Genomic DNA, 44,305 nt, shown 5'->3' with positions numbered 1-44,305 from the left:
CTCCTTCTTTGTTCGTAAAAAAATGAGAATCACTGCTTATCATTTTCGCCTCCTGTCTTCTTTCTTCTCTATTCTATCCCTTTACAAAATATTTCCAAATTTGTTTTGAGAGATTCTGAAACAAGTTCAGAATGACAAAGAAAAAAAGAGAAAACGGGATTCTTCTGTCGCTGCGCTCCATCAGAATGACTCTCCCTGTCACTGCGAGGCAACTTGTTGCCGCGGCAGTCCCATAGTAATATTTCTTTAAATTTTTGTTTTTATAAAACAATTGTTTCGTTGTTAAGGAGGAGATTGCTTCACCTGCTTACGCAGGCTCGCAATGACAGGGAAAAACGGAATGACAAAGAAAAAAGACTAAAAGAGAGATTCTTCACTTCAGACTTGGCGTAATGCATGCCAAGGAAAAGAGCAGAATGACAAAGAAGAACATAAAAGAGAAAGATCAAGAGCATTGCAATGTTTTGTGTGAATCACTCGATAAACAATAAAATGGCAGGTCTTGAAATGACAGTTTTGTTTTAGGAATGATAAAATACAATTAAAATATTATATTAAATTTCCAAAATAATCTTTTTAATCCTATGCATTGGCGGAGGGGAGAGGATTCGAACCTCCGAAGCTCATCACTTGCCGCATTTCAAGTGCGGTACCATCAACCGCTCGGCCACCCCTCCATTGCTGTATTAAATTTCTGGGGTTATTCTATCAGTTCCTGTGTATTTTTGCAATACTTTTGGTATAAGCACGGTGCCGTCTTTTTGTTGATAGTTGTCCAATATGGCTGCCATTGTCCTGCTGATGGCAAGTCCTGAGCCGTTTAAAGTATGCACATATTTTAGTTTGCCTTTCTTTGTGCGGAAGCGAATGTTTGCACGTCTTGCCTGGAAGCTTTCAAAGTTACTGCAAGAAGAGATTTCTACATATTTGTCTTGTGATGGGAAGTAAGCTTCCGGATCAAACTTTATCGCTGCTGCAAATCCAAGGTCCCCGGTACACATTTTCTTTAGTTGATGAGGTATATTTAAAAGCCGTAAGACATCTTCCGCATTATCAATGAGCTTTTCAAGGTAGCTATAAGATTCTTCCGGTTTGACAAACATAACCATTTCCACTTTATTGAATTGATGCACTCTTATAATGCCTCTTGTATCTTTGCCGGCAGCACCTGCTTCTCTTCTAAACGATGCTGCATATGCCACATACTTAATGGGAAGGTCTTCTTCGTTTAGTATTTCATCCCTATGAATATTTGTAAGGGGTACTTCCGCTGTAGGGTTAAGGAATAAATCATCTTTTTCACAATGGTACAGATCATCTTCGAACTTGGGCAATTGTCCTGTACCCGTCATTGAGGTACGGTTTACAAGAAATGGCGGAAAGACCTCTTTGTATCCGTGTTTTTCAACATGTAGGTCAATCATCCAGGAGATAAGAGCTCTTTCAAGCTTTGCTCCCATTCCTTTTAGTGTGTAAAATCTTGTACCTGAAATTTTTACCCCTCTTTGAAAATCGATGATACCTAAATTTTCAGCAGTTTCCCAGTGCGGTTTTGGCTCAAAGTCAAAATCTCTTATTTCTCCCCATCTTTTGATTACTGTGTTTTCTGTTTCATCTTTTCCATACGGGACAGAGTGATGAGGAATGTTAGGGATACGCAGTGATAGATCTGTAAACTGTTTGTTTAAGTCGGTAAGAATTTTATCTTTTTCTTTAATATCGCTTCCCATTTTTCTTACTTTTTCTTTAATTTCTTCTGTGCTTTCTTTTGCTGCAATCTTTTTTCTTATTTCTTCTGAGAGTACTTTTCTGTCATGTCTCAGGGCATCAACCTCTTTTACTAACTTTTTCCTTTTATTATCTACTTTTAGAAACTTATCTATAATAGATACATCTGCTCCTTTTTTCGCGATGCTTTCTTTAACGAAATCTGTTTTTGTTCTTATAACATCCGGGTCTAACATATATCACCTCTCATCAGGGTTTTTTATCTTCTATGATAATATCTTTTTCTTCCGATGCAATAGTAGTTCCTTCTTTATCTTTTAGTACTGCGCGTATCGTGGCATCTCCTTTAATGTTTGCGATAAGCTTAAAGGTATAGGTATTTCCTTCTGTTGGTGGGTTAAGGGTAGCGAGCGGAAAATCGTACATAAAGAACGTTACCTTTAGGTCTGTAAGGTCTTCTACATTACTGACGGTTGCCTTCATTTCTATATAATCACCTATTTCGTATACATCTTTATCACTTGTAAAATCAAATTGTAGATTTTGCCATTTGGGCGGTTCAGTTTCTTCAAACTTTCTTGGATCTATTTCTGTAGGTTCCATACCCTTTATATATGTACGTTGTTCCGTTAATTCTTCCGGGCAGTTTGGAGGTGCAAGTAGCCCTGAATCCTTACATATAAGTACTGTTGTAAAACCCCTGGCCCGTATGTCTTCATGGGGAACTACATTTTCTAAAAAGCTGTAATACAGAGTGTCCTTGTCTGCAGTATCCAAATTTGCCATATATCCTGTATCTTTGTAGACAAGTCTTGTGGTAATCCCTGAATCAGGTTTTGTAAAATTATCTTTTGGAAATTGATTCATTGCTGTTAGCATAAATTCACGCCATATCATTGCTGGAAACCGATTTCCTGCATTAAGTACGTTTGGGAAAGTTATTTCCTGAGAGTCTGGACCAACCACTACGCTAACTGAAATATTGGGTGTGTATCCGTCAAACCATGCGTCAGTCCAGTTATCAGTGCTTCCTGTTTTTGCCGCTGACGGCAATCCCTTAATCTTTGCATTAACCTCTGTAGACATCACGTAGGTAAAGATTTTATTCATAAGATATGCTGTTTCTTGAGATACTGCTCTATATGAAAGATCTTGATGTTCGTATAATATTTGCCCACCGGGAGAAACAATTCTTTCGATAATGTAAGGAGTGTGATAAATGCCAGAATTACCAAGAGTTGCATAGGCGGCAGCCATTTCCAATTGTTTTACCTCAAAGCTTCCAATCGCAACAGATGGATATGGTTTTAATGGAGTAGTAATCCCATATTTCCGTGCAAAGTATACCACTCTGTCCAATCCAACTCTCAGGGATGTTTTTGTTGCGCATATGTTTGATGATTTCGCTAGTGCCTGATTTACTGTCATATCGCCAAAGTATTTATCTTCTCCTATCCATTCGTGTGGTTCCCAATCGTCGACTTTGTACGGAGCTGAAAGAAGTATGGAAGAAGGGGTAATAGAACCAGATGAAATGGCGGCAGTATAGTCAAAAATTTTAAATGATGAACCCGGTTGTTTTAATGCAGTCGACCTGTTAAACTTCGTATTATCATAATCTCTTCCTCCAACCATTGCAAGTATTGCTCCGGTTTTTGTGTCTAAAGCGGTAAGAGCAGCTTGTGGTTGAATAGCATCTTTCGAATTTCTTGTGTCTTTTGGAAAAATGCCATCATCTTCTGCTTTTGTAAGAACTTTATTAATTGCTTTACTTCCGGCAAGCTGTAATTCCGGGCGAATTGTGGTATATATTTTTAATCCGCCTGAGTAGAGCATTGTTTCTCCAAATTTCTTTGCCACTTCTTCTTTTACATAATCAATAACATACCCCATATTATCGTTTACTCTTGTTTCTTCTACATAATGCAATTCAAGTTCTTCTGCTTCTTTTAATTCTTCTTCTGTGATGTAGCCATTTTTTAACATTTTTTGGAGTACAATCTTTTGTGTTTCTTTTGCTGCTTCCAGGTTAATGAATGGATTAATTTCAGAAGGTGCTTTTAGTATTCCTGCAAGCATTGCAGATTCGGCCAGATTTAATTCGATTGCATGTTTGCCAAAATATGTTTCAGCTGCTGATTCAATTCCATTTGCTCTTGCACCGAAATACACTTCATTTAGATACATTTCTAATATTTGATCCTTTGTAAATTTCTTTTCAAGCTCAATTGCAAGCAGAGCTTCTTTAATTTTTCTTTCTGGTGTTTGCTCCATTGTGAGAAACAAACTCCTTGCAAGCTGCTGGGTGATCGTGCTTCCTCCTTCGACTATCATTTTGTATTTAAGGTTTGTCCAGAAAGCCCTTGCTATGCCTTTGTAATCTAACGCGCCATGCTGATAGAATCTTTCGTCTTCTTCAGCGATAACAGCTTTTTTTGCAACATCAGAAATTTTGTTTAGTGGTGTGTAAATCCTATTTTCAAAAGCATAAACATTTGTTATGTGTTCTCCTTCGTAGTCAAAAATTTGAGATGATTGCTCTGGGTTGTACGTTAATCTTGATATGTTAGGTAGATCTTTTGCGCACCTGTTTATGTATGTAACAGCAAAAATGCCTCCGGCAAGTATTATCGCCACAATAAGTAAGAGAATGATTTTAAACGTAGTTCGAATGATAGATTTTTTCTTTTTTTTGCTCATATCTGCTCCTTATCCTATCCTGCCGAGGAACCTCCTCCACCGCCGCCGCCAAAACCACCACCTCCGGAGAATCCGCCACCTCCACCGGAAGAAGATTTTGAAGCGGTAAATACTGTCGCAGAACTATTTAATAATGAATTAAGACCATGTGATATCGAATCAAGGGAAAACCCTTTCATACTATTTGCAATATTGTTACTTGTGCCACCAAACCCTTTTGCCGAAGAGAGTCCTCCTGTATTTGAATAACCATATCCAGCTCTATGATATGGAATATACCAGACTGGTGCAGGGGTATTTGCTCTTGAAAATTCTTTTATCCAATGTTTATCTATATCAAACACAACCGCAAATGGAAGGTATTGTGAGAAAAGGTTCTGTGCTTCTTCTGCCTTTTTATATTTAACGAGGCCTTCAAGATATTTTTTGAAGGCAAGCCATTTCATTCGTTCTTTTGCCCCCTTCATCGATTTTCTTGGCATGGCAGGCGCGAAGAATAGCACAATAATACCTCCAGGAATGAGAGGCCATGCAAGGAATCTTACGCCAAGCGAAGTCCCGATCGCAAAGAGAAAGATTGATCCAAGTATTATCATAAATATGGCTATTCCAATGTATTTTCCTTTTACTTTTGCAGGGCTACCGCCTTCATAAAATTCATTTGATACTAGTTCCCGGTTGATTTTGCTATATATTTTATGGAGATATTTCGAAAATTCATACTTCAAATCAGATAAGTGGATGGAGTTTAGCTCTTCAAATACATATCTCATCAACGTTTGTTCATAGGCATTAAGAGTGGAGGTATCTTTATCTGTACGTTTGTAGATATAATCATTTTTCCTAAAAACCTCATTTACTTCTTCAATTTTTATGTACTCTCTATCTGCAAGGTCTAATATAGTTGCAATTACTTCTTTTAGTGTCGCTCCTTGTTTTAACAATGCACCTACAACGGCAGGTGGAAGATCTGATGGAGGATCCTTTATGTATTCTGCGTATTTAGGCAAAATGATATCTTTTCCTTTTTTGTACCAGGTGAGGAATATCCATAATACAATGATGATGAAAAGTAAAAAACCGAGTAAAGTTTTTAAACCTGCTATTTTTGCTTCTCTTGTAGCAGCTTCTGCTTGCTGTTGTGCTTTATCTCTCGCGCTTCCCGGATAGATAGTAATTCCTGGAGGTTCTTCCACCAGTCCCCTTGGAAATGCGATATAGAACTCTATAAATTCTCCCGGTGCAAGTTCTGAACCTGTCAATGTAATTTCATTTCCATTTACTATGGTTACATTCCCACTACCTATTGGCAATCCTGCTCCCCAGGCTTTTATTTCTTCTTTTAGTGCACCGTCGGGGATATGAACTGTAACAATTGCTTTATCAATTGATACTTCATTCTTTGAGGGTATTGCGATGTAGTTGAACGAGGCATCATCTTCATAAAATGCAACAGTGCCTAATTTGGTAGCTCCTAATATTTGGTATTTTATCACAAAGTGTTTTACTGTGTTTTTTGCCTCGTAGTTTAATTTTATATAAAAGCTGTTATTCTTTGTTCTTACGCTGAATGTTTCTAGTGTTCCGTTGCTGCTCCTTTCGTAAGGGATAAGTGTTCCGTTAACATTCTCAAAGACTTCCACATCTGTGATATTTTGAATCTGATTAAGATCAATCCATCTTTCGAACCAATGGTAGGCTGTCCCGCCATCGTGCGAACCAAAATATATTGACAGGTTTTCAGTAACATTTATTGTGCCATCTTTGCTCAGGGTTATTTCATCGTTCCATTCTTTGTAGTGGTAAGATGCAAAAGCATTTTCCATAGGTATAAGAAATGAGATTATAAATAAAGTAAAGATCAAGATGATGATGTATTTTTTATTTTTTTTCATTTTTCTTGTCCTTAAAAATAAGTAAAAAAGATAATCCAATAAAGCCTTCTAAAAAAAGCAGAAAACGATATCCCGAAGAAAGGTTTTCTTCTTTTGCAATTATATTACTTATAATACCGCAGGTAAACCATACGGCAATGACAATCCAGAGAAACATTTATTCTTTTTTCTTTTCTCCTTTTGCAATTTTGTGTCCACAGTAAGAGCAGAATAGTGAGTCGGCAGGAATTTGTTTATGACAGTTGGGGCATTCAATCGTTTTAGGTGTATCTACAGCAAGTTTGTATCCACATTTAGGACAGAATTTTGAATCTGCCGGAATGATAGCATCACAGTTGGGACATTTAATCATTAGTTGCTCTTTTTCTTTTTCGGTGCTCATTGCTTGTTGCATCATTCCGGGAATGATCATTCCCATTCCCATTCCCATGCCAAGCCCGGCTCCAGCTGCAGCTGTTCCGCCCGGAGTAGGATTTTTTGCTGCTTCTTCAATTGCTTTAGCTGCCTTAAACTGTAGATATTGGTTCATATTTCCAATTGCATTCATTCCGGTCTTTTCATCGATAACTTTTTGGATTTCTTCAGGAACTGTAACGGATGAAACGTAAAAATCAACAAGTTCTATTCCATACTTGTTAAAATCAGTTACAATGCGTGATTTTGCAGCTCCACTCAGTTCATCATATACTCGTGGCAAATCAAAGATAGAAGTGAGAGATTCGCCTAATGTATCTGTAAACCGTGAGAGAATGATAGATCTGTAGAATTCCTGGAGTTGCCCGGTTGTGTATATGTCTTGTGTTCCGACAATTGTATTCGTAAATAGATATGGGTCAATAATTCTTGCACTGAAAATTCCAAATGCGCGAAGTCTCACTGCTCCGAGTTCTTTGTCTCTAAAAAGAATTGGCTGGCTTGTTCCCCATTTTAAGTTGGGAAATACTTTTCTATCAACAAAGATAACTTCGGATTGAAATGGGCTTTTGAAGCCGTATGGCAGAGAAAGAAGCCTTGTAATGACGGGCAAGTTTTGCGTGGAAAGTATATGCCTTCCCGGTCCGAAAACATCCATTGCTTTTCCGTCTCTGAAAAAGATTGCACTTTCTGTTTCTCTTACGATGAGTTGTGCGCCCATTTTTATGTCGGCAGATCCCTGTTCTGGGATTCTGTGTATAATTTCCGTGCCGGTTTTATCAAACCATTGTATAATTTCTAAAAACATATCCACCTCCTTATTTTATACCTGAAAGGATTTCGAGTCTTTCGTTTAAGAAGGTTTTGAAATCCTTGAGGTTGTTTTTCATATTGCTTATAATTTCTTTTACTGTTTTTGTTTCGTTTGCTACAATTTTTTCTGATTCCTCTATAAGGGATAGGAGTGAGGCATCAACTGCATAAAGTTTATCAAGCATTTTTGTATCAGCTTTTATGGAGCCAAAAAATCCCGAGTATCCCTGTGGCGCATATTCTATCTTATCGACAATGAATTGGAAATTTTTAATCAATTCATTTAGTTCCTCCAGTGCATTAAATTCATTGTTCTTCAGTAACGTATTCCCTTTGGATAGCAGTTCATCTTTCGTTTTTCTTAGCCTGTCTGCAAGATATTGACGTAGCAATTTATCTGCAGTTCTTCGTTTTTCTCTGGTAAAATAACCTGCAAATCCCGGAATTTTCTCGATAATCTTTTGATACTGGTTTTCCATTTCATTAATTTTTTTATTTAAATCTTCCATTTTTCTCTCTCCTTATCTTTTTATTATACAATAAGAAGTCTCAGGTTCAAAACTTTATTGGTGCTCTTCAATTTTTTCTTTGATATAATATTTGGCTTTTGCTCGTACTTTTATAATACCTTTTTTATCTCTGATATCCCCAATCGTTTTGACGATTTTGTGCTGAGCGCTTTCAAGCCATGCTCTTACTTGCAGTTCTTCTCCTATAAATGATGGATTTATATATCTTGTGCTCATTTCTACAGTATATGCTATATACTCTTCAAGATACTTTATATTGCCCATTGCATCATCGAGAATCGCAGCAAGAATTCCTCCATGAACGATGCCAGGATATCCTTCATATTCTTTTTCTAGCACAAATTTTGCGAGAGTCATATTTTCAATTCTCTCAAATGTTATATGCAATCCTTTTGGGTTGGTTTTGCTGCACACAAAACAGTAATTTACCTTTTTCATTTTGTAAGCCTTTCTATTGGCGCATATCTTAAATCCAATTTCTTTTTACCTATTTTTATAAAATCAATTATGGCATAAGGTATGTCAGAGTTATCGAGATGTACTTCAAGGACTTTTCCAACTCCCCAGATTCTATGTAGTACTTTTTCCCCTTCTGCAAGTTTTGTTTCTTTATGCTCTTCTTTTGCTTCCGAAACTGTTTCTTTTGGTATTTCCGAAAGAAAACGTGATGCTACTACTGGAGATTGTGTCCCATATCTGTTTCTTCTGTATGCGTAAGTTAAGTACAACTTTTCCTGGGCTCTTGTTATTCCGACGTAGCAAAGTCTTCGTTCTTCTTCTATCGTGTGGTCGAATTCCATTGACCGGTAATGCGGTAAATAACCTTCTTCCATACCTGCCAAAAATACTACAGGAAATTCAAGGCCTTTTGCACTATGTAAGGTCATCAGCATCACACGATTATCACCCTGGGCACTATCGATATCTGTGATGAGTGAAAGATGGGCCAGAAAGGATGGAAGGGAATCATCCTCTGAAATTTCTGAGAATTCTTTTATTACACTGATAAATTCCTTTACGTTTTCTACCTTATTTTCTCCTTCTATCCCTTTTTTTAACAAATATGGAATGTATCCTGTTCTTGATAGAATTTCTTCTACGAGTTGTCTTAAAGATAATTTATTGCTATTTTCTTTCAAGTCTTCCATCAATTGATAAAATTCTCGGAGCTTCTTTGTTATAGGAGATAATTCTTCATTTTCTATTATATAATGTACGGCTTTATATAATGTGCTACCTTGCTTGTTTTTGATTGCTTCTATTTTATTCATTGTTGCTTTGCCAATTTTTCTGTGAGGCACATTAATTATTCTTCGAAGGTTTATATCATCATAAGGATTGTTTAGAACAGCGAGATATGCAATTATATCTTTTATTTCTTCTCTTCCGTAGAACCTTGTACCTCCGATAATCTGGTATGGAATACCTTCTTCTAAAAGGCGCTCTTCAAATAATCTTGATTGGGAATTCATTCGGTACAGTATTGCAAAATCGCTAAACTGTTTTCCTTTATCCCCGTGGAGGTCTTTGATTTTTTTAATGATAAATCTTGCTTCATCTGTCCCGTTTGCCGCTTCGTAAAAACTTACTGCATCTGGCACCTTTTTTTTGGTGTAAAGTTTTTTTTCGCTTCTTTTCCTATTATGTGTGATAAGTTCGTTTGCAACATTTAATATCTCTTGCGGCGAGCGATAATTTCTTTCTAACTTTATTGTTTTTACGTTAGGAAAATTTTCTTGAAATGATAGTAAAAATTCAGTATTTGCGCCTCTGAATGAATAGATACTTTGGTCATCGTCTCCTACTGCTATAATTTTTTTATGTTTTTCTGCAAGAATTTTTAATAGTTCGTATTGCGATCTATTGATATCTTGATATTCATCGACGAGAATGTATTTAAATTTGTCTTTATAATAATATGCAACATCTTTATGATTTTTAAGTAGTTTCACCGTGAGCATAATAAGGTCGTCAAAGTCTAATGCATTGCTTTCTTTGAGAATTTTTTCATATTCTTTATAAATTGATAAAACTATTTTTTCTATGTATTCTTTTGCGTTTTCTCTAAATTCATTACTGTCCATAAGCCTTCTTTTTGCAGTTGAAATGTATTGGCCTATTTTTTTAGCGTTAAAGTATTCCGTGCTTATATCTAATTGTTGCATTGCTTTTTTTATTACACGGGTAGAATCATCTTGATCAAGAATCGTGAAATCCTTGTCATATCCAAGTAGATGAATCTCTTTTCGCAATATTCTTACACACATAGAGTGAAATGTGCCTATCCAAAGACCTTTAATGTGTTCTCCTATGAGACTCTCCACTCTTTCTTTCATTTCATTTGCCGCTTTGTTTGTAAAGGTTACTGCAAGAATGCGTGACGAAGGAACTAAAAGGGATTCTACGAGGTATGCTATCTTGTAGGTGATTACTTTGGTTTTTCCTGAACCTGCCCCTGCAAATATAAGCAACGAGCTGTCGTTGAAGAGAACAGCTTCTCTTTGTTTGCTGTTTAGGTCCTTTAAGAAATTTTTCAAAATTAAATAATTCCCGGGGCCATTGATAGTAAATATTTGCTAATTAAAGGAAATAGTAGAGCCATGTATATTGCAAGCAACACAAAAATTACTATAACCGGGGTTAAGTAGACGCCGATAGATAATCCTGTGTTTATTTCATACGTTTCTTTAATTGCTGTTATATACATATACAGACTCCATATAATAAAAATTAGCTCGATGTATATTGGCAAACTATAACTAAAGAGAGCAAGAGTAGTAAGATTAAGTACTTTATATACAAGCATTGGTATGGCAGCGAAGCTCCATGCAATAAATAACGTAATGCCAGCCCCTTTTTTTACAAAGAACTGAGCAATTAAATCGTAAATTGCAGTTGAAATAAAAGTGGTTAAGTACGGGGTAATGAGCCCAAAAGCAAAAAAGAACATGGAGGAAAAGTATGCGCTAATAAGGTTGTTTAAGTTCTTTGAAAACTCACCAATGTATGGAGCAATTTCACTGTCAGCTATTTGTGGGAGCAGATTAAGATTGTTTTTACCTGCAATGTAGCCAGCAACTATTGAGACTAAACCATAGATAAGGAGAAATATTAATGCGGCATATAATGGTTTTTTCTCTCTTATGCGCTTAAACGCTTCTTTTGGATGCGTTATTGTTAACCAGATTAATTCAAACATTGTATTCATCTATCTACCTCCTATGGTATCATAATATATTCGAGTTTTACAGGTTTAAGATTGTTAAGTAAATTAAGTTCGGGAATATTACTTTTAAAATTTAATAAGGATAAGATACTTTGTTTTTTTTCATGGATAATAATAATTGGCGTTCCCTGAATATTCAAATCTTTTTTAACGATTTCAATTGTATCCTGTAGATTTCCAAGATCATCTACAAGGCCTAATCTTTGGGCCTGTATCCCGGTGTATATTTGTCCCCGGGCTATATTTTTAAGATCATCCAAAGGAATATTTCTTGCTTTTAAAACCGTATCAAGGAATTGGGTGTATGTTTCATCAATAATTTCTTGTAGCATTTTTTGTTCTTCCTCTGTAATATCTCTTGTAGGCGAACCTATATCTTTATATGTGCCACTCTTTATTACAGTTTCTTTCAATCCAATTTTTTCCAGTAATCCTTGATAGTTTGTAAGTCTCATAATTACACCAATGCTTCCTGTTAAAGTTGTTGGCATAGCAATGATTTTATCTCCGGCGCATGCGATGTAATACCCACCAGATGCTGCTTCGCTTCTCATCGATATATATACTTTTTTTCCTGTTTCTTTTTTAAACTGCTGTATATTATTATAGATTTCTTGTGTTGGCTCTACTGCACCTCCGGGACTATCTATTTGGATGATTAATGCCCTGGAAGCATCTGATTTTGCCTTATTAAGCAACTCTTTTATGTTATCTGGTGATATCCCTTGTTGGCCAAGAGTGCTTGTCCCTATTGTTCCTTCAATTTTAATGAGCGAGATATTATCGCCTGTTCGCACAAGATTATGTGAGACAGAAGGAGTAGGAGTATTGCTTTTAAATATTGAAAATAATACTACAAAAATTATTAGTATAAAAACGATAATGCCGAATATTTTATTTTTTTCCATTTTTCCTCCTCTCGATTTATTGTTTCATTTGCGCAATTCCAACTGAAGGTGATTAATATAATCTGGTTTTTTCTGCCTTTTTTGAGGGAAATCCAATAAATTTGATTTTATTTACAGAAAACAGCAGAATATTATTTGTTTTTAGCGGCATCTTTTATCAGAATTTCTGCTTTCGAGAGCAATTGCTCCATTGCTTCGTGCAAATCTCCGTGCAGTGTGCAGCCTGATGCTGCTGCATGTCCGCCTCCATTGAATAAAACTGCAATATCTTGTACATTGATATTTTTTCGCTTGCTTCTCAAACTTACTCTTATTACTTTATTACCGACTTCTTTGAAAAGAATAGCGACATCTGCATCTTTATATTTTCTAACCAGGTTTATAATGCCTTCCGCATCTTCTTCTGATGCGTTTAGAGATTTCATATCGGCATAAGTGACATATGAAAATACTATTTTGTTTCTTAAGCTCATCCGTCCAAGTGCAACGCCAATGAGCTTGAGGTGTGCTAATGTTTCTTCTTCGAAGATCTTTTTTGCCATGGATGAAGGATCTGCACCATATTTAACGAGTTTTGTTGCAGTTAAAAAAGCGTTTATTGTTGTATTGGCATAATGAAATGAGCCTGTATCTGTAAGGAGGCCTACATAAAGAGCATTACTTATATCTGAATTCAGCGGAAGCTGCATGTCCTCTATGAGTTTTAATATAATGCATGTAGTAGAGGGGGCATTCTTGTCCATATAGTTGTAGGTTGCAAAGTAATCATTCGTTTCATGGTGATCAATATTTACTGTTACCTTAAAAGATTTAAAATGATCGCCGAGCTGATCTATTCTTCCTATATCCGATGAATCTAATAGTATGCCAACATCATTATGATTTAAATGGGTCGCATTAATTAAATCGTAGTCCTTAAGGAATGCGTACGCCTTTGGTACTGGCTCAGGCAGAAAATAAGAAACTTTTTTGCCAAGGAGTTTTAATGACATACCAAGACCGAGTATAGAGCCGAATGCATCGCCATCAGCATTTGCATGACTGAATAATGCAAAACTGCTATATTTTTTTAACACATTGCCGATTTCAATTAGTTGGTGGTTTTTCATTATTTTGTTCTTCCTTATTTTGTAGTTCTTCTTTAATCTTATTGAGTATATTGATCACTTCGTCTCCTTTTTGTATTGAGAGGTCAAAATGAAACGAAATAAGTGGGACGTGTCTCATAGATTTTAGTCTATGAGCTATATCCTTTTGTATTCTTTTTGAGGCATGCGAGAGAGTATCTAAAATTTCCTGGCTTCTATCTTCGTTGTTGATTGCAGTGAAATAAATTTTTGCATAATGAAGATCGCTGGAGAGATCGACATATGTGATAGTAATACCTCTCAATCTCGAGTCATCCAATTCAAGTAAATATTTTGAAACTTCTCTTTTTATTGCCGATTCTATTCGGGCTTGTCTTAGTTTGCTCATACACTAAAAGTGTATGCTATTTCCAAAAATAAGCAAGAGACCAAGAGTAATGAGTAGTAGTCCAGATATAATTTCAATGGTATGAAAATATTTTTTGATTCTTTTAAATAAGAAAAAGAACTTATTAATAGCAATTGCTGTGAGAATAAAGGGAATACCCAGTCCGAGTGAATAGAACGAGAGCAGGATAATTCCTTTGCTCATAGTGGTGTATGTGCTTGTTTCTGCAAGTATTGCCCCCAGGATAGGACCAACACATGGTGTCCAGCCAAATGCAAAGGCGAATCCCATTAGATATGCTCCTATCAGGGAAGTTTTTTTGCTTTTTATTTGCATTTTTTTCTCGTAATTTAAGAATTTTAACTTGAGGATGCCAATAATGTGCAAGCCGAATAAGATGATGATACTACCCGCAATAATGCGAAACGTCCTCATATTTGTTGCTAACAGTTTACCAAGAGTAGTGGCAGATGCGCCAAGAGCAATGAAAACTGTTGAAAAACCCAAAACAAATAAAATTGCACTGATTGTAATTCTTTTTGTTGATGCAGTTCCGGATTGTATTTCCTGCAGCGATACTCCTGATATGTAAGAAACATATGCAGGGATAAGCGGCAGGACACATGGTGAAACAAAAGATAAAATCCCAGCAAACAGTGCTATCGCGATAGAAACATTAGTCATATACTACCTCCAATTTTTTCATTATTGTATAGGTTAATACTTTACTTTTTAAATAATATTATAGAGAATATATTAAAAAAATCAATGGAAACAGATGTTTAGCCTCTATTTATTTTAGGATGTATCAAAAAAATTAATATAATAAATTATATTAATGAAACCTTTTTGCCGAGTAAAGGATATAATTTATAGGAGTGGAAGATGGAAGATAAGTTAAAAATGCTTGTTCTACAAATTAAGAGTGGAGATAAAGATGCTTTTACGGAGTTTTATCGATTAACCGTTAGATATGTTTATAGTGTTGTTTATGCTTATCTTTTGTCAAACGAAGATACCGAGGATGTTGTTCAAAATACATATCTTAAGCTTTATGTAGTTAGAAAAAGAATAAATCCCGAGGAATCCATTCTGGCATATATGAAAAGAATTGCAATAAATTATGCTTTTAAGCAGATGAGACAGAAGAGACAGAAGAGAAAAGTGGCAATAAAAGAAACTTCTTTTTCAAAGGATGAGGGAACTAAAGAGTTGGTACAAGAAGCGCTTAAAAAACTAGACGAGAAAGATCGTATTGTTCTAGTGCTTCATTATTTAGGCAACACACCTGTTAAAGAAATTAGTGTGCTTGTCAACGAAAAAGAGGGAAGTGTTAAGTCAAGGCTTTTTAGAGCGAGGAAAAAATTAAAGGAGGTGATTATCAGTGAAGAAATCTGATGATAAATTAAAAGATATATTGAACGATTTTAAAAACGGACTCAAATTAAATGGAAACATGGAGGGGAGGTTGTTAGGAATGATTGAAAAGAAGGAACGATCGATTCATCACAGGAAATTTTTATTAGGGCTTGTTAGCGTAGCTATTGCAGCTTTTCTTGTGGTTAGTTCGGTTGCACCTGTTTTTGGTAAGAGCGGTACACTCCCGCAGGTTATTGCGGGGCTTAGTTTAGAGCGGTCGGCAAATTCTTTCAAAGGTTCTCTTAGCACTGAGGGTCGGATAATTGAGGAGTTAGAGAATCAAGATCTTTCCCCTGTTGACAGCATCATTATTGTTGCGTTGCTTAAAGAATCTGAAGTGTCAGTCAACGAAATTATTGAGATGAGAAATGAAAAAATAGGGTGGGGGAAAATTTTGTCTGAGCTTAACATTTCTGTAAATAATATAAAAAATACAATGGAACAAGCTCAAGATGTTACCAGCGAAGAGGAGGGTAATGGCGAAGGAGAAGAAAACAGGAAAGAGAAGAAGAGAGAGAATCAAAATCAGTTAAAATTTGTTGTTATAAAAGGAATTTTAAATGCAATAGATGGAAATACAATTACTGTGAATGAGACAAAAATTTTACTGACAGAAGAAACCATTATTAAATGCAAAGGAAAATCTGTTAACGTAGAGGATCTCTCGATTAGGAATGAGGTGCTGGTAAAGGCATCAAAAATGGAGGATGTTTTTGAAGCTAAGTCAATTCTTGTTTTTACTAACTTGAAGGAAAGTAAGGGAACAGAACAAGAAACAAAAGAGTTTGAATTAAGGAGCGATATTGTTTCTTTTGATGGCAATATTTTAACAATAAGTGATTTTGAAGGTGGAATTTTTGTAGACGAAAATACAAAGATCCAGAAAAAAGGAGAAGGGAGAACGGATCCTTCAGTATTAGTTGTTGGCGATACTGTGCAAATACACATACGAAAGAGCAATGATAAATATTATGTAACTTCAATTGTTATTCTTGCAAAACCGGAAAACGGTAATAATGAAGAAGAAAATAATGAAGCAAACAACACTGAGAAATCAAATGCCAAGAAGGAAAGATTTAAAGGAGAAGTAAGCGTTATTAATCCGGAGGATGGCACACTCAGTATTGTTGATTGTGATATACTTTTTAAAGTTTCCGAAGATACGCTTATTATTTCAAATGGGAGAGCAGAACTTAGCGATATAAATGAAGGTGACAGTGTTGAAATTATTGGAACAAAACAAGAAGAAGGCGAACCTGTAAGTGTAGAAAAAATTACTGCAACCAAGAAAAATAAACAGCAAGAGAATAATCACAATGAAAGCAACGGAAACAGTAAAGATAAAGGCAAACCGTAATAAAATATTAGAATAAACAAAAAATAATCCCTGGCATTAAGCCAGGGATTATTTTTTCCAGGGAGTTAGCCCCAAGATATAGGTTTTGCTTATGAGATATTGTTATTTGTTACATTCTCGTTATTAAAAGAGAAACTGCTTTATTATGCTCACAGCGATACAATCATAGAAAAAAATTGCCTTCCCTTTTTCAGTTGTTTGTGAAAGATGAAGAAAAACAAATTGGTAATGGATGTGCGTATTAAGAAAAGCTTAAAAAAATACTTTTACTTAACTTAATGTTATATAGATTTGAGTATTTTTTCTATTAGAATGCCTTCCAATATACCATAACTCAGTGTTAGTACAACAGTTACTGTAATGAAAGGCCATCCAAGAAAGCTTGCAGCATAAGGAATCCAGGGAGTTTTTATTGCAAATGTACCTATCATAGCACCAACTACTGCGAGACGTGCTCCCTTTTTTAAAAATGTATTAAACAGGGGAAAGAGTACCCAGAGTGGGCCGACAATAAAAGTGCCCAAAATTGCACCCAGCACAACCCCCTTGAATCCCGTCTCTTTTCCCATATAACGCTGTATTGTCTTTGGTGAGAGAAATACTGCAATGAAGGAAGAAAAAAACATTACACAAATAAAAATAGGAATCATTTTAATCAGGAGAAGTATTCCTTCTTTAAAAGCAATAAAAGTCTTCTGGGGAAATAGAAAGAGCAATACAATATAGGTTATTGTAACCAAAACTTCAAATAAGTATTTTTTTAGTATTTTCATAACGCACTTCCCGTAAGAATTAATCCTGTTAATATTCCAATAATAAGTGCGCCAAGAAATGCAAGTGTATTTCTTGCGAAGGTGAAACGTTTTCCAAATATGGAGATTTCAAATGGTATTGTTACGAATCCCACCATTACCCAGGAATTCAAGAATACAGCAGTAACAGCAATTGTCGTACCCTTTTTAAGTAGTACTGCACCAAGAGGATATGAAGATGAAACAGGGCCTGCAATAATTGTTCCGAAAAGAGCAGAAAGCAGAATTGAAAAAAAACCTTTGCCTCTCCCGATGGCAGCAGCAACTATATTTTTTGGTACAAATACATCAAACAAACTGATAAGAAGGAAAATGGCAGTAATAAGGGGAAGCCGCTTTAATAATTGCAGCCACCCCTTCTTGAAAGCCTTTTTCGTGCTACTTTTACTTTTGTTGACAGCGTATATATAGCTTGCAATAACGATAATACTATAAATTATGGTGCCCAAAATGTTCATTTATTTTAGTTTTTCTTCGACTCCTTTTAGAGTAGATTTTAATTCGGCTAATTGTTCTCTTAAAGCTGCAACTTCCTTTTTTAGTTGTTCTACTTTATCATTTTCTTCTTTTTTATGCTCACAAGGTTCTACTGCTTTAGCAGCTCCATAACTTACTTTACCGTGCAGATATTCTTCCAGTACATCTTTTACTCTTCCATGAGCACCTGTAACTGGTTTAATTTCATAACCTTCAAAATACTGCTGCGCTTTAGATCCCATACCACCCGTAATAATTACATTAATTCCTTGTTCTTTCATAAACGCAGGTAAGTCTCCGGGATTGTGCTCATTTACCATTGGATTGCGTATAGATCTTACATTTTCTACTACATTCCCGTCGACATCAACGATAACATAGTAAGGACAGTGTCCAAAGTGATAACTGAGCACACTCTCTAAATCATTTGATTCATCTGCAGTAAAACAAATTTTCATTGTAATACCTCCTTAAATAAAATTAAGATGACTTTTTTACTCATTTACAACCTTCGCTATTTTTTTAATTAGGTTTTCTATTACTTTTACATTTTTGCGTGTTTCAACCATCCATTCTTTCAAATATTGGATACCCTCATCTGTTATAGAATAGACTCTTTTTGATGGTCCGGCTACTTCTACATCCCACTTTGATGTAACAAACCCTTCTATTTCCATACCATGCAGTAACCTGTAAACAATACTGTATGGTACAAAAGAAGGATTTATTCCAATATCTTTCAGCTTGTCTACAAGTATATATCCGTAGGTTGGCTTATCTATCAATAAAAATAGGAGTCCGGCCAATAAAATATTGCCTGATTTAAGCCCTAAGTTTGTGCATTTTTTCCTATGTTTCACTCTTTGCCTTTTCCTTCAATTATTTTTGATTAAATTGATTTTAGTACATATATACTTTTTGTCAATAGATAAAAAATAATTATACAGACAATGCTTTATTCTTGTTATTTTGTAATTACTTAAATTTTATTTCAGTTTCTACAATTTCCTGGGTAGCATCTTTTTGAATTAAAGTGCATTGAGTGAAATTATCAGGGAATACAACTTTATTTAAGTTAAGATGATAGAGAGCGATTAGATCGTTGAACTCATTTTTTACTTTTATATACGCAGATTTGTTTTTGAGATTGTTGTTGCTTGAAATAATCTCTTCAAAGATTTCTTCTTCCGTAGAGATTATAAACAGGTTTGGAAGGTCCAAAGTATAGATACTGGCATGATTATCTTTATATTCGCGGAGTGTGTAATTACCTAATTTTTTTTCTATAATTTGGGCCTTAGGAAGATGTATTTTTATTTCATTTTCATATTTTTTATTTTCAAGACTATTCGATGAAAGAATGAAAGAAAATCCATCATTGTTATGAAGAATAAATTCCGCTGATTTATCTGAGAAGAAAAAAGAATACTGTTCAATTAAGATTCCATTTTTTTCTGCCAGAATGGTAGACAGCCTGCTTTCGATAAGTTTTTCCTTGATGTTTACGGCCTCTGGTAGTGCAACTTCTATCAATGCGTTTTCAAAGCTATAAATTGGCACCGAAAGCTTTTTTGTGGTGTTGTCAGCGATTGAGCGGATGTTTATTGTTCCGTTTTCTATTGTAAAACTTAGTGGGTAATTAAAACTATAGAAAGGTATACTTAGAATGTCCTCAACGAAAAGACATTTCGGCTCTGTGGCAAAAGTGGTACAGTTACTGTCTTCATCCCATAATTTCTTAAATAATGGATTATCTGACAATAACTTTTCCTTTTGAGTTATGCTATCGAACATGTAGTTCAGTGCATCAGAATTTTGAGCAATAAATAAATTGTTTTTCCATCCTGAAATGAAATATTTTTTGTTTGCTTTATTTGCTTGTAGAATAGGGAAACCTCTTTTCCATGTCCGGTTTATTTCAAATGCTTCTTTGTATTTTAGTATTATGGCTATTTTGTCTAGTTCCCACCTTACGCTGTTTTCTATTTTGGATATAACAAGCTGAGAATCATCATCAAAGATCATTAAATAACTGTTGCTAAAATTACTTATATCAGAAGTGAAAATAGGGGCATTGTAGCATTCTTTTGCAAGTTGTTCGGATTCTTGATTAAATTCAAGCAAAAAAGGTACATCCGGAATGTATTGATAGGAGAACTTTGTTTGGCTTTCTGTATATTTTATTAAGATATTATTTGCTACATATACAAAGCCAAGCACTAACATTACTACAAGTATCCAGATGATAATTTTTTTCATTTTAATCTTTTTGAGTGTTTTTTATAAGTTTCTTTGCTATATCCATGAAGATGCGTTTAGTTTCTGTTTCTTCACTCAATGCAACAGTTGGCATACCGTTATCTCCACTTTCTCTTATTCTTGTGTCTAATGGAATTTTGTCGAGAAGTGGCACTTCGTTTTCTAAGCTCATCCTCTCACCACCGCCGTGTCCGAATATTGCAGTTTTTTCACCGCATTTCGGGCAAATAAAGTAAGACATATTTTCTATAACGCCTAATACAAGTATGTTCATTTTCTTAAACATTTTCAATGCTTTTGATGCGTCAGCAATTGAAACATCTTGAGGTGTGGTGATTATTATGCCGTATTTAAGTTGTAAACTTTGTGCAACGGTAAGTGCAGCATCTCCTGTTCCAGGCGGGAGGTCTATAAGGAGATAGTCTAGTTCTCCCCATTCTACATCATTGTATAGTTGCTCTATGGCTTTTGTTACAAGAGGGCCTCTCCATATGACGGGTGTAGAGCTTTCAACCAAGAAGCCGATGGATATTACTTTAACTCCGTATCTCTCAAGTGGAATAATTCTTTTGTTTTCGTTAACAAAAGGTTTTTCATGGATGCCAAACATAATAGGTAGGTTTGGACCGTGTATATCTGCATCAAGCACGCCAACTTTTTTGCCTAATTTTGCAAGCGCTATAGCAATATTTGTGCTTACAGTTGATTTACCAACGCCACCTTTACCTGATGCTATGGCAATAATGTCTTTTATTTTTTGTTCTACTTTAAATGAAACAGTTAATCCTACCTTTTTTGCACCTATATCCTTCAATCTTTTTGTAATCGTATTTTTAAGTGTATTAACATCTCCAGCAGGAATTTCAGGAATTACAATGGAGATCAGGACTTCATCTCCACGAATATCTATTTTTTGCAGTGTCCCGAAGCTAAGAAGTAATTTTTTTAATCCGGGAATGAATGTTGTTTTTAATACATTGATAACTTGAGTTTGTTGTAATGGCATCTTTATCTTTTACCCTCCATTAAAATTTTTAGTGTGATACTTTTAAATAACTTATCAACTTTTGATTTTGTTTTTTCCCATGGGAGTAGAGCAAGGCAGTCCGTTGTTATACATGGTATGTCTTTTCTTTTCCCATAATTGCACTTTATCTCTACTGTTTCTCTTCCAACAGCTTGTATTATTTCGTACAGAGAAATATCTGCTGGATCGCGTGTGAGGATATATCCTCCACTTCTCCCCCTCACACTGTCCAATAAGCCATTACTGCGAAGCATTGAACATATTCTCAGAATATATGAAAAAGAGATATTATTTTCTTTTGAAATTTCCCTGATTGTTGCCCTTTTATTCTTTTTTTCTGCAAGATAAATTAGTGCTTTTAGCGCATATCCTTCGAGTGTTGTGACCAACATTACCTAATAACCCTCCTATTTATATATTACAGCTTTGGTCATATTTTAGCAATTTTTTATCGTGAGTCAATTTTTTTCGCCGCAGATTATGATTCGTTTTGAATCTTCTGAAAATTTTTTATCTGTATAATCTCCAAAAACTTTGATATTTTTAAACCCAATAATTCGGTACAAATTGATCATCTCTGCTGCGGAATATATGCGGATGTTTCGCAGATATTCTTTTCTTAAATCCTTTCCGATAACGAAACGGTGAGTCGTGACAATTGAGGTAAGAGGGAGATAATGTCTTCTTTCTAAGATGAAAATATCTTCTTTTTCTTTGAAAGTTTCGTGGACAAAATGTTTTAGAATGTAATCTCTATTTTCAATGTCAACGATGACTTTGCCGTCTTTCTTTAATGAATTATAGAACCTCTTCAAAATGTTAAAGTTTGTGCCGTCGTCAAAATATCCAAATGAAGACCACAGGCTCAATATTCCATCAAATTTATGGCGCAGGAAGAGTTTTCTTATGTCCTGCTGTACAAATTGAACATTTTTGAGGCCTCTTTTTTTTGCTTCAGCTGTTGCTAATTTTATATATAGAGGAGAGCTATCTATCCCTAATACTTTAAAACCCTTTTCTTCCAGTAAAAGTGCGTGTCTACCAATGCCGCAGCCAGCGTCGAGCAGATAGTTTCCTGTATTGAAAAATTTTGTGACAAAATTTACCTGTTTTTTTGTTATTTCTTCTTTTTGAGTTTGAAGAAAATAACGAAGATAAAATTCATCAAAATAATCTTTTGTCCAGTCCATTAGTTGTCATGGAGAGCTTTAGCAATTTCTGCTGCAACTCTTGCATTGTTTTTTACAAGTTCAAAATTAGCATCAAGAGCTTCTCCCTTGCTAAGCTCAACTATGCGAGATAGAAGAAATGGTGTTACTTTTTTCCCTTTTATTCCCTTTTTCTGTGATTCTGAAACAGCGATGTCAATCCACTGGTCAACTTTTGCTTTAGGGATCTCATATTCCTGTGGTATTGGATTGGCAACAAGAATTGACGAAAAAATACCTAATGAAATTTTAGTATTATAAACATTTGCAATTTCTTTGGCTGAATTTACTTGTGGTATGGTTAATTCTGATTTTCTTGTATAAAATGCAGGAAATTCGTTAGTTTTAAATCCCATAACGAGTACGCCCTTGGTTTCAAGGTATTCCAGGGTTTTTGCAAGGTCGAGTATTGATTTTGCTCCCGCAGAAACAACAATAATATTTCTTGCTGCAAGTTCGTCCAGATCCCGTGAAATATCAAAGGAATGTTCTGCATTCCTATGAACTCCACCAATACCACCAGTTGCGAAAACTCTGATTCCGACGAGCTCTGCAATATAGGATGTAGCAGAAACAGTTGTAGCTCCATCCCTTTTTTCTGCTATGCAAAATGGAATTTCGCGGGTAGAAAGTTTTAGTACGTTTTCAGCGTGCCCAAGGTGATGAATTTCTTCTTGGGTCATACCAATGATAATTTTTCCGTTGATAATACCGATAGTTGCTGGTATTGCGCCAATTTTTTGCACTTCTTCTTCAACTGCAAGGGCAATTTGGATGTTTTTGGGATATGGCATTCCCTGGGCAATGATCGTCGACTCAAGTGCAACAATTGGTTTCCCCGTATTTATTGCGTCTAAAATCTCCTTATTTATTTTCATTTTATGTTGTTTTTCGAAAGAGTATAAAGCGATTCAAGGCCAATTTGAATTGCAACCTCCTCTCCCTTTTTATAAACTTCTTCTGCGCCTTCCGGTTTTATTTTATTTAATGCAACATTACCATCAAGGGCAAATATTGCTCCGGCTTTTACATTTCTATACTGTGAAACAATAAATACGCAACCACTTTCCATTTCAATTGCTTTCACGCCAGATTTTACAAAGCAATCCATTTCTTCTCTTGAGTATGGGATGTAAAATGCGTCTTCGGCGATTACTACGCCATATTCTATGTTTTCTTTTATTCTCTTTCCTGTTGCGATCATTACTTGGAGGACGTCAAAGTTAGGAACTGCTGGAAAACTTGATCGAAGATACATCGGAGACGTACCATCGTCTCTAATGCTTCCTGTTGCAATGACTACATCTCCGACATCTAAATTTGGATTGATACCACCAGCAGAGCCAACTCTTATAAAAACTTTTCCTCCGAGGTTGGCAAGCTCTTCTAACACGATAGCGGTAGAAGGTGCTCCCATCCCTGTTGTTGCAACGGTAATCCTCTCCCCTTTATAAACACCGGTGTGTACTAAAAGCCCTCTATTTTCACTTACAAGGATAGGATTTTCGAGAAGGCTGGATATTTTATTTGCCCTTTGCGGATTACCAACCAGTATGATATATTCACTTATATCTCTTTTTTCGCATTTTAGATGAAATTCAGCCATTATTTGCCTCCTAGTAATTGTTTATTTTTTAATTATAAATTGTTTAACAAAACTTACAAGCAAAGGTTGGATGTATATTTGATATTTTTTGGTGTGAAAATATATTAACCTTAATGTATTTTTAGACTAGCAAGTTACTCTGTATGAACGATGTTAGCAAATTAGAATTTTATTTGATAATCCAAGGCATGAATCTTTATATTAAACGAGAAAATGGATAAAATGGAATTACTGGTGCTGGTTGGGCGTGTTTCATTAAGTAGAGCATGTTTATTGTGATTATTCAATTTTTACTTCTGTTTTCTCGAGTTCTTTTAGCGCTTTTGTGAGTTTTCTTTTTGCTTTTGCTTCAATTTGTCGTATTCTTTCTCGTGTTACTCCAAAAATTGTACCTACTTCTTCTAGTGTGTGCGGGTACTCTTTGTCAAGCCCTGCACGGAGTTTGAGTATTTCTCTTTCTCTTTCAGTGAGCTTTTCCATCACTTTAGTCAGTTGGTTGTTATAGTATTTGTTAAAGGTCTCACCTTCAGGTGTAAGATTGCGATTATCTGAGATAAAATTTTCTAATCTACTTTCTTCTTCATCTCCTACTGGCATTTCCAGGGACAGCGGTTGTTGTGCAAGGCGCAGGTATTTGTTGATTTTCTTTTCGGGTATTTCTGTTCTTTCTGAAATTTCTTTGTATGAAGGCTCGCGCCCTAGTTCTTGCATTAATTCTTTTGAGGCTCTTTCAATTCTATTTATACTTTCTACCATATGTACCGGTACCCGGATTAATCTTGATTGATCTGCTAAGGCTCTTGTAATTGCCTGTCTTATCCACCAGGTAGCATATGTGGAGAACCTATAACCTTTGCTGTAATCAAACTTCTCTACAGCACGAATCAGTCCTAAGTTTCCTTCTTGTACCAGGTCAAGAAACGACAATCCATGTCCTGTGTATCTTTTTGCAATACTTACTACAAGTCGTAAGTTTGCCTCGGTAAGTTCCTTTTTTGCTTGTATGTCTCCTTCAATTACGCGTTTTCCCAATTCTTGTTCTTTTTCTGCTGTGAGTAAATCTATTGCGCCAATATTTGCAAGATATGATTGGATCGGATTTTTAAGCTCGGATATTTCAGCGTGCACTAATGATTCTCGTGCTGAAGTTAAACATCCCCTTACTTTTGTTATATTTTTGCTGCTGCAAAATAGAACGTTTGCTCGTGTAAGAAGAGTGTAAAATTCATCAAGTCTCTTTATTGAAAGTGGAATTTTTTCAAGAGAATCTGCTATTTCGTCATATGTGAGAAATCCAGTTATTCTGCCTCTTTCAAAGAGTTTTCTAACTACTTCCTTTTCCTCTTTTGTAAGATTTTTTAATTTTTTCTGATAATTCTTAATCATTTTTAAAGGTTTTGCTTTGCTTTCTTCCATAGTTGCTACCTCTTTTTTAATTTTTCAATGATTTGTTGATATTTTTCCAATTTTTTTCTAAGTTCGTCTTCGTCTTTTGTCTCTTTTATTTCGTTGTATAGTTCTAGTGCTTCGGCTTGAGTAATATAATTATTCATTCTCTTTATTGCCTGTTCTATTGCTTCATCGCTTACTAAAGAGGGATCTCCCATGGAAAGTGCTGTAGCTAATGAAAATTCATCCTCTGCAAGGTCATTCCAATTCCTGGTATCCGGTATTCCTTTTTTTTCGATGTCTTTTTTTGCCCTATTGAATATTTTTCTGTAACGAGAATCTGGAAAATAATTAATGTCCACTTTTTCTAATATTTTATATAATGTTTCTGGTCTTTGAATAACTGCCTGTGTGAGTAATTTTTCCGTATTTGACATTATATTATTTACATTTAATTTTTCTCTTTGTCTCCCGTATTTTGTTGACGCAGGAGTATATTGATTGAAAAGAATAGAAGGGTCAATGTTCAAAATTGTACCTAATTGTTTGATGTATTCATATGCCTCTATTTTGTTAGATATTTTATCTATAATTTCCAGCACTTTTTTTGCAACTCTTCCTTTTCCCGAAGGATTGTTTCCCTCTATTTTTAATTCAAAGGAAGTAATAAAATCCAGAGGATCTTTTGCATTGTCGATAAGCTTCAAAATACTATCTTTACCTTTTTTCAATACGATTTCATCTGGATCATGCCCACTGCCTTCTACTATTATCTTTACAGTAAGATTTTTTTTGCTACATATTTCTATTGCTCGTTCAGCTCCCCTTCTTCCGCCTTCATCATCATCATAAAAAAAGCAAACATTGTCTGTGTAGCGTTTGATTAGTCCTGCTTGTGCATTTGTAAAGGATGTTCCCATCGACGATACTACATTTTTAATACCTGATTGATGCAAAATAAGTGCATCGAAGTACCCCTCTACAATAATTGCTTGTTTTTCTTTTCTTATACCTTCCTTTGCGATGTTAATTGGATAGAGCAAATTTCCTTTTGAAAAAATTGGGGTATCGGGAGAATTTAGGTATTTTGGCTCTCCTTTTCCAAATACTCTTCCACCGAATGCAACAATTTTTCCCTGGATATCAAATATGGGGAGCATAATTCTATTTCTGAAGTAACTTTTGATTTTTCCATCATCCATTTTTTTTAAGATACCAGCAGCAAGTAGTGAATTTTGTGAAATGCCTTTCTTTTTCATAGCAGTAATGAGTTTATCTCCGTTTTGAGGAGCGTAACCGATCTGAAATTTTTCGATGCTTTCTTTAGTTACTCCTCTTTGTGAAAGGTACAGTAAGACATCTTTTGTAATTTGTTTCTGGAAAAAACTTGACGTGGCTTGTATTGCTTCACGTAAATTATCTTTTTCTGTTTTGTCAGTTTTTTTGCCTGAAAATGTCGGGAGAGGCATTCCAGCATCCCGGGCAAGTATAGTGATTGCTTCTTTGAAATCCATTCCATCTATTTTCATAAGGAATTTTATCACATCTCCACTTGCTCCGCAGCCAAAACAATGGAATATTTGTTTTTCAGGGCTTACTACAAATGAAGGTGTTTTCTCTTCGTGAAAAGGACATAATCCCACATAGTTGCGTCCTCTTTTTTTTAATTTGACGTACTGGTTTATTGTGGATACAATGTCTACTTTTTCGTGCAATTCATCGATATAATCTTTTAAGTCTCTCATTATATATAAATACGTAAGAAATAGATAAATTTCCTTTAATTTTTAAAAATAAAATATATACGATATATACTACACAAATAATCCTTATGGAGCTGCATTATGTGGTTCAGCGGCGAATTAACCGGGATTAATCGCTTATCGGCAATGGATTTGGGGTGGTGATATTGTAGAATTTTTGAATTGCAAAGCGATCTGTCATTGATGAAAGGTAATCGCAAATTACCTGTAGCCTTTTTTCTTTGTCTTTTTTGATATATTTTATTGGGTTTTTAATTTTAAGTACGCTTGGATGATATTTTAAGTAATCTCCCATGTCTTTTGGATTATTGTAATAATGGTCAAATAGGTATGCCATCATTCTGAATACTTTTTTCTCTTCTTTTTTGGGAGATGAACCGATATATACTTTCTTTGTAAGAAAATTTTTCAGTTCATCCATAGTATTTTCTATATTTTTGCTCATGCAAATTTTATCTTTACCTTTACTTGCCTCTATTGTATCAAGAATCATTGTCGAAAGTCTTTTTGAATTTGATTTTCCCGATATTTGACGTATTGAATTGGGTATGTCTTTTTCGTTTATAATTTTTGCTCGTATTGCATCGTCAATATCATGGTGAATATAAGCAATACGATCGGCGATTCTTACTATTTGTCCCTCCAGGGTTGCTGGCATATCAACATTTTTTAATTCCGATAGATTTGCTAACCCCTTACTGTGTTTTAATATTCCATTTCTTACTTCATATGTAAGGTTTAATCCAAAAACGGTTTTCCCGTTTGACTTTAGTCTTTTTTCTAAAATATCTACGACTCTTAGGCTTTGCTCGGGATGGGAAAAATGTATGCGCGAACTATACTCTTTGCATTTTTTGTCGATAATTGCTTCTCCGGCATGTCCGAACGGCGAGTGTCCCAGGTCGTGTCCTAACGCGATGGCTTCGGTAAGGTCCGAATTTAAGCGTAGAGTCCGAGAAATTGATCTGCTGATCGTCATTACTTCAAGCGTATGCGTGAGACGATTGCGATAGTGATCACCCTTGGGGGCTATGAATACCTGAGTTTTATATTGTAATCTACGGAATGCTTTGGAATAAAGAATTCTGTCCACATCTCTTTGGAACTCTGTGCGATGAGAATCTTTTGTTTCCGGAGTTGTTCTCCCCTTTGTTTTATTGCTCAGTGTAGCAAAGGGCGAGAACAACTCTGTTTCTAATTTTTCGTATTCTTGCCGCAGCACTTTATTCCTTTCCGAGTTTTTCTTTTACGGCTACTTGCGCAGCTGCCAGGCGAGCAATTGGAACCCTAAAGGGCGAGCAGCTTGCATAATCGAGGCCTGCATAATGGAAAAACTCAACAGATTTCGGATCACCACCATGTTCACCGCAAATACCTATTTCGAGATTGTTTTTTGCTTTTCTTCCAAGTACAACACCTATCCTGACAAGTTTTCCCACACCATCTTGGTCTATTGTGATAAAAGGTTCTGTGGGGAGTATTCCATCCTTGAGATAAGTTGGAATAAATGTGGCCTCGGCATCATCTCTACTAAATGCAAATGTTGCTTGCGTAAGATCGTTTGTGCCAAATGAGAAAAAATCAGCGTATTCTGCAATTTGATCAGCAGTTAGAGTAGCACGTGGCACTTCTATCATTGTTCCTATTTGGTAATCGATGGTTGTACCTTCTTTTCTAAATATGTTTGTTATGACAGTTGTAGCTCTTTCTCTGAGGACTTTCATTTCATTGACATGACCAATAAGTGGAAGCATAATCTTGGGTTTAGGATCGCGTCCTTCCTTTTTCAACTGAATCGCAGCTTCAATTATTGCAGCTACTTGCATTTCATAAATCTCAGGGTAAACAATGCCAACTCGACAACCTCTAAAACCAATCATTGGATTAAATTCAGCAAGTTCCTGTGATCGTTGAAGCTCTTTTTCTTTTTTCTTAAGAAGTTCCGGATCACTTCCGTTTTCTCTGAGATCTGCAATTTCTTTTTCGAGCCTTTCTTTTTGAGGTAAAAATTCGTGAAGTGGTGGATCTAAAAGTCTTATGATGACAGGAAGTCCGTCCATTGCTATTAGGATATCGTAAAAATCTTTCTTCTGCATATCTTTCAATTTACCGAGCGATATACTGCGCTCTTCTTTTGATTCCGAGATAATCATGTCCTGCATGAGAGGAAGTCGCTCAGGACTCAGAAACATTCTTTCGGTCCTGCATAATCCAATTCCTTCAGCGCCGTAATCTAACGCTTTTATGGCTTCCTCTGGCGTATTTGCATTTGCTCTTATTCCCAATTCTCTTAATTCGTCTGAATAGGCGAGTAACTGCTTCAATTCTGGTGTGAGTTCTGGTTCTATCATTCTCACTTCTCCAAGAATAACATTTCCCATTGAACCATCTATTGTAATAATTTCGTCTTTTTTAACTTCAATTCCATTTGTGGTGAAATTATTACCTTCTGCGTCAATTTTTATATCTTCTGCGCCTACAATACAAGGTTTGCCCATTCCTCTCGCTACTACTGCGGCATGAGCTGTCATACCCCCACGTGTAGTGAGAATGCCTTCTGAATGTGCCATACCTTCAATATCTTCCGGAGTAGTTTCCAAGCGCACAAGTATTATTGCCTCTCCATCCTTTCCTCGCCTGGTAGCTTCTTTTACATCAAATACAACTTTGCCACTTGCAGCACCAGGTGAAGCAGGAAGGCCTTTTGTAATTGGATTTACTTTCACGGTTGGGTCAATCATTTTGTGGAGCAAGCGGTCAATTTGCACTGGAGTAATGCGAAGAATACCTTCCTCTTTTGTTATGAGATTTTCATTAATCATATTAACGGCGATTTTTACGGCTGCCTGTGCAGTTCTTTTACCTGATCTTGTCTGAAGCATGTAGAGCTTTCCTTTTTCTATAGTGAATTCCATATCCTGCATATCTCTATAATGTTGTTCTAATTTATCTCCCACTTCTTTAAGTTGATTAAATATCTGAGGGGAAAATTCTCTTAGTTTATCAATTGGGAGTGGAGTTCTTATTCCTGCTACTACGTCCTCTCCTTGCGCATTGGTAAGAAATTCACCGTATAGTTTTTTTTCTCCTGTGGCAGGGTTTCTTGTAAAAGCAACACCTGTTGCAGAATCATCACCCATATTTCCAAATACCATCATTACAATATTTACTGCAGTACCTAATTCATCACTAATTTTATTAATGTTTCTATATGAAATGGCTCTTGGATTGTTCCATGATTTAAAAACAGCTTCAATGGAGTTGAATAATTGCGTTATCGGGTCTTGCGGAAATTCTTCTCCTGTTTTTTCTCGGTAAAGTATTTTATAGTCTGCTATTATATCTTTTAGCATTTCAGAAGTGAGATCTGTGTCGTTTTTTAATCCATGTTTTTCTTTATGGTTAGCAAGGATTTTTGCAAATTCACTATGAGGGATTCCCATTGCAACCTCCCCGAACATTTGAATAAATCTTCTGTAGCTATCATATGCAAATCGCTCGTTATTTGTGAGCTCTTTCAATCCTTCTGTAGTGTCGTCATTTAAGCCAAGGTTTAAAATGGTATCCATCATGCCCGGCATGGAGACTGGCGCGCCTGAGCGAACTGATACAAGTAGAGGGTTTGTTTTATCGCCGAATATCTTGCCAGCTTTTTCTTCTAATTTATGAAGATGTTCTAATATTTCACCGGTTAGATCTTCGTCTATCTTTTTTGTTTTTTGATATTCCTTACAAACTTCTGTAGTAATAATAAACCCGGAAGGAACAGGAAGCCCAATTTTTGTCATTTCTGCAAGCCCTGCGCCTTTTCCACCCAAAAGATTTTTCATACTACCATTGCCTTCTTCAAAGGCATAAACTTTTTTATCTGCCATTATCGTATAACCTCCTTAGCAATTTTAGCACCTATTTATTATACGTATTTAATAGAAAAAACAAAGATTTATACATTTTTTTCTTTTTCAATAACGATTGTCGAAAAATCCGCAAATTTGAGAAACAGTTCTTTTAAATTTATTAGCATAGCAAGCCGATTTTTTCTGATTTTTTCGTCATTATCCATAACCAGTACTTTATCAAAGAATTTCGAAATTACAGGGGACAAACTGTAAAGCAATTTTATAATTTCTTCATAATTCATTTGTTTAAGTCCATTTTCAACTTTTGTTTTGGTATGTTGAATTGTGTCAAAGAGACCTTCTTCTTCTTTCTCAAAAAGAAATTTTTTGTCTATGGTTTTTGAAAAGATATTTGTGTTTAACAGGATATTGTTTACTCGCTTGTTTGTTAGCACTATAGATGCAAGTTCTTCGTCGTTTATATGATTCATTAATATCTCTGCCCTTTTTTTGTATGTAGTGATTAGGTCAAGTGGTAGCGCCGTAACGGCATTTATTATATCATATCTGATATTTTTTTCTTTTAATATTCCTTTGACCCTTTCATTTAAAAAAGAATCAATATTTTTTGATATTTTTTCGGATTCTATTTCTTTTTTTGGTTTGTGTAAGCCAATTGATACTTGCACGAGTTCTTTCAAAGGGAAAGATTCCATATCAATAGAAAAGAGTAACTGTACTACGCTGTTGCCAACCCTTCTGAGCCCGTATGGGTCTTTAGAGCCAGAAACGGCAATGCCTATGACGAAGCCACCTGTCAACGTGTCTATTTTGTCGATAAGAGAAAGGCAAGTGCCTATTAATGTTTTTGGAAATTTGTCATCGGCAAAGCGTGGAAGATACTGGTCTTTTATTGCTTCATATACTTCTGTTTCTTCGCCTTGTAACTCGGCATATATTCCTCCTATTTCTCCCTGCAAATCAGGAAATTCTCTGACGACATTTGTTAAAAGATCTGCTTTAGATAGGTACGCACTTCGTTTCAATGCTTTGTTCTGGTTATTATTTAATCCGATTTTTGTGGAAATGAAATCCGAAAGTATTGTTAATCGGTCAGTTTTGTCTTTCATTGTGCCCAACTCTTTCAAAAAAACAACTTCTGAAAGTTTATTAACAAGGGTTGGCAAGGAGATTTTTTTATCTTCCTCAAAAAAGAATTTTCCGTCAAGCATTCTTGCTTTAATTACTTTTTCGTATCCTTCTTTGACAATTTCAATGAAATCAGAACAACCATTTCTTACTCCAATAAAGTATGGAAGAAGCTTTCCGTTTTTATCTACGCAAGGGAAAGATTTCATGTGGTCTTCTATGACGCGTATAGAAATACATTGCGGTATTGAAAATTCTTCCTTCTCAATCGTTGCAAGGAAGGGCGTAGGATATTCCGTGAGATTTACTACTTCCTCTAAAAAATCATGTGAATATAGCGGCGTCCCATTGATTTTTTTGGCAAGGGCAAATGCATTTTTTTCGACATTATTTTTTCTTTCATCGTATGAAAGAATAACGTAATTCTCTTTAAGTTTTTTAAAGTAATCAGCCGGGTTTTTTACTTGGATTTTGTTTGATTGGTTGATTCCGAGGCCATATGTGCTGTTTTCTGTTTCTACTCCTGCATAAGTAAAATTTATCAGGTCTTCTCCAAATAGTGAAAGAAGAGAACGAATAGGCCTAACAAATTTAATACTTTTACTATCCCAATGCATTGTTTTTGGAAATTTTAAAGATTTGATTAACCGTGGGGAAAATATTTTCAGAATGTCCTCTGTTTTCCTTCCTTTGACTATTTTTTTGGTGAATAAATAGTTGCCTTTCGAAGTTTCTTTTATATAAAGGCTTTCTTCGGGAACACCCGCTGAAAGTGCAAACTTTTTAAACGGCACGAGATGTTCTCCGTTTTTTCCTATTGCAATGGATGTTGGCGGACCTTTTATTTCTTCTTCTATATCAGATTCGTTTTCATCCAAATTTTTAATATAAACAGTAAGTCTCCGTGGAGTGCCGAATGCAGAAATATCTTCGTAGTGCAGATTGTATTTTGTTAATTCACTTTCAGCAATCGTTTTAAGATCTTTTACTGCATTATTTAGGAAGCGTGCAGGGATTTCTTCGACATATATCTCAAGCAGATAATCCTTCATTATTTTCCTCCTTACTTAGCACAATGTTTGCGGCAAGATTTGCCATTTTTCGTATCCGTGAAATAATTTGCACTCTCTCGGATATGCTTATGGCACCCCTTGCATCTAACAAATTGAAGATGTGGGAACATTTTAACAGGTATTGATATCCGGGGTAAAGAATTCCTTTTTTTAGATTGTTTACCCCCTCTTCTTCATATATATTAAAGAGATTAAAGAGTTTGTCCGGGTTGCTTGTTTCAAAGGCATAAACACATTCTTCACGCTCCATGTCTTTTCTTAAGTCGCCGTATGTATAATCATCATTCCATTGGATATCAAACACACTGTCTTTTTTTTGAATAAACATTGCAAGTCTTTCTAAGCCATATGTTATTTCTACTGAGACCGGATCAAGATCAATGCCGGCTGCCTGCTGGAAATACGTAAATTGTGTGATTTCTAGTCCATCAAGCCTTATTTCCCAGCCGATGCCCTGTGCACCCAGCACTGCTGTTTCCCAATTATCTTCAATAAATTTAATTTCATGTTGAGCAAGTTTGAGCCCTAATGACCTCAGGCTATTGAGATATATTTCCCGGATATCTTTCGGTGGGGGTTTCATGATGACTTGCATTTGATGATGTATATATAACCGATTGGGATTTTCTCCGTACCTTCCATCTGCAGGTCTTCTGGAAGGTTGTAAATATACAGTTGCCCACGGTTTTTTCCCTAACGCTCTTAAGTATGTGTAAGGACTTAGTGTCCCTGCTCCTATTTGTTCGTCAAATGGAAGCAATAGTACGCATTCTTGTTTTTTCCAAAACATTTCTAATTTAAAAATCATTTCTTGAAAATCCATAAATCACCTCTAGCTAAAATTTATTATATATTACTGAGTTTTTCAATTGTTTCAAGGAATTTAATAAAATGACTTGAATCCGCATGATATGCAATAAAATTGTTTAGTAATCGTAAAATTATTTTTGCATTATCTACTGGATTAATATTTTTTATGGGCGTGTCGAAGAGAAAAATAATTTCTTTAACTACTTCTTGATCTACGGCTATGCCTTTAAAATTATTAAATCCTCCTGACTCCGGTAGGAAGTAATAGATATCTCTCGTTTCTTCGGGTATTTTTACTGGAAAGCCGATGTATTTTAAAAAATGCAGAACAAAAGAAACCAGTATCGTATCCGGGGCATCTATTAATTCAAGCATTCTAAGAGTATCTAAGATTAAATTAAATATTCTATGGTCCGGTTGTTCAAAAGGCATTAGCAATATAACGAGCTCTCTTATATATGAAAATACTTTGTAGTTATCAATCTTGCTTTTGGCTTCCACAAATGCATCTATGAGGGTTACATCCGTTACGGTAAACCAGTTGTTTTTCCGGTAAAGGAGAATTTTTTCATATAAAAATTCATCTGAGAGGCCGGATCTCTTGGAGCTAACGGATCTCACGGAGCGCATGTTTGCTTTAATTTTCCCTAATTCATCGGAAAAAAGTATCACGACTCTATCCTTTTCTTTATGCGGGTAGGCAGATATTGTTATACCTTTAACCGAGAGGTACCCCATTAACTTATTATCTCGACACTTTTACTTGCACCAATTCTGGAAGCACCAGCCTCGACCATTTTAACTGCTGTTTCAAAACTATGAATTCCCCCCGATGCTTTTACGCCTATATTTTTTCCAACTACCATACGCATTAATTTTATGTCTTCAATTGCAGCTCCACCTTTGCTAAAACCTGTGGATGTTTTTACATATTTGGCTCCCGCTGACACTGCTATTGAACATGCAATTGGTTTTTCTTTTGCAGTAAGCAAAGCTGTTTCTATGATGACCTTTACTATGGCGGGACTTACGGCTTTTACAACATATTTTATATCTTCTTCTACCTTTTTATAATTTTCAGATTTGAACTCTCCTATGTTCATTACCATATCTATCTCATTAGCCCCTAATGTAATTGCTCTTTCTGCCTCAAAAGCTTTTGCAGCGCTATCCATGGCTCCCAAAGGAAATCCTACTACGGATGCAATTTTTACCGAAGTATCTGTTAATTGTTTTTTTGCAAGAGCAACATATCCTGAATTTACACATACGGCGCCAAAAGAATATTTTTTTGCTTCATTGCAAAGGCGAATAATATCATTACAAGTAGTTTCTGCTTTTAATTGAGTATGATCAATAATTTTTGCTATATCGTTTTTTGTCATTTGCTTATCTAATGAAATATAAAACATCTTTACCACCTCCAGCAAAGTTTACAGTTTTTCTAGATTAGGTCAAGAAAAATTTTCATATAGATTTCAATGAATGGGCGTACTATTTCGTATAGATTTTTGATGAGGCAATTCGTACCCTTGACACATAACAATAAACCTATAAACTAATAAAATAAAAAGTTAAAGGTGAAGGGAGGCGAAGTTCGGGCTTCTATGGGAGTCGGAGTAATATTGTGGCAAACGTAAGAAAAAGAGGAAATGAGTCTATTGAAGATCTTTTGAGAAGGTTCAAAAGAGAATGTATTAAAGAAGGATTGTACTCTGAGTTGAAGAAGAGGCGATTTTATGTGCCGCCTAGTGTAAAAAGAAAACAAAAAGACGCAAAGAAAAAGTAGCTATAAAAAATAAAGCAGGGTTAACCCTGCTTTATTTTTTATTTAATGCCTGTAAACTTAAAAATATAAGTTTTTGAGAGAGGGAAATTTATTAAAGTAGTTACGTAAGTTTTTAGTAAAAAAAGGAGGTATCTTAAATGGCATTAGGATTGAATACCGTGAGAATGCATGTTTTGATTTTCACTCAATCGTTTATCATAAAAGGGACAATAAATATTCCGGCAAACATGAGGTTTTCTGATGCATTAAATAAATTTATGAAAGATCGATCTTTTTTAGCAATAACCGGTGCAGAAATTGAATCGGTAGAGGGAACGATGGAAGTCCAAAAAGTTGATTTTATGTTAGTTAACAGAGAAAGAGTTGTAGGTATTTCTCCAATAGAGTAAAGATTTTTTATTCAATTCATACAGAAAACAAACTTATTTTATTATTTCATTAAAAATGCAGCGAAATTGTCGACTGCTTCATATAAAGAATTTAGCGTGATATATTCATCCGGTTGATGTGCCAGAGCAATTGCTCCCGGACCGTAAATAACAAATGGTATTTGTTTTTTTGGTATGATTGTGGCACCATCAGTGCAATAACCTATTATTCCTCTTTGTTCAATTTGTGTTTTTTGAATGAATTTGTTTACGAAAAAATTTGACGGATCAGAGAAAATAGGAGGATGATAACTAAATATTTCGCTTTCAAACTTTATATTTGTTTCATCTGCAGCTTTTCTACCTGCAATATTCACAAGAGCAACAGCTTTTTCTTTATTTTCCTGCGAAATTACTCTAAAATCAAGCATTATTTCAGAGTAATCAGGAACGATGTTTACCTGGATGCCTCCACTAAATTGCCCAACATTAAGAGATGTTTTGCCAAAATAAGAGTGTTCTGTAAAGGTTTTATCAGATAATTCTTGTACATGCAGCACAAATTTACTTCCTGCGATTATTGCATTATTTCCTAATTCCGGAGTGGAACCATGCGCAGCTTTTCCATGGAATATTGCTTTTATCCATAGTTCTCCTTTTTCGCCTATATATACTTTAGAATCTGTGGGTTCTGCAATAATAAGAAATTCAGTTTCATCAAAATAGCCCCTTTCAAGGAGTTTTTTTGCCCCGCTATATTTTTGTTCTTCATCAGCTGTGAGCGCAAGAACAATTGTTTTATCTGGTATAATATTTCTTCTTTTTAAGAGAATTGCGGCGTAAAGAATTGCTGCGATGCCACCCTTCATGTCAGATGCTCCGCGTCCGTACATCTTTCCGTTTTCTATAATTCCTTTAAAGGGTGGTTTGCTCCATTTATTTTTATTTACCCTTACAGTATCTATATGTCCACAGAGTGCAATATTGCGTTTACTGGTACCGTCAATCCGTCCGACAATTGAGCTTCTATTTTCGGCAAGATAAACAAGTTCTGCTGGTATTTTATTTTCCGAAAGATAATTTTTTATGAAATTTGCAATTTTGTTCTCATTCCCAGGGGGGTTTGTGCTTTCTATATTAATAAGCTGTTTTAGTAGCTGTGTTACTTCTAATTTTTCTTCCGAAGTCATTTATTTAAAGCTTTTTTTATGGATTCAATATCAGGATTTATTGCAAGAGGTTTTCCTCCTGCTTTTATTGCGCTTTCAACGTCTTTAAGTCCATTTCCCGTGACAATTATTACAACTTTATCATTTTTTGATATCTTGCCATTTTTTAAGGCCTTCAGTGCTCCCGCAAATGATGTGGATCCGGCAGGTTCTGCAAAAATGCCCTCTGTTGAGCCAAGGTATTTGATGGCTTCAATTATTTCGTCGTCACTGACCGCAATGCCAAATCCCTCTGAGTTGTCAATATCCCTGATAGCCATTACTCTATTTCTAGGCACGCCTACTGCGATGCTGTCTGCCAGTGTGTCAGGTTCCACAAATTTTACTGCGCCATCACCATTTAAGGCATCTACGAGAGGCTGGCATCCTTCGGCTTGCACTGCGACAAGCTTCGGAAGGTGGTTAATAAAACCTAAGTGATACATGTCGGAGTAACCCTTTGCGACACCAGATATAATGCACCCATCACCGACTGATACAAACACATAATCAGGAACCTCAAAATTCATCTGTTCGATAATCTCCAGCGCTACTGTCTTTTTGCCCTCTACCATATATGGATTAAATGCGGTATTTCTGTTGTACCAGCCAAACTTTTTTGTTGCTTCTATAGATAATTCAAATGCTTCATCGTAAGTGCCATTCACTGCAAGCACAGTAGCTCCAAATACGAGTAGCTGAGCAATCTTTGCCTTTGGTGCTGTTTTGGGCACAAATATATAATTTTTCAATCCTACAGAAGCAGAAGCACCTGCAAGAGATGATGCTGCATTTCCTGTGGAAGCGCATGTTATAGTCTTTTCTCCAAGCTCTTGTGCTTTAACAATAGCAATGGCTGATGCTCTGTCTTTTAAAGACGCGGTAGGATTTCTTCCGTCATCTTTAATCCAGAGATATTGCATATCAAGATTTTTTCTTATCCTTTTAGCCGAATAAAGAGGCGTCCATCCTACTTTTAGAGGTCCAATTTTAGATGGATCATCTACAGGTAAAAGAGGCAAATATCTCCACATTGAATAATCTCTACTATCTGCAAGAGACTCCTTTGTAAAATGTTTTTTTATCTCTTTGTAGTCATATATTATCTCAAGAATACCTTCGTCTCCGCATTTGGGACAGGTATATTTTACCTCTGCAGGGCTGTATTCTGCTCCGCATAGTAAACATTTTAATTTTTTAATGTAGCTCATGCTTATTTCTCCTCTCTTGTGTATGGTATTCCTAATTCTTTAGGCGCTCCAAGATGCCTGGCATGCACAATGAGTGTTGCAATAATAATTATGATAAAAGTGAGAAGGTATGGCTGCATGCTAAGGAGAGAGGAAGGTATTGTAGTGCCAGATGCTTGAAGTTGGAATTGCAAAGCAGTTATCCCTCCAAACAAGTATGCACCAATAAGTGCATTAATGGGATTCCACATGGCAAAGATAACAAGTGCAACTGCAATCCATCCTCTGCCTGCTGTAATTCCCTCTAACCAGAAAGGTGCATACGCTACTGTCAGGTATGCCCCGCCAGCACCTGCCATGAGCCCACCAAAGAATGTCCAAAAATAACGAGTGGCATTTACATTTACTCCCATTGCATCAGCAGCTCTTGCATTTTGCCCGGCTGCTCGTAGATGTATCCCTGGTTTTGTTTTGTAGAGTATAAACCACATGGCAAGTACAAGAATATAAGAAAAATATACAATATAATCTTGCCTAAAAAATACCGAACCTATAAATGGTATTTTAGAAAGTCCGGGTATTACGACAGTAGGAATGCTTTCCGGCAGTTTATTATTTATCCATCTCTGACCATAAAAACTGGTGATACCTAATCCAAAAATTGTTAAAGCCAATCCGCTTACTACCTGGTTTCCTCTGAGCGTTATCGATATAAAGGCATGAATGAGTGCTGCAATACCCCCTGCAAACATTCCGACGACGAATCCAAGGTATGGATTTTTTGTTGTATATGCTACAACAAAACCGAAAAATGCACCTATAATCATCATTCCTTCTATGCCAAGGTTTAGTATTCCAGTTCTTTCAGCAAATATTTCGCCAATAGTGGGGAACAAAAGTATGGTGCCAGAACGTACCGTGGTGGCGAGTAGTGTTATTAGAATTGTGGTAGCCGTTAATTTCATGATGTATTCCCCCTGAGTCTTATTCGGTATCTCTTTAATATTTCACCGCCTAATAAGAAAAATAAAACGGCACTTTCTATAGTACCTACAATGCCAAACGGGACTCTTATAGCCATTTGTATCTGATATCCCCCAGCTTCCAGGCCACCAAAAATGACTGATACAAACATTGCTATAATTGGGTTTAATGAAGCAAGCCAGGCAACTATGATGGCAGTGTACCCATATCCCGGGTTAATCTCTATCTGCAGCATATGTATAACGCCGGATAGTTGTGCCAGACCAGCAAGTCCAGCTAATCCTCCACTTATAGCCATTGCTATGAAAATGTTTTTTGTGATGTTGATTCCTCCATATCTTGCTGCTCTTTTATTCTCACCTACTACCCGTATTTCATATCCAAATTTAGTTTTTGTAATAAGAATATAGACAATAATTACAGCAATAATACCAAAAATAAGGCCAAGATGAACTCTTGTGTGCACCAATAACCGTGGAAGTTGGGCATTTAATGCGAATGGTTTTGATAGTGGAAAGCCGTGACTTGCCGGATTTCTCCACGGACCATACATCAAATATTTCAATATGTAGAGTGCGATATAATTTAAAAGCAATGTAGAAATAACTTCATTTACTTCCCAGAGGGCTTTTAACGTAGCGGGTATCAATCCCCAAAGAGCTCCTCCCAAAATGCTAGCAAGGCACATAATGGTAAGGAGCAGTGGCCTTGACATTGTAGCAGGCATAGTGAGAGCGAAAAATGATCCAAAAATAGCTCCAATAATGTATTGGCCGTATGCTCCGATATTCCAAAAATTCATTTTGAATGCGACTATTAACCCTGCTGAGATTAAGATTAGAGGAATGGCAACTACGAGTGTTTCTGAGAACGTATAGATGCTGCTAAATGCACCTTTGATCAGTGCCTGATATACTATAAGTGGGTTAGTCCGCGTAAAAAGGATTGCAATACCTCCTGCCACTAAACCCAAAAATACAGATATTAGCGGAATGGCTACCTTTAATTTAGTAGGAACATTTTCTCGTTTTTCAAACAGTAACATTTTTTACGTCCTTTCATAATTAATTTCTTACAGAATCTACTCCAGCCATAAGTAATCCAATTTTATTTCTCTCAGCATCTTCGATGTTGATAACATCCATAATTTGTCCTTCATATATTACTCCAATTCTGTCTGACACCATAAGTATTTCATCCAGATCTTCTGAAATTAGCAACACTGCTAAACCATTATCACGTTCCTTGAGTAACTGCTTTCTGATGTATTCTGTTGCTCCTACATCTAACCCTCGCGTGGGATGAACAGCAATAAGTAGTTTTGGCTTTTCGGCAATTTCTCGTGCTAAAAGGAGCTTCTGCAGGTTTCCACCTGAAAGAAGCTTTGCCGGAGCATCTATTCTTGGCACTGTGATATTAAATTTTGTAATGAGAGATTTGGTGTACCCTGTTGCTTTTTCATAATCAATAAAATTTCTTTTTGAAATTGGTTCCCTGTCGTAGGACCTAAGGATGGCATTTTCTACTGTATTAAGGTTTGGAATAAGCCCAACTTTAAGCCTATCCGGAGGAATATAATTTACGCCGCTACTTGTAATAGCTTTTGGGCTAGCATTTGTTATATCTTTTTCATTTAGGATTACTTTCCCGTTAGTAGCTCGCCTTAACCCGGTGATAACCTGGGCTAGTATTTTTTGGCCGTTACCTGAAATACCTGCGATGCCAAAAATTTCACCGGCAGCAACTGTAAAACTTATTTTTTTCAGAGCCTTAATTCCTTTGTCATTATATGCTTCAAGTTCTTTTACTTTCAGAACATCACCTTTTCTTTTTAATGGTTTTCTTTCTAAATTAAACAGTACCTCTCTTCCCACCATCATTTTAGCCAGATAACTTTTAGTTACATCCTTTTTGTTTACTGTTCCAACTACCTTTCCTTTTTTTAAAACTGTTATCCTGTCTGAAATTTCCATTACTTCATCTAATTTATGACTGATGAAAATAATTGATTTACCTTCTTTTACTAATCCTTTAAGTATTTTAAACAAATCATTTGATTCCTGGGGAGTAAGGACGGCTGTGGGCTCATCAAGAATTAATATCACAGCGCCCCTGAACAGAGTTTTTATAATCTCTACGCGTTGTTGTTCGCCAACGGAGAGTTGCCATATTTTGGAATGTGGGTTAATATTAAAATGATATTTTTGGGATATTTGTTTTATTTGTTTTACAATTTCCGGTTTTCTAATATAGAAACCCTGAGATTTAAGTCCTAATGCTACATTTTCAAGAACTGTAAGTGTATCTACAAGCATAAAATGTTGATGTATCATCCCAATGCTATTTGTCATAGCATCGAATGGACTTCGTATGTGTACCTCGTTACCATTGATGTAAATTTCGCCTTTATCCGGATGATAAATACCATCTAAAATATTCATCAAAGTACTTTTGCCTGCGCCATTTTCTCCCAGCAGTGTATGGATTTCTCCTTTTTTTAGTTCAAAGTCAATGTGGTCATTGGCAAGAACTCCAGGGAAATATTTTGTTATACCCTTGGTTTGAACAATGATTTCATCCATTTGTTCCTCCATGCATAATATTAAATTTCCCAGGGCAATTGCCCTGGGAAATTTAATAAACTACTTCGTTTTAAAAATTAAGAGCCACCTTCAGGTATTGTGCCTATAACTCCATCAACAAACCATTGGATACTTAATTTTTCACCATCTGAAAGTTCTTCCCCTTCTTTTACTCGCAATGTTCCGGTCTGGTCGTAAATTGGTCCCATAAAAGGGTCATAGTCACCATTTAGTATCATCTGTTTTCTGTTTTCAACATAGTCTTGCACTTCTTGAGGCACCATTGGCCCATATGGAGCTAAGTCGACAATACCTGCTTCCATACCATCCCAATATTCGCCTGCTGTCCATGTGCCATTATGAACGGCTTCCAACACTTGTTTGTAATAGATGCCCCAGTGCCAAATACGCGAGGTGAGTACAGCAGCTGGTGCAAAGCTAGCCATATCCATGTCATAGCCTATTCCATATTTTCCTGCTTTTTCTGCTGCCTGAAGTGCTGCGGGTGAATCAACTCCGCTTGCTATAATATCAGCACCGTTTGCAAGGAATGTTTCTGCCGCACTTGCTTCTAGTGCTGGATCAAACCAGGAATTTGTCCAGATAACATGTACTTCTGCATTAGGATTTACTTCTCTAACTCCAATTGTGAAAGTATTAATTTCTCTTACGACTTCCGGGATTGAAAATGGAGCAACAAATCCGATATAATTAGATTTTGTCATCATTCCAGCAACAAGTCCTGCTAAATAATCTGGTTCGTACATTCTGCCAAAATAATTTCCCATATTCTCTGCTGTTTTAAATCCTGAGCAGTGTTCAAAAACTACATCAGGATAATCTTTTGCGACATTAAGTGTGGGATCCATAAATCCAAAACTTGTTGTGAAGATAACATTATAACCTTTATTGCAATAATCTCTTACAACCTTTTCACATGGAGCTCCTTCTGGAACGTTTTCCGCATATGCAGTCTCTACATATGGGAGTTGTTGTTCTAAATACAATCTTCCTTCATCATGTGATTGGCTCCAGCCCCCATCATTTTTTGGCCCTACATAGATGAATGCCACCTTGAGTGTTTCCTCTTCCACAGGTTCTTTCTCTTTTGGCGCGCAACCTCCAAGTACACCTACTAGTGCGATAAGCAGTAAAATTACTACCAACGACCTAATGCGTTTCATAATCTTTCCTCCTTGTTTTTTGTGTTTGTTATTTCCAAATATTTGCTTCTTTGAGTCACCTCCTTTTTAAAATTGTTTAAAGTATAATATATTCTTTTTTTTTGTGCATAAAATATTTAAGAATAGTTAGTTTTCAAATTATACTATTATTTATAAAAGAATTCAATTCTTTATAAATTTAATTATCATTTTTAATTTAAAAAGAGCTTTCATAATGAGAAAGCTCTTTTTTCAAAGCACATATTATTGTTCAATTATAAAACAATAAAGATTCAACTTACGGGTGTATATGTGTACCTGTTTCACCTTTCAACGCCTTTTCTAATAATTCAGGTTTTGTAACGATGGCTTCTTTTCCGCCTGCCTCTAGGAAGCGCACAATTGCTTGAATTTTTGGCAGCATACTTCCCTTTGCAAAATGTCCCTCTGCAATGTACTTTTTTGCATCTGCAACGCTTATGTTATCAAGGGCAACTTGGTCGTCTTTACCAAAGTTTAGGTACATTTTTTCTACGGCAGTAGAAATAATGAATATGTCTGCTTTAATATTTATTGCCAACAAACTTGACGCATTATCCTTATCGATCACTGCAGGAGACCCTTCCAATTCGCCATTTTCGTTGTAAACTACCGGGATACCGCCACCACCTACACCGACAACGCTAAAACCATTTTTTACAAGCAGCTCAATCGCATCTTGTTCTACAATCTCTATAGGCATTGGTGAAGGGACCACTCTTCTGTAACCTCTTCCTGCATCATTCACGATTACCCAGTCCGGATGTTCTTTCTGCAGCTCTTCTGCCCGTTCTTTTGTATAAAATGTACCGATTGGCTTTGCCGGGTTTTTAAATGCATCATCGTTTTTATCCACGACGACCTGCGTTACTACAGTTGCTGCTTTCTTTGCAATATTTCTTCTTTTAAATTCATTGTCAAGCGCTTGCTGTATTTGATAGCCAATTGCGCCTTGTGTATCAGCTCCACAGTTTACTAGTGGTACAAGGTGCATTCCTGTTGTGTCATGTGCAATTTCGGAACGCCGCAATATAAATCCAACTTGCGGTCCATTTCCATGTGTAACTACTACATCAAAACCTTGCTCAACCATTCCTGCAATAT

42 protein-coding genes and 1 tRNA gene are annotated in these 44,305 nt (G+C 35.9%); 4 read left to right on the top strand and 39 right to left on the bottom strand.

What is annotated here, in order from left to right:
- Window positions 1-590: 590 nt before the first annotated feature.
- From U9Q18_02285 to U9Q18_02220, 14 genes are all read right to left on the bottom strand, one after another.
- Window positions 591-677: transfer RNA gene (locus U9Q18_02285), tRNA-Ser, on the bottom strand.
- Between the two features lie 9 nt (window positions 678-686).
- Window positions 687-1,964 carry a serine--tRNA ligase gene (gene serS / locus U9Q18_02280; protein MEA3313187.1) on the bottom strand — a complete coding sequence of 426 codons (1,278 nt, stop codon included), beginning with the start codon at window positions 1,962-1,964 and terminating at the stop codon, window positions 687-689.
- Window positions 1,965-1,977: 13 nt separating this feature from the next.
- A complete protein-coding gene (locus U9Q18_02275; GenBank protein MEA3313186.1) occupies window positions 1,978-4,428 on the bottom strand; it encodes a PBP1A family penicillin-binding protein in 2,451 nt (816 codons plus the stop codon).
- 14 nt (window positions 4,429-4,442) lie between these two features.
- A complete protein-coding gene (locus tag U9Q18_02270; protein MEA3313185.1) occupies window positions 4,443-6,323 on the bottom strand; it encodes a DUF2207 domain-containing protein in 1,881 nt (626 codons plus the stop codon).
- Window positions 6,310-6,480 (bottom strand): hypothetical protein, encoded by a 171-nt coding sequence (locus U9Q18_02265; protein ID MEA3313184.1) that lies wholly within the window; start codon window positions 6,478-6,480, stop codon window positions 6,310-6,312. Before U9Q18_02265 ends, U9Q18_02270 begins: the two co-directional genes overlap by 14 nt.
- Window positions 6,481-7,545, bottom strand: coding sequence for an SPFH domain-containing protein (locus tag U9Q18_02260; protein MEA3313183.1), 1,065 nt, complete (start codon window positions 7,543-7,545; stop codon window positions 6,481-6,483).
- A 10-nt stretch (window positions 7,546-7,555) separates the two neighbouring features.
- Window positions 7,556-8,059, bottom strand: a complete 504-nt coding sequence (locus U9Q18_02255; GenBank protein MEA3313182.1) for a hypothetical protein — start codon at window positions 8,057-8,059, stop codon at window positions 7,556-7,558.
- Between the two features lie 54 nt (window positions 8,060-8,113).
- A complete protein-coding gene (locus U9Q18_02250; protein MEA3313181.1) occupies window positions 8,114-8,518 on the bottom strand; it encodes a PaaI family thioesterase in 405 nt (134 codons plus the stop codon).
- A complete protein-coding gene (locus U9Q18_02245; protein MEA3313180.1) occupies window positions 8,515-10,617 on the bottom strand; it encodes a UvrD-helicase domain-containing protein in 2,103 nt (700 codons plus the stop codon). Before U9Q18_02245 ends, U9Q18_02250 begins: the two co-directional genes overlap by 4 nt.
- Before the next feature lie 2 nt (window positions 10,618-10,619).
- A complete protein-coding gene (locus U9Q18_02240) occupies window positions 10,620-11,288 on the bottom strand; it encodes a YIP1 family protein (GenBank protein MEA3313179.1) in 669 nt (222 codons plus the stop codon).
- Between the two features lie 11 nt (window positions 11,289-11,299).
- A complete protein-coding gene (gene sppA, locus U9Q18_02235; protein ID MEA3313178.1) occupies window positions 11,300-12,214 on the bottom strand; it encodes a signal peptide peptidase SppA in 915 nt (304 codons plus the stop codon).
- Between the two features lie 131 nt (window positions 12,215-12,345).
- The gene (locus U9Q18_02230) at window positions 12,346-13,323 is read right to left on the bottom strand and encodes a bifunctional oligoribonuclease/PAP phosphatase NrnA (GenBank protein MEA3313177.1); all 978 of its coding nucleotides are present in this window, start codon (window positions 13,321-13,323) and stop codon (window positions 12,346-12,348) included.
- Window positions 13,301-13,690, bottom strand: a complete 390-nt coding sequence (rbfA, locus tag U9Q18_02225) for a 30S ribosome-binding factor RbfA (protein ID MEA3313176.1) — start codon at window positions 13,688-13,690, stop codon at window positions 13,301-13,303. Before rbfA ends, U9Q18_02230 begins: the two co-directional genes overlap by 23 nt.
- 3 nt (window positions 13,691-13,693) lie before the next feature.
- On the bottom strand, window positions 13,694-14,374 hold the full coding sequence (locus U9Q18_02220) for a cytochrome c biogenesis protein CcdA (GenBank protein MEA3313175.1): 681 nt from the start codon (window positions 14,372-14,374) through the stop codon (window positions 13,694-13,696).
- Between the two features lie 201 nt (window positions 14,375-14,575).
- On the opposite strand from U9Q18_02220, the gene U9Q18_02215 reads away from it, so the two are divergent.
- Window positions 14,576-15,088 carry an RNA polymerase sigma factor gene (locus U9Q18_02215; GenBank protein ID MEA3313174.1) on the top strand — a complete coding sequence of 171 codons (513 nt, stop codon included), beginning with the start codon at window positions 14,576-14,578 and terminating at the stop codon, window positions 15,086-15,088.
- Window positions 15,075-16,466: a DUF5666 domain-containing protein gene (locus U9Q18_02210; protein MEA3313173.1), complete on the top strand. Its 1,392-nt coding sequence runs from the start codon at window positions 15,075-15,077 to the stop codon at window positions 16,464-16,466. Before U9Q18_02215 ends, U9Q18_02210 begins: the two co-directional genes overlap by 14 nt.
- 281 nt (window positions 16,467-16,747) lie before the next feature.
- On the opposite strand, the gene U9Q18_02205 is transcribed toward U9Q18_02210, so the two are convergent.
- From U9Q18_02205 to deoC, 18 genes are all read right to left on the bottom strand, one after another.
- Window positions 16,748-17,239, bottom strand: coding sequence for a permease (locus U9Q18_02205; GenBank protein ID MEA3313172.1), 492 nt, complete (start codon window positions 17,237-17,239; stop codon window positions 16,748-16,750).
- Window positions 17,236-17,736 (bottom strand): permease, encoded by a 501-nt coding sequence (locus tag U9Q18_02200; GenBank protein ID MEA3313171.1) that lies wholly within the window; start codon window positions 17,734-17,736, stop codon window positions 17,236-17,238. The genes U9Q18_02205 and U9Q18_02200 overlap by 4 nt, the downstream gene beginning before the upstream one ends.
- Window positions 17,737-18,213, bottom strand: coding sequence for a NifB/NifX family molybdenum-iron cluster-binding protein (locus U9Q18_02195; GenBank protein ID MEA3313170.1), 477 nt, complete (start codon window positions 18,211-18,213; stop codon window positions 17,737-17,739).
- A gap of 36 nt (window positions 18,214-18,249) precedes the next feature.
- Complete coding sequence (locus U9Q18_02190; protein MEA3313169.1) at window positions 18,250-18,615, bottom strand: helix-turn-helix transcriptional regulator; 366 nt, start codon at window positions 18,613-18,615, stop codon at window positions 18,250-18,252.
- A 115-nt stretch (window positions 18,616-18,730) separates the two neighbouring features.
- Complete coding sequence (locus U9Q18_02185) at window positions 18,731-20,014, bottom strand: hypothetical protein (GenBank protein MEA3313168.1); 1,284 nt, start codon at window positions 20,012-20,014, stop codon at window positions 18,731-18,733.
- Between the two features lies 1 nt (window position 20,015).
- The gene (locus U9Q18_02180; GenBank protein MEA3313167.1) at window positions 20,016-21,020 is read right to left on the bottom strand and encodes an Mrp/NBP35 family ATP-binding protein; all 1,005 of its coding nucleotides are present in this window, start codon (window positions 21,018-21,020) and stop codon (window positions 20,016-20,018) included.
- Between the two features lie 2 nt (window positions 21,021-21,022).
- Window positions 21,023-21,433: an Rrf2 family transcriptional regulator gene (locus U9Q18_02175; GenBank protein MEA3313166.1), complete on the bottom strand. Its 411-nt coding sequence runs from the start codon at window positions 21,431-21,433 to the stop codon at window positions 21,023-21,025.
- A gap of 66 nt (window positions 21,434-21,499) precedes the next feature.
- Complete coding sequence (locus U9Q18_02170) at window positions 21,500-22,231, bottom strand: class I SAM-dependent methyltransferase (GenBank protein MEA3313165.1); 732 nt, start codon at window positions 22,229-22,231, stop codon at window positions 21,500-21,502.
- Window positions 22,231-23,127, bottom strand: a complete 897-nt coding sequence (locus U9Q18_02165) for a pseudouridine-5'-phosphate glycosidase (GenBank protein MEA3313164.1) — start codon at window positions 23,125-23,127, stop codon at window positions 22,231-22,233. Before U9Q18_02165 ends, U9Q18_02170 begins: the two co-directional genes overlap by 1 nt.
- Window positions 23,124-23,855 (bottom strand): nucleoside phosphorylase, encoded by a 732-nt coding sequence (locus U9Q18_02160; GenBank protein ID MEA3313163.1) that lies wholly within the window; start codon window positions 23,853-23,855, stop codon window positions 23,124-23,126. Before U9Q18_02160 ends, U9Q18_02165 begins: the two co-directional genes overlap by 4 nt.
- Before the next feature lie 279 nt (window positions 23,856-24,134).
- Window positions 24,135-25,271: a sigma-70 family RNA polymerase sigma factor gene (locus U9Q18_02155; protein ID MEA3313162.1), complete on the bottom strand. Its 1,137-nt coding sequence runs from the start codon at window positions 25,269-25,271 to the stop codon at window positions 24,135-24,137.
- Between the two features lie 5 nt (window positions 25,272-25,276).
- On the bottom strand, window positions 25,277-26,989 hold the full coding sequence (gene dnaG / locus U9Q18_02150; protein MEA3313161.1) for a DNA primase: 1,713 nt from the start codon (window positions 26,987-26,989) through the stop codon (window positions 25,277-25,279).
- 127 nt (window positions 26,990-27,116) lie between these two features.
- On the bottom strand, window positions 27,117-28,229 hold the full coding sequence (locus U9Q18_02145) for a deoxyguanosinetriphosphate triphosphohydrolase (GenBank protein MEA3313160.1): 1,113 nt from the start codon (window positions 28,227-28,229) through the stop codon (window positions 27,117-27,119).
- Between the two features lies 1 nt (window position 28,230).
- Window positions 28,231-30,882 (bottom strand): pyruvate, phosphate dikinase, encoded by a 2,652-nt coding sequence (gene ppdK, locus U9Q18_02140; protein MEA3313159.1) that lies wholly within the window; start codon window positions 30,880-30,882, stop codon window positions 28,231-28,233.
- A gap of 68 nt (window positions 30,883-30,950) precedes the next feature.
- Window positions 30,951-33,047, bottom strand: a complete 2,097-nt coding sequence (gene glyS, locus U9Q18_02135) for a glycine--tRNA ligase subunit beta (GenBank protein ID MEA3313158.1) — start codon at window positions 33,045-33,047, stop codon at window positions 30,951-30,953.
- On the bottom strand, window positions 33,028-33,891 hold the full coding sequence (locus U9Q18_02130) for a glycine--tRNA ligase subunit alpha (protein ID MEA3313157.1): 864 nt from the start codon (window positions 33,889-33,891) through the stop codon (window positions 33,028-33,030). Before U9Q18_02130 ends, glyS begins: the two co-directional genes overlap by 20 nt.
- A 23-nt stretch (window positions 33,892-33,914) precedes the next feature.
- Window positions 33,915-34,616, bottom strand: a complete 702-nt coding sequence (recO, locus tag U9Q18_02125) for a DNA repair protein RecO (GenBank protein MEA3313156.1) — start codon at window positions 34,614-34,616, stop codon at window positions 33,915-33,917.
- A complete protein-coding gene (gene deoC, locus U9Q18_02120; protein MEA3313155.1) occupies window positions 34,616-35,290 on the bottom strand; it encodes a deoxyribose-phosphate aldolase in 675 nt (224 codons plus the stop codon). The genes recO and deoC overlap by 1 nt, the downstream gene beginning before the upstream one ends.
- Window positions 35,291-35,505: 215 nt before the next feature.
- On the opposite strand from deoC, the gene rpsU reads away from it, so the two are divergent.
- Complete coding sequence (gene rpsU / locus U9Q18_02115; GenBank protein MEA3313154.1) at window positions 35,506-35,667, top strand: 30S ribosomal protein S21; 162 nt, start codon at window positions 35,506-35,508, stop codon at window positions 35,665-35,667.
- Window positions 35,668-35,804: 137 nt separating this feature from the next.
- A complete protein-coding gene (locus U9Q18_02110; protein ID MEA3313153.1) occupies window positions 35,805-36,056 on the top strand; it encodes a hypothetical protein in 252 nt (83 codons plus the stop codon).
- Between the two features lie 41 nt (window positions 36,057-36,097).
- Here U9Q18_02110 and U9Q18_02105 read toward each other — a convergent pair whose 3' ends face one another.
- From U9Q18_02105 to arcC, 7 genes are all read right to left on the bottom strand, one after another.
- Window positions 36,098-37,225 carry a M20 family metallopeptidase gene (locus U9Q18_02105; GenBank protein MEA3313152.1) on the bottom strand — a complete coding sequence of 376 codons (1,128 nt, stop codon included), beginning with the start codon at window positions 37,223-37,225 and terminating at the stop codon, window positions 36,098-36,100.
- On the bottom strand, window positions 37,222-38,454 hold the full coding sequence (locus tag U9Q18_02100) for a threonine synthase (GenBank protein ID MEA3313151.1): 1,233 nt from the start codon (window positions 38,452-38,454) through the stop codon (window positions 37,222-37,224). The genes U9Q18_02105 and U9Q18_02100 overlap by 4 nt, the downstream gene beginning before the upstream one ends.
- Before the next feature lie 2 nt (window positions 38,455-38,456).
- Window positions 38,457-39,398: an ABC transporter permease gene (locus tag U9Q18_02095; GenBank protein ID MEA3313150.1), complete on the bottom strand. Its 942-nt coding sequence runs from the start codon at window positions 39,396-39,398 to the stop codon at window positions 38,457-38,459.
- The gene (locus U9Q18_02090; GenBank protein ID MEA3313149.1) at window positions 39,395-40,462 is read right to left on the bottom strand and encodes an ABC transporter permease; all 1,068 of its coding nucleotides are present in this window, start codon (window positions 40,460-40,462) and stop codon (window positions 39,395-39,397) included. Before U9Q18_02090 ends, U9Q18_02095 begins: the two co-directional genes overlap by 4 nt.
- 19 nt (window positions 40,463-40,481) lie before the next feature.
- The gene (locus U9Q18_02085; protein MEA3313148.1) at window positions 40,482-41,999 is read right to left on the bottom strand and encodes an ABC transporter ATP-binding protein; all 1,518 of its coding nucleotides are present in this window, start codon (window positions 41,997-41,999) and stop codon (window positions 40,482-40,484) included.
- 77 nt (window positions 42,000-42,076) lie between these two features.
- Window positions 42,077-43,183 carry a BMP family ABC transporter substrate-binding protein gene (locus U9Q18_02080; GenBank protein MEA3313147.1) on the bottom strand — a complete coding sequence of 369 codons (1,107 nt, stop codon included), beginning with the start codon at window positions 43,181-43,183 and terminating at the stop codon, window positions 42,077-42,079.
- Between the two features lie 277 nt (window positions 43,184-43,460).
- On the bottom strand, window positions 43,461-44,305 hold an 845-nt coding region (gene arcC, locus U9Q18_02075), incomplete at its 5' end, for a carbamate kinase (protein MEA3313146.1).

Source organism: Caldisericota bacterium, assembly GCA_034717215.1.
Taxonomy (GTDB): Bacteria; Caldisericota; Caldisericia; order Caldisericales; family Caldisericaceae; genus UBA646.
This window is presented reverse-complemented; position numbering and strand designations above follow the sequence as displayed.

Coding starts and splice junctions, on each gene's coding strand:
- serS (MEA3313187.1), bottom strand. CDS start 1,964: ATGTTAGACCCGGATGTTATAAGAACAAAAACAGATTTCGTTAAAGAA.
- U9Q18_02275 (MEA3313186.1), bottom strand. CDS start 4,428: ATGAGCAAAAAAAAGAAAAAATCTATCATTCGAACTACGTTTAAAATC.
- U9Q18_02270 (MEA3313185.1), bottom strand. CDS start 6,323: ATGAAAAAAAATAAAAAATACATCATCATCTTGATCTTTACTTTATTT.
- U9Q18_02265 (MEA3313184.1), bottom strand. CDS start 6,480: ATGTTTCTCTGGATTGTCATTGCCGTATGGTTTACCTGCGGTATTATA.
- U9Q18_02260 (MEA3313183.1), bottom strand. CDS start 7,545: ATGTTTTTAGAAATTATACAATGGTTTGATAAAACCGGCACGGAAATT.
- U9Q18_02255 (MEA3313182.1), bottom strand. CDS start 8,059: ATGGAAGATTTAAATAAAAAAATTAATGAAATGGAAAACCAGTATCAA.
- U9Q18_02250 (MEA3313181.1), bottom strand. CDS start 8,518: ATGAAAAAGGTAAATTACTGTTTTGTGTGCAGCAAAACCAACCCAAAA.
- U9Q18_02240 (MEA3313179.1), bottom strand. CDS start 11,288: ATGAATACAATGTTTGAATTAATCTGGTTAACAATAACGCATCCAAAA.
- sppA (MEA3313178.1), bottom strand. CDS start 12,214: ATGGAAAAAAATAAAATATTCGGCATTATCGTTTTTATACTAATAATT.
- U9Q18_02230 (MEA3313177.1), bottom strand. CDS start 13,323: ATGAAAAACCACCAACTAATTGAAATCGGCAATGTGTTAAAAAAATAT.
- rbfA (MEA3313176.1), bottom strand. CDS start 13,690: ATGAGCAAACTAAGACAAGCCCGAATAGAATCGGCAATAAAAAGAGAA.
- U9Q18_02220 (MEA3313175.1), bottom strand. CDS start 14,374: ATGACTAATGTTTCTATCGCGATAGCACTGTTTGCTGGGATTTTATCT.
- U9Q18_02215 (MEA3313174.1), top strand. CDS start 14,576: ATGGAAGATAAGTTAAAAATGCTTGTTCTACAAATTAAGAGTGGAGAT.
- U9Q18_02205 (MEA3313172.1), bottom strand. CDS start 17,239: ATGAAAATACTAAAAAAATACTTATTTGAAGTTTTGGTTACAATAACC.
- U9Q18_02200 (MEA3313171.1), bottom strand. CDS start 17,736: ATGAACATTTTGGGCACCATAATTTATAGTATTATCGTTATTGCAAGC.
- U9Q18_02195 (MEA3313170.1), bottom strand. CDS start 18,213: ATGAAAATTTGTTTTACTGCAGATGAATCAAATGATTTAGAGAGTGTG.
- U9Q18_02185 (MEA3313168.1), bottom strand. CDS start 20,014: ATGAAAAAAATTATCATCTGGATACTTGTAGTAATGTTAGTGCTTGGC.
- U9Q18_02180 (MEA3313167.1), bottom strand. CDS start 21,020: ATGCCATTACAACAAACTCAAGTTATCAATGTATTAAAAACAACATTC.
- U9Q18_02175 (MEA3313166.1), bottom strand. CDS start 21,433: ATGTTGGTCACAACACTCGAAGGATATGCGCTAAAAGCACTAATTTAT.
- U9Q18_02170 (MEA3313165.1), bottom strand. CDS start 22,231: ATGGACTGGACAAAAGATTATTTTGATGAATTTTATCTTCGTTATTTT.
- U9Q18_02165 (MEA3313164.1), bottom strand. CDS start 23,127: ATGAAAATAAATAAGGAGATTTTAGACGCAATAAATACGGGGAAACCA.
- U9Q18_02160 (MEA3313163.1), bottom strand. CDS start 23,855: ATGGCTGAATTTCATCTAAAATGCGAAAAAAGAGATATAAGTGAATAT.
- U9Q18_02155 (MEA3313162.1), bottom strand. CDS start 25,271: ATGGAAGAAAGCAAAGCAAAACCTTTAAAAATGATTAAGAATTATCAG.
- dnaG (MEA3313161.1), bottom strand. CDS start 26,989: ATGAGAGACTTAAAAGATTATATCGATGAATTGCACGAAAAAGTAGAC.
- ppdK (MEA3313159.1), bottom strand. CDS start 30,882: ATGGCAGATAAAAAAGTTTATGCCTTTGAAGAAGGCAATGGTAGTATG.
- glyS (MEA3313158.1), bottom strand. CDS start 33,047: ATGAAGGATTATCTGCTTGAGATATATGTCGAAGAAATCCCTGCACGC.
- U9Q18_02130 (MEA3313157.1), bottom strand. CDS start 33,891: ATGGATTTTCAAGAAATGATTTTTAAATTAGAAATGTTTTGGAAAAAA.
- recO (MEA3313156.1), bottom strand. CDS start 34,616: ATGGGGTACCTCTCGGTTAAAGGTATAACAATATCTGCCTACCCGCAT.
- deoC (MEA3313155.1), bottom strand. CDS start 35,290: ATGTTTTATATTTCATTAGATAAGCAAATGACAAAAAACGATATAGCA.
- U9Q18_02110 (MEA3313153.1), top strand. CDS start 35,805: ATGGCATTAGGATTGAATACCGTGAGAATGCATGTTTTGATTTTCACT.
- U9Q18_02105 (MEA3313152.1), bottom strand. CDS start 37,225: ATGACTTCGGAAGAAAAATTAGAAGTAACACAGCTACTAAAACAGCTT.
- U9Q18_02100 (MEA3313151.1), bottom strand. CDS start 38,454: ATGAGCTACATTAAAAAATTAAAATGTTTACTATGCGGAGCAGAATAC.
- U9Q18_02095 (MEA3313150.1), bottom strand. CDS start 39,398: ATGAAATTAACGGCTACCACAATTCTAATAACACTACTCGCCACCACG.
- U9Q18_02090 (MEA3313149.1), bottom strand. CDS start 40,462: ATGTTACTGTTTGAAAAACGAGAAAATGTTCCTACTAAATTAAAGGTA.
- U9Q18_02085 (MEA3313148.1), bottom strand. CDS start 41,999: ATGGATGAAATCATTGTTCAAACCAAGGGTATAACAAAATATTTCCCT.
- U9Q18_02080 (MEA3313147.1), bottom strand. CDS start 43,183: ATGAAACGCATTAGGTCGTTGGTAGTAATTTTACTGCTTATCGCACTA.